Origin of the sequence: Collinsella sp. TM04-29 (assembly GCF_003466565.1) — a bacterium.
Classification (GTDB): Bacteria; Actinomycetota; Coriobacteriia; order Coriobacteriales; family Coriobacteriaceae; genus Collinsella.
Genome location: NZ_QSPW01000004.1, coordinates 115,343 through 173,013, shown reverse-complemented (window position 1 = coordinate 173,013; position 57,671 = coordinate 115,343). Strand labels below are relative to the sequence as shown.

Sequence of the window (57,671 nt, the reverse complement as noted above, 5' to 3'; positions counted from 1 at the left end):
TGGAGGGGATCTCTCAGAAGGTGCTTACCGACAGCCTGCGGCAGATGGAGGATGATGGGCTGGTCTTTCGCCATGACTATGGCGAGAATCCTCCCCGCGTTGAGTATGGCCTTACCGAGCTCGGCCGCCAGATGATGCCCATCATGGACTCGCTGGCAGACTTCGGCGCTTATTACAAGACAATTGTTTCGTAGCGGACACATCGCTTGGGGGGCGGAGAACCGCTACGAGGGTGCTAACGAAAACCTGTCCCGAATCATCGTGCGCCTGCGGCATGAAGAAGGGAGATTCTTATGAAAATCGTTGTATTGAGCGGCAGCCCGCGCAAGGGCGCCAATACTGACACCATGGTCGAGGCGTTTGCCGAGACCGCGCGTGAGGGCGGCAATACGGTCGAGGTCGTCCGCGTTGCCAGCAAGAAGATCGCCGGCTGCTTGGGATGCCAGTACTGCTTCGCTCATGAGGGCGTCTGCGTGCAGAAGGATGACATGGTCAACGTGATCGAGTCGCTGAAAGACGCAGATATGGTCGTCTTTGCCTCGCCTATCTACTGGTTCGATATCACCGCGCAGGAGAAGGCTGTCATCGACCGCCTGTACGCCTTCGGTGCTACGGGCTTCCCGTTCACCAAGACGGCCCTTTTGCTCGATAGCCACAGCGAGGGCGTCTATGATGCGGCGATCGCCATGTACAAGTCCACGTGCGCATACTGCAAGTGGGAGGACCAGGGCATTGTCACCATCAGCGGTATGACCGAGCGCGACAGCATGGCCTCCTCGCCCAAGCTGGAAGAGGTGCGAGAGCTCGCTCGCAAGCTCGCCTAAGGGCAAGAAGAGCGCATGGCAATCGGTGTTGGTGGAAATGCTTGCTGTCCTTACCGAGAGATAGGGGCGAATTCCCCCAAGTGCCGTATAGAACAATTTTTAAACGCAGAAAAATAACTGAAAACAAATTAATCCGCGTTAAAATATTGTCAAATAGAAGTTCATGAGGGAAGGTTACGTATGCGTCGCAAGGCAGACGAGCTCCTTAGGGAATGGCGAGACAGAGCTGATAGAAAACCTTTGCTGGTCAAAGGCGTGCGCCAGTGTGGCAAGACCTATTTGCTCAGAACGTACGCCCAGGATCTTTTCGAATCGGTTGTCTACGTTAATCTTGAGAACGACCGGTCGGCGCGAGCGGATTTTTCGGGCGGTCTTGACCCTCATTCGATCGTACGTGCGATCGAGGCTCGTACGGGACAGCGTATCGTGCCTGGCAAAACCTTACTGTTCATTGACGAGATCCAGGCATGCGAGGAAGCGCTCACTTCCCTTAAATACTTTTGCGAAGATGCTCCCGAGTATTACGTTGCGGCTGCCGGGTCGCTTCTTGGGGTTGCCATTAACCATCAGTCGTATTCGTTCCCCGTCGGAAAGACCGACTTGATTGAGATGACTCCACTCGATTTCGAGGAGTTTCTCTGGGCGATGGGGCACGATCAGCTGGTCGACGAGATACGCTCATCATTCGAGATAATGGGTCCTCTTGCGCCAAGCCTTCATGAAAAGGCACTTGGGCTCTATCGACAGTATCTTGTTGTTGGCGGAATGCCCGAGGCGGTCCAAACGTACATCGATGATCAGTCAATCATTGATGTGGCCGAAAAGCATCGGATTATTCTCGACGGATATTCCGCCGACACCAATAAATATGCTGATGAACGCTTGAGCGCAAAGACGCGTGCGTGCTTCGATTCCATTCCACAGCAGCTTGCCAAAGAGAATCGTAAATTTCAATACAAGGTAGTGCGAGCGGGGGGCAATGCGTCTCTCTTTGGAGATGCTCTCGATTGGCTTGTATTGTCGGGTACGGTGGCGCGCTGCAGCCTAGTCGGGCAGATCGAAAGCCCCTTAGAGGCCTTCGTTAACCCTTCTGCTTTTAAAATCTATCAGGCGGATACAGGGCTGCTCGTCTCCAAGGCCGGTGCTCAACGCGCCGATATTCTAGCCGGCATCGGCGGCACATTCATGGGTGCACTTACCGAAAACTACGTTGCCCAACAGCTTTCAGCCATGGGCTATCCGCTGCATTATTGGGCGCGAGATAATCGTGCGGAAATCGACTTTGTAGTAGAGAAGCAGGGATGCTTGTCTGCGATTGAAGTCAAGGCGGGGGAGAACACAAGATCTCGAAGCCTTTCCTCACTTAAAAAGACCCATCCGGGCGTGCGCCTTATCAGGCTATCTACGAAGCCCTTTGGAATGAATGATGGGCTTATGTCTGTTCCACTTTATGCGGCATTTTGTCTATAGGGATGATGCTGCTGTAATGCATGGGGCCCGGAGCGCGGCATTTACTGTGCTCTGGGCCCCACCGTTTTGAGAGCTTATGGCGGTTCTGCCGTCATCCTAGTCAAACAAACTCGGCATGTCATTTTCCTTCATGAGGGCGCCGGCGGAGGGCAGGCTCTGCGCGGTGAACTTCTCGGCCGAGACGCCGGCGCCAAGGATTTCCTCGGTCGTGCCGACGGTGGTGACCGAGCGGCCCTTCTTGGCCGTAAAGGCCTGGACGCCCTGCGTGTTGGTGGTCGTCTTGGTCTTGAGCAGCGACGTGTTGAAGTTCATCAGGCGGTAGTCGCTCGAGACCAGCGCGAGGTCGCGGTCCTCCTTGAGCACCTGCGCATACAGCAGCTTGCTGCCGCCGTAGATGGCGTTCTTAAGGCGCTTGCGGTTGGTCTTGGTAGCGTATCCAGAAAGCGCGACACGCACCACGCGGCCGTTCTCAAAGACGAACAGCACGTCGGCCTTGTAGTCCTCGGGGTCGATGACCCAGATGACGCTCTCGTCGGGTTCCATCTCGAGATCGGTCGGAAGGTACGAGCCCAGCTGGGCCGACTTGGTATCCTCAAACGCCGCGACCTTGCACTTGTACACCTGGCTCTTGTTGGTAAAGACCAGCAGCTCGTGCGTGTTGGAGGACGGGAACTCGATAAAGGGTTTGTCGCCGTCCTTGTACTTGAGCGTGGTCGCCTTCTTGAGCACGCGGTCCGTCATCTTCTTAAGGTAGCCGTCGCGCGAGAGCATGATGGTGACCGGGTACTCCTCGACCTCGGGCTCCAGGCTTACCTCGATGACCTCATGGGGCTCGATCCTGCCCGTGCGGCGCGGCATCACGTACTTCTTGTTAACCGCGGCCAGCTCGTCGCTGATGACCTTCTTGATGTTGTCCTCGCTCGAGAGGATCTCCTCGAGTTCGGCGATCTCGCCCTCGAGCTTGGCAATGTCCTTGGTGCGGTTGAGGATGTATTCCTCGTTGATGTTGCGGAGCTTGAGCTCGGCGACAAACTCGGCCTGGGTCTCGTCGATGTCGAAACCCTTCATAAGGTTGGGTACAACCTCTGCCTCGAGCTTAGTGCCGCGGATGATGGCGATGGCCTTGTCGATGTCGAGCAGAATTGCCTCGAGGCCGTGCAGAAGGTGCAGACGCTCGGACTTTTTGTCCAGGTCAAAGCTAATGCGGCGGCGCGTGGACTCAATACGCCACTTGGCCCATTCGTGCAAGATCTGGCGCACACCCATAACGCGGGGATAGCCGTCGACCAGTACGTTGAAGTTGCACGAGAACGAATCCTGCAGCGTGGTCGAGCGATAGAGCTTCGCCATGAGCTTGTCGGGGTCGACGCCGCGCTTAAGGTCGATGGCGATGCGCAAGCCCGAGAGGTCGGTCTCGTCGCGGATGTCAGCGATCTCTTTGACCTTGCCCTCCTTGGAGAGCTTGACGATGCGCTCGATGATGACATCGGTCTTGGTGGTGTAGGGAATCTCGTACACCTCGATGATGCGCTCTTCGGGAATCCAGCGCCAGCGGGAGCGAATCTGGAAGCTGCCAAGACCGGTCTCGATGATCTTCTCCATCTCCTCGCGGCGGTAGATAATCTCGCCGCCGGTCGAGAAATCGGGCATGGGCATGTACTCGAGCAGGTCGCAGTCGGGGTCCTTCAGGTAGTGCATCGTGGCGGTGCAGACCTCGTTGAGGTTGAAACCGCAGATGTCGGACGCCATGGCGACGCCGATGCCCTTATTGGCCGAGACAAGGATGTTGGGGAACGTGGTGGGCAGCAGACGCGGCTCCTTCATGGCACCGTCGTAGCTGTCAACGAAGTCGACCGGGTCCTTGTCGATGTCCTTGAAGATCTCGGCGCTGATGGGGGAGAGCTTGGCCTCGGTATAACGCGAGGCGGCGTAGCTCAGGTCGCCCGAATAGTACTTGCCAAAGTTGCCCTTCGACTCAACGAACGGCGCGAGCAGCGCCTCGTTGCCGGTAGCCAGACGCACCATCGTCTCGTAGATCGCGGCATCGCCATGCGGGTTGAGCTTCATGGTCTGGCCCACGATGTTGGCGCTCTTCTGGCGCTCGCCCTTGAGCAGACCCATCTTGTACATGGTGTAGAGCAGCTTGCGGTGCGAGGGCTTAAAGCCGTCGATTTCGGGGAACGCGCGCGACACGTTGACGCTCATCGCGTAGGGCATGTAGTTGACCTCGAGCGTCTGCGTGATCGGCTGGTCGGTGACCTCGGAGTGCAGGCCGATGACGTTCTCGGCGTTGACCTGTTTTTTCTTTGGCTGGTTCTTCGTCTTCTTCTTTGCCACGATATCCTCTTGAACTTCTTATGGGCCGTCGTTATCGATTTGCTGCTACTGCAGGTCCAACTGGTCCAGGTATTCCTTGCCGTGCTCCGAGATATGGCGCTTGCGGCCCGCCTCGTCGTTGCCCAGCAACAGGTTGAACATGGTTTCCATCTTGGTGACGTCCTCGGGCTCCACCTTAATCAGGCGACGCGTCTCGGGGTTCATGGTGGTGAGCCACATCATGTCCGGATCGTTCTCACCAAGACCCTTGGAGCGGTTGATGGAACACTTCTGGTCGCCGATCTCCTTGAGGATGCCGCTCTTCTCGAGCTCGGTGTAGGCAAAGTAGGTCTTCTCTTTGCAGTTGATCTCGTAGAGCGGCGACTCGGCGATATACACGTAGCCTTCGTCGATAAGTGTGGGCACCAGACGGTAGAGCATGGTGAGCACGAGCGTGCGAATGTGATAGCCGTCGACGTCGGCGTCCGTACAGATGATGACTTTGTTCCAGTTGAGGTTGTCCAGGTCAAAGGCACCGAGGTTCTTGATGCGCTTGTCCTTGATCTCTACGCCGCAGCCCAGTACGCGCATGAGGTCCATGATGATGTCGGACTTAAAGATGCGCGGGTAGTCCTCCTTCAGGCAGTTGAGGATCTTGCCTCGGACGGGCATAACGCCTTGGAACTCGGCATCGCGCGAGGTGCGAATGGCGCCTGCTGCCGAGTCGCCCTCTACGATGTAGATCTCGCGACGGTTTTTGTCCTTGGAGCGGCAGTCGATGAACTTCTGCACGCGGTTGGCCATGTCGGTCTTCTGCTGCAGGTTGGTCTTAATGCTCTGGCGAGTCTTTTCGGCGTTCTCACGCGAGCGCTTGTTGATGAGCACCTGCTCCACGATCTTGTTGGCAGCGTCTTTGTTCTCGATCAAGTAGGTCGAGAGGCGCTCCTTAAAGAAGGCGGTCATGGCCTGCTGGATAAAGCGGTTATTGATAGCCTTCTTGGTCTGGTTTTCGTAGGACGTCTGGGTGGAGAAGCAGTTGGTCACCAGTACCAGGCAGTCCTGGACGTCTTGCCACTTAATGCCGGTCTCGTTTTTGTTGTACTTGCCCTGTTGCTTAATATAGGCATCGATGGCGCTGGTCAGAGCGCTGCGCGCGGCCTTCTCGGGCGAGCCGCCGTTCTCGAGCCACGATGAGTTGTGGTAATACTCCTGCATCATGAAGGTGCGCGAGAAGCACATGCACGCGGTGATCTTTACGTTGTAGTCGGGCAGGTCCTCGCGATCGCGACCGCGGCGGTCGGCCTCGATAAAGAAGGGTTCGGTAAGGTAGTCGGTACCGACCTTCTCGAGCACGTAGTCCTCGATACCCTTGGGGTAGCAAAAATCCTCTTCGGAAAACTCGCCGTTGTCGCCCTCGATGCGCAGGCGGAAGGTCACGTTGGCGTTGACCACGGCCTGGCGGCGCATGGTCTCGCGATACCAGTCGTGGGGAATGCTGATCGAGGTAAAGACCTCAAGATCGGGGCGCCACTTGATGGTGGTGCCGGTACGGTCCTCATCGCTGGGCTCGATCTCGAGCGCCTTCTTTTTGGCGCCGACGACCTTGCCTTTCTTAAAGTGCAGAGAGTACTTGTTACCGTCGCGCCAAACGGTGACGTCCATGTACTCGGAAGCGTACTGGGTCGCGCACGAGCCCAGGCCGTTGGTGCCGAGCGAGAAGTCGTAGTCGCCGCCCTGGTTGTTGTTGTACTTGCCACCGGCGTAGAGCTCGCAAAAGACGAGCTCCCAGTTAAAGCGCTTCTCGGAAGGGTTCCAGTCGAGTGGGCAGCCGCGGCCGTTGTCCTCTACCTGAATGGAGCCATCGCGAAAGGCGGTAAGGATGATGAGCTTGCCGTAGCCCTGGCGTGCCTCGTCAACGGCGTTGGACAGGATCTCGAAGGCGGCATGCGCGCAACCGTCGAGTCCGTCCGAGCCAAAGATGACGGCGGGGCGCAGTCGTACGCGCTCCTCGTCCTTGAGCTGGCGGATACTGTCGTTACCATAGTTTGCGGTGTTTTTTGCCATACTCGCTCTCTCGGTGCTCCTTTGCTGCGTTTAAGTCATATAGATAGTCAAGGTAGCATAGCCCGGCCCTTGGGCGATTCCACCCAACACGAAATCCATCGAACGCGCGTTCGGATTAACGGGTAAAACGTGTCGTGCGGATTGTTGTTCCGAATCGAACATTGGGACAAGCGTCTCGTTTTATGGGCCACGGGCGTGCGTGTGCGAGTCCCTTTGGCCCATAAGGAACGCTGGCGGGTCGTTATTTGGGCCGTGGGTCACTTCGCCGGCGTCGTGTTTCGTCATACGCTCATAGTGGAAGCCGATGCCACGGGGTCGACTTGGGACTCGGGCAACGGATGAGCTGCAAGCCGAAAGGAGCGGTGAGGATGATGAAGCCCATGACGAAGAAGCTGCTGTTAGGAATTCCCACCGTGACGCTTTCGGCCGTGCTGGCATGTACGGTGGCCGGCTGCGGCGGTAATGCGCCGAGTGGCTCGGGCGGGAGCGCACCTGTGCAGGAGAAGGCCGAGAAGCCCAAGGCCTATGAGTCGCAGACGGTCGAGGTGGCAGGCATTACCTATGAGTCGGTGGCTCACGGTACGTTCTATCGCGGTGATGCCAAGAAGCAGGACGGCTTTTACCTGCACATCAAGATTACCAACAACAACACAAAGAACAGGACGTTCAGTTCCTTTAACGTGCATGCTGCCCAGGGCGATCTTGAGGCAGGCGACCCGTTGTTTACTTCCGGCAAGGCGGCCGTGCTCGACTACGTTGCAAGTGAGGCTCCCGATGAGCTTCACGAGGGCATCGATCTTTCCAAGAGGCCAGATATCGGCCCGGGCGAGACCGTTGAGTACGTGTATTTCTGGGTGCCCAAGACGGCGTACTACGGGCCCATCACTGTCGAGTTCGTAGACGCTTACGCCCCCGCCAAGAATCATGAGGCCATGCACTTTGACACCACGGGATGCGAGACCAAGGAGTTCAAGGCGGCCGGCGGCGTGGCCGATTCTGGCGAGAAGGCAGATTTAACGGGCATCGACTGCGCATCGTACAGCATCGAGGCCGCCGATGGGTACACGCTGGATTCGTCCGACGAAGAGCACGAAAAGGCAAACTTCTTCCACGACGAGACTGGAGGACGCCTGAACATCAGCATCTTCCTACGCTCGCCGGAGGAAGAGGTTGCAAGCCTAGAGCAGGTCTACGAAGGTAAGGAGACAACAACCGACCAGGTCGAGTACAACGGCATAACGTGGCTGCGCTTTACCGGTCCCGACAACGGCCATACACTGTTTGCGACGGCTCCCGCAACGGGTGAAACCGTCCGCGTGTCGATTGGCTGGAAGATCGATTGGGACGCCGCCGTGCCCATGATGGAGGCGCTGAAGCTCAAGTAACGCCGCGATTCTTACGTCAGGCGACTCAGGGCTGGCTCCGAGTTATCGGGGCCAGTCCTTTTTGGTGCTCGATGAGCCGAGCCGGCGTCTCTCACAAAAATAACTAGGAGCTAGCGAGACTTATCCGAATTGACCTCATTGGCGGTGTCTTTTTCGAGCGCCGTGCGGCGGGCGCTGTAGGCGATGAGGCCCGCGCCTGCCGCGGCGAGTGCTGCAGCGGCTGCCGTAAGGGGAGCGTTGACATCGCCCGTGCCCGCAAGCGCGCCCGCTTTTCCGGAGCGCTTGTTATTGCCGTGGTTCTTGCCGCTGCCGGAGCTGCTTCCGCCGGAGCCGCCGCCCTCGTCAGTACCGCTGCCACTCGAGCCACCATCGCCGTCTGCTGTCATCGGGGCGTCGTGAAGTCCTGTCGTATCCGCGCTGTCGCATACGCCGACCTGCACTTCTGAGCGTTCGCATGCCGCGTCGGGCACATGAAGCTCGTGCAGAACGGCACTCAGCGCCGAGTTTGCGCCCGGTCGGATCTCCTCGAGCGTTACGGGATTGAGCGCCACCAGATTACGCGCCTTCGCATACAGCGTGACGCGTTTGCCCACTTCGTCGCTCCAACTCTCGGGGATGGCGAAGCTCATGCGGAACTGTGCCGTGCAACCCGGTGCCAGCACGGCGTTGCCGTTGTCGGCTACCAGCGGGTGCGTTGCAAAACGTGCGCCCAGCGTCTCGAGCGCGTACTTTACGTGTGTCATGTCGTTGGCCGAAGCGTCTTCGGCAAGCTCTGGATCGTAGATCGAAGCCATGCGTGCGTTCGCTCCGAATCCGATGGATGCGCTGGAGAACGGCTGGCTGGAGCCCTCTCGGTACAGATCGATTGTGCCGGCAGTCAGCAAAGTGTTGCCGTCGTTTCGCACCGTGACCATGAAGGATTCGCCTGCTGCTCCGGGCACCACCGCGCCCGAGGTAGCGACCGCGCCCGTCGGAGTGGCACACGCCACCAGAGGCACTTCGATGCCGTGCAGCTCTGCCTCGCTCTTCTCCGCGCTCACAATGTGCGTGGCGAGCGCGGAGAGCATGCCTCCCGACGTCAAAAATGTCGTTATCTGATCGACGGGATGGTCCAGCTCGCACATCACGAACGGCTCCGTGAACAGATCGCCTGCCAAGGTGCTGGCGAAGATGCGGAAGTGCTTGCCCATCACTGCTACCGGGTTGCCTTCTTCGTCGTAGGTTTGCCCCACCTTGCCATCGGTGTTCTCTACATAGAGCGCGCACCTGCCGTTGTTGCTTACGCTAAACGATGCCGGGCCACAGCCTGCGGCACCCACGGGCTGCGTTGCAAATGCCGATGCGCCTCGCGTCCAAGTAATATGCTGCAGCTGCTCGTTGACGGTGGCCAAAAAGCCCGAATGTTGTGGCCACGGCACCGCATGGGGCACCGTGGCGTCTGGTGGCATAACGCCCCAGCCCGCAATGGACTGGCCGATCACGGCGTACGATGCGCAGCCGCAACCGTCTGCGGTCTCGTACGCAACGGGCACCACCATTTTGCCGTTGATATTCTCGGGCTCGCTCAGCTCGATACTCGACGGTGCCTGCGGAAAGCGAAGAACTTGGCGGAACGTCAGGCTGTCGCCCAAATCATCCGACCACAGGGTAAAGCATTCCAGCGCAACCTCGGCCTCGCTGCCGAGCGCCTTCTCTGCGGTGGTTCCGCGGCGGTGGAGGTAGGCACCCGACAGGCGTCCGTCGACCAGCGTCTTGCCTGCCGTGATGCGCGGGCACTGCAGGCAATGGTAGCCATCCTCTTGCAGGCGGCCGCGCGAGATGCTGCGCCATGACGTATGCGACACCACGCGGATCTCGTCATTACTTATGCGCAGGCGCACAACGGACAGTATGCCGGCTGTGCTTGCCGTATCGAAAAGGGTGTTGTCGCCGGCGGGGCGCTCGCCCGAGACCAGCAGCACGTAGGCGTCCTGGTTTCCTCTTCCGTCCGTATATTCCACCACGTCGAAGTCGTAATCGAATATGCCGTCGCGCTCCACGTCGCCCTCGCCAAACCCAAGGGGAAAGTCCACGGGCGTGGGAGCGGACCACGTGCCGTTTGCCTTTGTGTGCACCACCAGGCGCGAGCGGCCATTGTCGCCGTAGCGCACCGAGGCGATACGGAACAGGCATTCTACGCCGGCAATCATCGTTAGCTTCATGTGGGCTTCGCTGAGCACGCCGGAAAACAGCACGTTGTCGCTCGAGGGTTTTATGCCGCCACGCTCGTCCTCCGACACGCCGGCAGAATTGGCGTTCGGGTCCGCAACGGCGTTCGTTGACTGACCGATGTAGGTGTACTCATACATCGGCGCGGCGTTTTCGTCGTTTTCCATCAGTGCGTGGACGAAATGCTCAACCTGTCCCGTGTCGTCGCTTTCTGCATCCGCCTCGAGCTCAATGCGCGTGACCGCTTGATCCCAATCGCGCACGACAGGCGCGACGTTTATCGCGGCGGCTGCAACCTCGGCGCGTGCGAGCAGCTCGGAATTGGTGACGATGGTGGCCGACGCGATAAACTGCGGCACACCACCTGCCTCGGTGTTGCCGGGCGTGCCGAAGCAGGCATCCAGCGTGTAAGGCGTATCTCCACCCAATGCCAGCTCAGAGCGTTGGGGCACATACCGGTCGTCATTGTTCACCGACATATTCCACGAATCGATGAGTGTGGGCCACGACCCCGACCAAGCCTTGGTGGTCCACTTGAACATTACGAACTGGAGTATCACATCGACATCGACGTCTGCACCCACGCGCAGCCGCGGAAGCTGGTGTCCATCTGCCTTCTCGTACCCAATGAACAGCGTGAGGGATGCGGCACCGCGCACGGCAGACGAAGCGACGCCTGCAACGCCGGCTCCAAAGGTGACGGCAAGTCCGATCTGGATGGTGAACGAGCCCGACGTGTTGGAATAGTCGAGCGAAATGTTCTTGAAAAACGCCGCGCCGCTGCCGTGCGTGTGGGCACCCACAGCGAGCGCCAGCTTCGCCAGCACCCAAGGGTTGACGTTTAGGAAAAATGGCACCGGTCCTAGGGTAAACTGCTCGGTCCAATTGAGGTCAGTTCTTACCTGGAAGAGGGCCTTAATATTGCCGTATGCAGGGTCGTTGTTGTTACCCCAGGTTTTGCCCACCCAATCGTAGGCGAGCGAGCCGTACAGCTGTGTGGCGATATCCATCGTGAACAGCGGCGTGCAATGGTGGCGAAGGAGCTTGGTGTTTCTTGGATCGGTGCCCGAACCGGCACTCATACTCTTGTACTGATTCCACTTCCCCTCCATCTCGTCGAGGTAGCGGTTTGCCTGCTTGGCGCCCGACTCACGCGGCGATTTCTTCCAGTATTCCGGATCAGGGTTGCCCGAATCGTTCATATAGCTGGCTGGTTTGTATCCTCCGCCAAACAGTACGTACCCGGCAAACGAGAAATCGAACAGAATGGGGAACGAGGGCATCCAGCACGTGAACTTATTACCACCGATGCCGGGAAACGATGCGGGGAAATCAAACGGAGTGATCTCTTGGTCCATAGTGGTGGGGACGATAGTGGTCGATCCGGATTCCGCCTTTGCCGCCGGCGCGGTAACAACGGCCATGGGGGAGGAGAGCGTGTAGGTTTTGTCCTGGTAGTCGAGGACAAAGCGCAGCTTGCATCCTTCTTCCAGAAGGCTCGACGCTGCATCGAGGAACTTGTCTTCGAGTGTGAACGTCGCCAGATTATCCGCGCTCGATGCGCTGGCCTTGATCTGACCAATCTGCGTGACGGTTTCGGTTGAGCTGCCCGCAGCGGGCATCACTTTATTGATATGCAATGTTGCCTGCCCGCCCTGCGGCAGATGAGCCTGCACGGTAAATGCGTGCGTATCGGGCTGCTCGTTTGCCGTGTCGTCCTTCGGCAATGCCATGAACGTGGCTTCAGCGTACTGGATGTCCCATTCGTCGAATGTGAGCTGGCGGAAGTACGGCTCGCCGTCGGAAAGCGGACGCGTGGGCGCGGTTATGGCGGTGCCGCCCTGGATACGCGCAAGGGGAATCTCGACATCGCGGTAGCCCGCCATGCTAATGGAGATGCCGCCGTTAAAGTCGTACGCGTCAAGGAGCTTTGCCTCGTCTACGTAGCCTTCCGAAAGCGAGGCAATCTCAAAGATGGCGGTGCCTTCGTCATCGGTCGTGGCGGCGAGCTGCTTGCTTGCGGCGTAGCGCGACGTGAGCGTGACCTGCGCTCCCTTGATGGGCATATTCTTGTTGGCGACGTCGACCACGACCACACCAAACATGGTGCGCGAGAGAACGAGCACCCTGAAGGGGTCTTTTTCGTCGGCATAGGCCGCGGTGGGCGCGAACGGCAGCAGGAAGGCATTTTCGCTTCCCGGCACGCGAGGCAACATGATGCTCGCTAGTGAGGACGCTCCGGCAACAAGTAACGAACGGCGATCAAGCATCTTGGGCTCCCATCCCGCAAATATCGGTGGAAATAATCCAATTTTGCGAGAAGACGCTTCGTGGCGGTAGTGCCGTTCAAGGGTCAAAATGTCCAAATTGATCGAGCGAAGCGCCGGGTTCCGGAACGCGTTCGATGCGCTTGGCAGCCCGGTCGCTAACGCAACATGTGCGCGACCAGCTCGGCGCGTGTGCCGATGCCAAGCTTTGCGTATACGCCGGATAGGCGGTTTTTGACGGTGCCCGGCGATACTCCCATATGGCGTGCGATTTCAGCGTTGGTCCATCCGCGGCAGGCGAGCATGGCCATGGTGAACTCTGTGGTCGTTAAATCGTCGGCAACGTCCTCGCCCGAATCGGGGTTGTGGATGCGCCGCCAGCCGTAGCTGAAGCGGTACGTGATCTCGATGATGCGTGCGAAGTCGTCAGGGTATTGCGTTTTTAGGCATGCCTCGATGAGCCCCTGCAAAAGGCCGTGGTGCTCGCCAATGAGCTCGATAAGGCCGTCGGGGCGCGCAATGTCCCAAGCGGCTCCAAAATGCGCTTTTGCGGCGTCGATGTCCTTGAGGCTCATGCATGCCATGGAAGCTGCCAGGTGCAGGAACAGTTCCGAGATGGGATAGCTTCCCTGTTTCATAATTAGGGCGTTTTCCGCCATGCCCAGGCTGCGGCCGTATTCGCCGCGCAGATACAAGGCGTGCGCCATCACGTAGCTGGCGAACAGTCGCAGGCCTTCGGGTAGGTGCGCCGCAAGTGGATAAAACTCTTCGGCAGAATACGGGGAAGGCAAGTGCAGCAGGACGCTCGCGGCCGAGGCGAACAGGATATGCGTGGCGTGGACGGCGGGCGATTCCTCGTCGGCCGGCGTATCGAGGATGCCCGCAAGGCACCGGCGGGCGTCGGCGATACGGTTGAGCGACAGACTGGCGTATCCGCAGATAAAGCATGCGGAATAGCGCAGCGCGGGATCGGTGACGTCAAGATAGGGGTGCGCCGTCTTGGCGGCGAGTGCGGCCTGTCCGCGAAAGTACAGCGCTTCTGCCGTGGCGATGGCGCGTGAATCGGGGTCGGAAATGCCTGCAACCGCAGCGTCAATCTGCCCCGGCACAAAGGCGGTGCACATCAACGGCATGGGAACGCATGGGTAGCCATCGCAGTCCATCTTCCATCTCCCAACAGCTGGCAACACTAGCAGCAATTGTACTCTTGTTGCTCGGGACTGGAATTTGTGGGTATCGCCTACGATTGTGCCGAACGTATAAAGGAAGAGTCTATTGGCGATGCTCCCAAGGTGGCTACCGAAGTCTAGCTGACCTTGGGATATAGAAAAACTGCCGCCCCTGCAAAAAGCTCTGTCGCAGCGATGGGAAACGTATCTCGTTCTGCATATAATGAGGTCATATGACGGTGCGTCTGCATACGCGCGGCGCATTTCCATCGAACCGAGAAGGAGCTCTGCATGGATCCCAACAAGCGTCCCGACGACATGGTGCGTATCACCACTCCCGAACTTGCCCAGGTGTTCATCGATGAGCAGGTCGCTGCAATCCGCGAGCAGATCGGCGACAAGAAGGTCCTGCTGGCTCTTTCCGGCGGCGTCGACAGTTCGGTTGTCGCGGCCCTGCTCATCAAGGCCATCGGCAAGCAGCTCATTTGCGTGCATGTGAACCACGGCCTGATGCGCAAGGGTGAGAGCGAACAGGTCATCGACGTCTTCAAGAACCAGATGGACGCTAACCTGGTCTATGTGGACGCGACCGATCGCTTCCTGGATAAGCTCGTGGACGTCGAGGAGCCCGAGGCCAAGCGCAAGATCATCGGTGCCGAGTTTATCCGCGTGTTCGAGGAGGAGGCCCGCAAGGTTGGCGACGAGGTCAGTTTCCTCGCCCAGGGCACCATCTATCCCGACATTCTTGAGTCCCAAGACGGCGTGAAGGCTCACCACAACGTGGGCGGTCTGCCCGAGGATCTGCAGTTTGAGCTCTGCGAGCCCGTCAAACTGCTGTACAAGGACGAGGTCCGCGTCGTGGGTCGCGAGCTCGGCCTGCCCGAGAACATGGTCGAGCGCCAGCCGTTCCCCGGTCCCGGCCTGGGCGTCCGCTGCCTTGGTGCCATCACCCGCGACCGTCTTGAGGCGCTGCGCGAAGCCGACGCGATCGTGCGCGAGGAGATCGACAAGGCGGGTCTGACCATCTGGCAGTATTTTGCCGTCGTGCCCGACTTCCGCGCCACCGGCGTGCGCGAGGGCAAGCGCGCCTACGATTGGCCCTGTATCATCCGCTGCATCAACACCGTCGATGTCATGACCGCCGAGGTGCCTGAGCTCGACTGGGCGTTGCTCAAGCGCATTACCGCCCGCGTCACCGCCGAGGTTCCCGGCATCTGCCGCGTGTGCTACGACCTCACGCCGAAGCCCGTCGGCACGGTGGAGTGGGAGTAGGCTTCTACTCTTTTGGGCGAATTGCATTGACAGGGAGGGGGTCCCGCGCAAACGTGTGCGGGACCCCTTTCGTTTTACTGTTCGGTTAATGCTGCGGATCGTTTTGGAAGGCTTGCGAGCATAGTGGTCCCGTTCTCGGAACTTGCTTCGACCTCTACAGCGCCACCGTGAAGCGCTGCAATCTCCCAAACGAGCGCGAGTCCGAGTCCTGCGCCGCCGTATGCCCTGCTGCGGGATTTATCCAGGCGAAAGAACGGTTGGAAGATGCTCTCGTGGTACTGCTTGGGTATTCCCGGGCCCTGGTCCTCGACTCGCAGGAACACGCGGCTGTTGTTGTCGCAGATGGAGACGTTGACAGTCGAGCCGGGGCGGCTGTAACGGATGGCATTTTCGACCAGGTTAAACACCAGCCGATAGAGGAGCGTGTCGCTCCCGATTACTAAAGCGTCTCCAGCACAATTGAGGGCTACGCCCTTATTTTCGGCAAGTGGCGCAAGGTCGGTGAGGACCTCTTCGGACAAGGGACCAAGTTCAACATCGTCCTCGCAAGGAACGCTGCGGAGCTCACTCATCTCGAGCAACACCTTGGTCATCCGCGACATCCGCTCAGTTTGTTCTTGTAGCAGGCCGAGCAGCTCGGCTGTTTCGGGTTGCAAACCGGAGTGCTCGGAGATGAATAGTTCAATCTGTGCTTGCATAAGGGCGAGCGGGGTGCGAAGCTCGTGTGCGGCGTTGCCGGTAAACTGACGCTGTGCAGAGAACCCTTCGCCAAGACGAGCGATCATGTCGTTGAAAGAGGCGCTGCATCGTTGTAGCTCGGTGGGCACATCTTCATTGAGTCTGATTTCGCTTAGGTTGTCAGGCTGCACACGCTCAACCTGAGCTGCAAAAGCCCGTAGCGGTTTGAGTGCACGGCCGCTCACAAAGTATGCCAGCGCGCCGCCAAGGAGTGTGACTCCAGCCGTGATGTACCAGGCTGTCGTGCCAAAAGACTCCTGTGCGTCATTTACGACGATTGTGACCTTGTCATCGAGGGCCGCTTTCGTTGGGTCGAACGCCTGGAGCGAATCTTCGCCGGTTGCGTTAAAGGCCGAGATGTCGCTGCCGATGGCATCCATGTAGCGCATGCCCGTATAGCCGACCAAGCAGTTCGTCAGTACGCATGCCGCACACGTCAGCAGTGCCGTCATAATCGTTATGCGCCATTGCAGCGAAAGCCCTTTCATTCTCCATCCTCCATAACGTAGCCCTCTCCAATCCGATTGCGAATCGGGTCGTATCCCAAAGCGCTGCGTAGCTTTTTGCGGAGCGACGAGATATGAACGCGGGTTGCGTTGCTAAAGCTGTTGACGCTGCTGTCCCATACATGCTCGATAAGCTCTTCCTGGCTCACCGGCCGCCCCTGGTTAAGCATCAGGTATTCCAAGATGCCGGTCTCCTTGCGCGTGAGGGATAGGGTCTCGCCGCCCACGGAGGCGAGGCGCGCCTTGGTGTCAAAGCTCAACAATCCACAGGCTAGAACAACGTCGTTTTGCGTAAAGCGCCTGAGCGTGAGACTGCGTATGCGTGCCGCCAGCTCGTCAAGATGGAACGGCTTGGTGAGGTAGTCGTTGGCGCCCGCATCGAGCCCCGCTACCTTGTCGGAGACCTCGCCACGTGCCGAGAGCACAAGCACCTTGGTCTCACAATCAGTTGTCCTGAGTTGCCTGAGCACGGTCATGCCGTCGACATGGGGGAGATTGAGGTCGAGCACGACAAGATCAAAGGTCTCGACATCGAGCAGATCGAGGGCCTGCTGCCCGTCGTAGCAGCAGTCGACGCTATAGGCCAAGTTGCGCAGGCTGCGTGCGATCGCATCGCACAGCGCCCGCTCGTCCTCGACGACCAAGATGCGCATAACGTTCTCCTTGCATAGTCATTCACGCTTAACACGGATTTTATAGTCGGTATGGTCCAATGGGTCGCGAAACGAAAGGAGTGGTCAGATTGTTCAAAGCGATTAAGCCTGTGGCGCAGGTGGCTTTGCTGATCGTTGGGGTAGCCATGGTTGGCTTTGGCATTATGCGCGGCGAGGCAGATGCCGTGCTGGCCAAGGCAATCAGGCTGTGCTTGGAGTGTATCGGAATTGGTTAAAAGAAAAAATACCGTATCGCATCTTTTGGCGAGATTTCGCGGATTGATTCAGGCGGCGGCAACGCTTGCGACCAATATTCACCTGCCTAACTTTGCCAAGGGAGGCATCTACCAGGGGGCGGGCAAAGCCGTCTGCGTGCCGGGGCTCAACTGCTACTCGTGTCCGGCGGCCTCGGGTGCGTGCCCCATCGGGTCGTTTCAGTCGGTGGTGGGCTCGTCTAAGTTCAGCTTTTCGTATTACGTCACCGGAACACTCATTCTGATCGGCGTGCTGCTGGGGCGTTTTGTATGCGGCTTTTTATGCCCGTTTGGATGGCTGCAAGAGCTTCTGCATAAGATTCCCGGCAAAAAGCTCTCGACGAAAAAGCTCAAGCCGCTCACGTACATCAAGTACGCCGTGCTGCTGTTTGCCGTGGTGCTGCTGCCCGTTCTGGTAGTCAACGATGTGGGCATGGGCGACCCGTTCTTTTGCAAGTACATCTGTCCGCAAGGCGTGCTCGAGGGCGCGATTCCGCTGTCCATCATGAACGTGGGAATCCGCTCCGCGCTGGGAAAGCTCTTTACCTGGAAGCTCGCGATCCTCATTGCGGTTGCGGTGCTGAGCGTGCTGTTCTACCGCCCCTTCTGTAAATGGATTTGCCCCCTCGGTGCGTTTTATGCACTCATGAACAAGGTGTCTTTGCTGGGGATCCAGGTTGACCAGTGCAAATGCGTCTCGTGCGGCAAGTGCGCCAAGGTGTGTCAAATGGACGTGGACGTTACGCGTACGCCCAACCATGCCGAGTGCATTCGTTGCGGCAAATGCGTGGGCGCGTGCCCCGTCGATGCTATTAGCTTTCGCTATGGGCTGGGTGTGACGGGCGACAAACCCGCGCAGTCCACGCAAGCCTGCGAAAACAAATAGGTACCTATATAAGTTTCGATATAAACGGAGGAACCATGAAACTGTCAAAAATTGCGGCTCTGTTGATGCTGCCCGTGCTGGCGCTGACTCTCGCGGCGTGCTCTGCCCCCAAGGGCGACGCGAAGGGTGCTACGAGCGGCGATGCGCAGATTGCCGAGCTTGTGGCACAAAAGCCGTCGAGCGCCGAGGAGGCGGCCGAGCTGTACCAGCAGCTGCTGCAAAAGGAAAACGAGATCTTTGCGAGCGATAACGCCCTATGGGAAAAGGTGTTCCTTGCGGCCAACAAAGACACTCCCATGATTGAGGACGGCAAGAACTACGGTGACTTCTTGCTCGATACCATCGAGGGCGCCAAGGATCAGTTTGCGGCTGACGAGCTTAAGACGCTTAAGGCCGGCGCGCAGCAGGTCAAGGAGATCGAGGACAAGCTCATGGCGCTGGAGAAGGAGTTCCCCGGATGTGGCAGCACGCCCGGCGAGGGGGAGAGTGTTGATGCCTCGACCGCGGGCATGACCAACGGCGAGAGCGGGGAGACGAAGTTCCCCAGCTTTAAGGGCAAGGACTTGGACGGCAACGATGTAAACAGCGACGAGCTGTTCTCCAAGAACAAGGTCACCGTCATGAACTTCTGGTTTACCACCTGCAAGCCGTGCGTGGGAGAGCTGGGCGATCTGGAGAAGCTCAACAAGGAGCTTGTCGAGAAGGGCGGCCAGGTCGTGGGCGTTAATTCCTTTACGCTCGATGGCAACAAAGACGAGGTGGCCGATGCCAAGGACGTGCTTTCCAAGAAGGGCGTAACGTATAAGAACATCTGGTTTAAGTCGGACAGCGAGGCCGGAAAGTTCACCTCCAACCTGTACTCGTTCCCGACCACCTACGTGATCGACCAGAACGGTAACATTGTGGGAGAGCCGATCATGGGCGGCATCAACTCCGCTGAGCAGCGCGAGGCGCTCAACAAACTGATCGATCAGGCACTCGCGAAGAGCGAACAGTAAGTCCGTGGGACAGACAACTGAAGGGGAGTCGCTGGAAACAGCGACTCTTTTTTCTGCTTCGGGGTAGCATCATGGGTATACGTCGAAAGGGCACGCAGCTTTTCGTGCATTGCCTGAGCGGTGCGCGAAGCAACCAAGCTGTGAGTTTTCTTAAGCGTTCTGGGTATGGCAGTGTCAAGAATATCGGCGGCATAAGCGGCTACACGGGAAAGGTGGTGCGTTAGCTATGAAGGTGGTTATCGTTGGAGGCGTCGCGGGCGGCGCATCGGCGGCGGCACGTTTGCGCAGACTCGACGAGCAGGCCCAAATTGTCATCTTTGAGCGCACGGGTTTTGTATCGTATGCCAACTGTGGGCTTCCGTACTACATTGGCGGCGTGATAGAAGAAGAGAGCGCATTGACGCTGCAGTCTCCCAAGGGCTTTTGGGATCGCTTTCGCATTGCGGTCAAGACGAGTCACGAGGTGTTTGCCATCCATCCCGATTCGCATACGGTCGAGGTTCGCAATATGCTGACGGGCGAGGAATTTGTCGAGACGTATGACAAGCTCATCCTGTCGCCGGGTGCAAAGCCGATTCGCCCTGCGTTGCCGGGCATCGACTCGGATAAAATCTTTAGCCTACGCACCGTTGAGGACACGCTGCGTATTCACAGCTATGTTCGAGAGCGGCGACCGAGCAGTGCCGTCGTGATCGGCGGCGGCTTCATTGGCGTCGAGACGGCGGAGAATCTGTGCGAGCTGGGGCTCCAGGTGACCCTTCTGCAGCGTCCCGTCCAGCTTATGAACAACCTGGATTACGACATGGCGACCCTTTTGCATACCGAGGTGCGTGAGCACGGTATCGATCTGCGCCTCAAGGCCGATGTGACAGGTTTTGAGGAAGTTGATGGCCGCGTTGTCACCCATGTTGCGGGCGATGACCCTATCGGAGCCGATATGGTGCTGCTTGCCATTGGCGTGGCACCTGAGAGCCATCTGGCGCAAGAGGCGGGGCTCGAACTGGGCATCAAGGGGGCTATTGTGGTCAACGACCGCATGGAGACCTCTGCTGCCGACGTGTATGCCGTGGGCGATGCCGTGCAGGTCACGCATCAGGTGACCGGCGAGGACGCGGTCATTTCGCTCGCCGGCCCCGCCAACAAGCAGGGGCGTGTCGTCGCCGATGTCATAGCCGGCATGGACAGCTGCTACCTCGGATCGTTGGGCTCATCGGTTATCAAGGTATTCGACTTGACGGCGGCAAGCACGGGACTATCCGAAAAGGCGGCACACGCGGCGGGAGTTGACTGCGACAGCGTGGTCCTGTCGCCCGGTTCGCATGCGGGTTATTATCCGGGTGCAACGCCCATGACCATGAAGGTTGTCTTCGAGAAGCAGGGATTGCGCCTGCTGGGTGCGCAAATCGTGGGCATCGATGGTGTGGACAAGCGTATCGACGTTCTGGCGACTGCCATCCAGGCAGGCATGCGCGGCGATAGGCTTAAGGATTTGGACCTAGCATACGCGCCGCCGTATTCATCGGCGAAGGATCCCGTCAATATGGCGGGCTTTATGATCGAGAACCTCAATCGCGGCATACTGGCGCAGTGGCATTGGGAGGATGAGCCCAACTTGCCACGCGATGGCAGCGTGCAGCTGCTCGATGTTCGTACGGAAGGGGAGTATGAGCGCGGGCATATCGATGGTTTCGTAAACATTCCCGTCGATGATCTGCGCAATCGCCTGGGCGAGCTCGACCGGGCCAAGCCGGTCTACGTGATTTGCCAGAGCGGCATTCGCAGCTACATTGCTTGCCGCATTTTGGCGCAGCATGGCTTTGAGTGCTTTAACTTCTCGGGCGGCTATCGCTTCTTTGCAGCCGTGACTGAGGCTCGCCGCGGCAGCGCTAACGTTATGCCGTGCGGGTTCGAAAAGTAGCGCGCATTGGAATGTGACAAAGTGACAGCCTCTTTGTCGCATCGGGGATGTTATATGCGGGATGGTGCGCCATGCGGCGTGCTGTCCCGTTCGTTTTTTGGCGCGGTTCGTTACATTCCTCACTGGTATCGGCCAAAAATGAGGATAGAGTAGGACAAACGCGCCGAACGTGAACGGCGGGGGAGCGGGCGAGCGCGCCCGCGCGAGAGAGGTTGCCGTCCATGCTGGATCTCAGAGTTATTTGCAAAAGGTACGTTACGCAGTCGTTTACGCAGGTAGCGCTCGACAGCGTAAGCCTGTCTTTTCGCGATAACGAGTTCGTAGCCGTTCTGGGTCCCTCGGGTTCGGGTAAAACTACGATGCTCAACGTCATCGGTGGACTCGACCATTTCGATTCGGGCGATCTGCTGATCGACGGCATCTCGACCAAGGACTTCAACGACCGCGATTGGGATGCCTATCGCAATAATCGCATCGGCTTTGTGTTCCAGAGCTATAACCTCATTCCGCATCAGAGCATTTTGGAAAACGTGGAGTTGGCGCTTACGCTCACGGGCGTGGGGCATGCCGAGCGCCGCCAACGTGCGCGCAAGGCGCTCGAGGCAGTCGGTCTGGGCGAGCACGTTGACAAGCGCCCGAGCCAGCTTTCGGGCGGGCAGATGCAGCGCGTGGCCATTGCCCGCGCCCTGATCAATGACCCCGAGATTGTGCTGGCTGACGAGCCGACCGGCGCCTTGGACTCAACGACATCCGTACAGGTCATGGATTTGCTCAAGGATGTTGCGCGCGATCGTTTGGTCATCATGGTCACGCACAATCCCGAGTTGGCATACAGGTACGCCACGCGCATCGTCACCCTGGCGGACGGCAAGATCACCGACGATTCCGACCCCTTTGATGCTGCCGAGGCCGCGCGTCGCGAGGCCAAGCCCACGCGCAAAACCTCGATGAGCTTTGTGACAGCGCTGGGGCTTTCGGCGCGAAACCTTTTGACCAAGAAGGGCCGTACGGCTATGACGGCCTTTGCTGGTTCGATCGGCATTATCGGCATTGCGGCGATTCTGGCGCTCTCCAACGGCGTAAACGGCTACATCAAAAAGGTCGAGGAGGATACGCTCTCGAGCTACCCGCTCACCATTTCCAAACAAGATTATGACCTGTCGTCCATGATGGGCGGGCATGGAGCTACGGATGAGGAGGCGTCCGAGGACAAGGACGCGTCCGACGGCGCCACCGGCGGCAAGGCTCAGGGGACCGATAAGATCCCTGTGGTCACGGCCGTAAAGGATATGTTCGCAAGCGTTAAGTCCAACGACATGACGAGCTTTAAGGCATGGCTCGATGCCGGTGGCGACGGCATCGATAAAGAGGTCAACGCCATTCAGTACGGCTACGGTGTATCGCCGGTTGTCTATCGTGCCGGCAAGGGCGATGAGAAGCCTGTCCGGCTGGTGCCCAACGCTATGACTGAGGCCATGAGCGGAGGTGCGAGCTCGGCGGCAACGGTGAGCATGGAATCCATGGGAACGTCGGTCTTCAACGAGATGATTGACGACCAGAGCCTGCTCGACGGCCAGTACGATGTTGTTGCCGGCCATTGGCCTACGTCAGCCAACGAGGCCGTGATGGTGCTTTCGAGCCGCGGAACGGTGGGCGACTACACGCTCTACAGCATCGGTGCGCTGGATATCGATGAACTCAACGACCTGGTTAACAGCGCCATGACGGCCGACGGCAAGGTCGAGGCGCCCAAGACCGGCGCCGACTTTACCTACGACGATGCACTGTCCACGACGTTTAAGGTGCTGTCGCCGGCAGATGCCTATCGCAAAAACGAAGAGACCGGCATGTGGACTGACATGGCTGGCGATGCCGACTATATGGCGGCCAAGGTTGCCGACGGTATTGACGTGCGCATTGTGGGCGTGGTGCGACCCAACGAGACGGCCAACGCGAGCGCATTATCCCCGGGCATTGCCTATACGCATGCGCTGACTCGCCAGCTTATGCAGCGTGCTGCCGATTCGCAGATTGTGCAGGAACAGCTTACCCACCCCGAGACGGATGTCTTTACGGGTAAAACCTTCGACGAGCTGCAGGGCGAGGCCAAGCAAGGCGTGGATCTGAGCAGCATGTTCAGTGTGGACGAGGCGGCGCTGAAGAGCGCGTTCTCTCTCGATTCGTCTGCGCTCTCGGGCGCGGCCGGCGGTATGGACCTTTCTGGTATCGACTTGTCCGGGCTGGACATTGACCTTTCGGGCGTTGGGAAGGACATCGACTTCAGCGACATCATAGCCAAAGCGCCGGCTCCAGATTTCTCGGGCATTTTTGACGGTTTGGAGCTCACACCCGAGCAAATGCAGCAGGTGGGAACGCTTGTCAACCAGCTGTTTGAGGGCTTTATGCAGTCGGATCAGTTTAAGGTGCTGTCGCCCGAAGATCTTAAGGACGCGTCAAAGCTTGCTGCCGCATTCTCAGCGTACCTTGAGAATGATGCCGCCGCCCAGCAATGCTTGGCTCAGCTTAAGGCGCTCGGCGGCGATGCCTTGGCCGAGCGTCTGCAGCAGGTGATGGGCGACTATGTGCAAAAGCAGCTGGCTCCGTATTTGCAGCAGTCTATGGATCAGGTGATGAAGGCGGTCAGCGAGCAGATTGCGACGACGGTATCAACCCAGCTCAAGGCGGGTGCGGCAGGGCTCATGGGCCAAATGGCGACGCAGATGTCTTCGAGTTTTGCCAACCTGGCGAGCGCCATGCGCGTGGATGCGGGCGCCTTTGCTCGTGCCATCCACTTCAACATGGACGCCGAGGACCTGAGCTCGCTCATGATGAGCTATGCCAAGGCGTCGAAGCTCACCTACGACAACAATCTGACCACGTTGGGCTATGCGGACGAGGCGGACCCCATTTCGGTCAAGATTTTCCCGCGCGACTTTGAGGCCAAGGAGCGCGTGCTCGATTACATCGATGCGTACAACAAGCAGGTCAAAGCTGCTGGCCACGATGAGCAGGCAATCTCGTATACCGACTACATGGGCATCATCATGGGCTCGGTGACCGACATCGTGAATACTATCAGCTTGGTGCTCATCGCATTCGTGAGTATCAGTTTGGTGGTGAGCTCCATCATGATCGGCATCATCACCTACATCAGCGTGCTGGAGCGCAAAAAGGAGATTGGCATCCTGCGCGCGATCGGCGCGTCAAAGCGCAACGTGGCCAACGTATTCAATGCCGAGACCTTTATCGAAGGCCTCATCGCTGGCGTCTTTGCTATTGTCGTCGTGGTGGCCGTGAGCTTTCCGGTTAATGCCTGGGCGCTTGCGGCCAAGCAGGTGCCCAACCTGATGAGCCTGCCCGTTCAAGACGCGCTGATGCTCATTGTAATTTCGGTGCTGCTGACGGTCGTTGCCGGCCTGCTGCCGGCTCGCAGCGCATCCAAGAAAGACCCTGTGGAAGCCCTACGCTCCGAATAATGTGACAAAGGGACAGTCCCTTTGTCACATTGGGTGGCTAGCTCGTTTTGCCCATCAACGTGATACGGATGCTTGGATGGGTGTACTCGTCAAATTCATCCTCGGGATCCGTGTCAAACGAATAGTACGTTTTGATGGGGTTGCCACTCGTCCTGATGGAGATTCTCTCGTAGAGCGAACCGTTCAAAAAAGCCTGCCTAAACTCTTCGGGGAGCTTTTGCGGTGCTAGGAGCTCGGGACTCACGGTCTTGACGTCTACGGTTTGGACGACAGAGGAAAGTTCGTCCAAGTCGAGCTCGATGCGGGCGAGGTTGTCCTCAAGGCTCGCGTCGGGGTCGATCTCTGCTATGTAACTCACTTCCTTGAGCGTTCCCTTGTTGTCGAAATCCAGGTACGTATAGGTCTTCTGGGTATCGGAGTCGCCGTCGTGAAGGTAGCCGCGGACGTGATAGCCGTAATCTTGATATCGCTCGTAAGGGTCATCGGCGGATACGTACTCGCATGCGGGCTCTAGCGTCTTGCGGGCGATGGCGATCTGCTCGGCCGCGGCCGCGGCGTTCTGTTGCATCTCGATGTTTCCCTGCGCCAGCTGCGGGATATAGGCACCGCACACGATTGCGAGGGGCAGTGCCACAAGCGCGACGATCCACTTTTTTGCACGGGGGATAGGCACGCCACAGGCCTCTGCCATGGCCTTTGCGTTGGCAAAGCTTTCGGCAAGCACGTCTGCCGCGGTGGCGACGGCGCCTACGGCAGCGGCGACTTCTGCCGCACCGCCCAGGTTGCGTGCGGTCTCATTGTCGCTGTTCTTGAGCAGACGCGCGGCGGCCTGCGTGCCAACAACGCCTGCAATTTGTGCCGAGCGGTCTTTTTCGCTCTGCTCGACGGCGAGCCGGTGCTGCATTTCCCTCCACTGCTTGCCGCGCATGCCAAAGCGCGGCGCGAGCGCGCAATAGCAGAAGATGATGAGCTCGACGGCGGTGAGCGCCAAGGCGGTCATCATGCCCGTCTCCTGGAAGCTTTCATGATGGAAGACGATATCGTCAATCATTTCGAAGGGAATGATCAAAAAAGGCAGCACAAACGCCATGGCAAGCGCCGCGCCGGCAACCTTGGGACAGATGCAGTATCGCTGGATGCGCTTACGTTCTTGTTCGGAGAGTGCTGCCATGGCTGGTCCTTGGTGTCGTGGCGGTCGTTGTGGCGCGATGCCGTCATATGTGACTCAGTATAGAGAATCCCGCCATCGGTGAGCGCAGGTCATACGGCAAAAGTGCCACGACAGCCCTGGTTTAGAGCGGCTGCTCCTGTGCCCACGCGATGATGCCGCCCGATACGTATGTGTGCCAAAATAAACAGCCGAATGATGATTTGCAAATGTGACAAAGGGACTGTCCCTTTGTCACATTGAGTTGAGAGTGGATGTTGATGTATTTATCGCTGGCCCCTATGGAGGGGATTACCGGGCATGTGTTCCGTCGCGTGCATGCGGAGTGCTTCGGCGCGCTCGATTGTTATTACACGCCGTTTTTGCCGCCGCCGCGGGTGGGCAATCGCTTTGGCGGCAAGGCGTTTAAAGAGGTCGATCCTGCCAACAACCAGGGACTTAACGTGGTGCCCCAGCTGATGTCCAAGAATGCGGACGAGTTTGTGTGGGCGGCGCAGGTGCTTGCCGATATGGGTTACCGCGAGGTCAACCTCAACCTTGGCTGCCCTTCGGGTACGGTGGTCGCGAAGGGCAAGGGTTCGGGCTTTCTGCGCAATTTGGATGAGCTCGAGGTGTTCTTGAGCGACGTGTGCGAACGCTCGCCCTTGCCGGTGTCGGTCAAGACCAGACTGGGGCTCGAATGCGATGACGAGTACGAGCGCGTGCTCGACCTCTATTGCCGAATGCCGCTGGCGGAGTTGATCGTGCATCCGCGCGTGCAAAAGGACCGTTATACGGGCTCACCGCGCAAAGAGTTTTACGGCGAGACGCTGGAACGGGCGCCGTTCCCCGTGGCCTATAACGGCGACATCTTTGATCTTGAGGACATGGATGCGCTGGTGAAGGCCTATCCCGGAACACGCCACGTAATGTTGGGGCGCGGCTTGCTTGCGAATCCCGCGCTGGCTCGCATGGTTAAGGGCGACCCTGCCGCTACCGCCGCTGAGCTGCAACGCTTCCATGACATGCTGTTTGCGGCCTATGCGGACGAGATTGGGGGCAACGCGGTCTTTCGCATGAAGGAGTGGTGGTTCTACGCCAAATGCGCCTTCGCCGATCCCGCGACCGTTCACAAACTCGTACGCAAGACCAAAAAGGTCGATGAATACCGTGCCGCTGTCGACCGTGTCTTTCGCGAGCAGCAGCTTGCGCCCATCGCCCGCTTTTGTGGCTAAATGATCCCTTGGGGACGGAGAAGAACGGATCGCCTGTGCCGGACCCATGCAAAAAACTGTACGCCAGCATCCAAGGATGTCGAAAAATATCGTTTTTGGATGCTGACGTACATGTTTGGTTCGGCAGGGGACTAGGCAATCATTGCATCGAGTGTAATGAGTTCCCTGAGTCGCTCCGTGCGCGTTTGCCCATGGCGCTTTGCCTTTGCGTCAAATGCTTCAAGAACCGATTCGCCCACACGTGCCGATAAAACAACGCTTGGCTCATCAGAGATCGACGGCCTTCCCGGCTTGATGGTGCGACCCTTCGGCCATTCATCTTTTTCGTATGCCTCCGCGGCTTTCTCCAACTCTCCGGGGGCAAACCCCATCATCTTTTCAAGCTGCTTGGCGTCCATAGCGCCTCCTATCGATTGACATAATGTCGAGCGCTGGTTACCGGAATCTCTTTTTGTATACAGTTTTGTAGACAAAAATACAAGCAGTTTATCAAGCTAATTAGCGTGTATTGACTAGTTTTTTCGATAGGAAATGAGCATCGATGGCTTCGATATTTCTTCACTTGCTAGTCTGGAACATGAGCGCTCATTGAACCTGCAGAGGGGCACTTTAACAAACTATCGAGATTCTGGCCAGGAGCTTTCACCGGTCTTCGGTGGTGAGAACAGCTCAATTCGCGACACAGTGTGTCGCGAATTGGAGTAGTCGCTGAGTGTTCTTTAACAACTAGTCATTCAAGAAGAGAGCATCTAAGTGCCGGAATTGCCATTTTGAGTCGTTCCTAACGACTATTCTGGAGGGCTGTGTGCAAAAAGGGGCAAATATGAGTACTGTTGCCATTATGGTTGCATTTATTTTGTTCAAAAATGAGGTCCCTGATGAGATTTAATACCATTAGGCGTCTCTTTTATTGAACATATGGGGAGAAATAACGCCGTCTGTGGGCGCTTGGGGCGTTGAATGATCCCTGAAATGATTAAAATTGCTGTTACTAAACAAGTAGCAGTACTCATATTTGCCATTTTTTGAACACGGCCCTCTAAGGAGCCCTTTCCAGAGACGTCAGATGGCCCCAAACAGCCATAATCCAAAGGCTGTCTCAAACAACTAGTCATTTAAGAACGTCCCCAACGACTACCTGTGCCGGGGCCATGCAAAAAGCTGTACACCAGCATCCAAAGATGTCGAAAAACGTCGACTTTGGATGCTGGTGTACATGTTTGGGTCGTATGGGCTTGGACGTCGGGGCGAGCCGACTGCAATTGCGTACTAGAGCAGGTTCTTCTGTATCCACGCGATGATGTCGCTCGATTCGTAGAGTGGTTTGCCGTCGATGAACAGGCAGGGAACTTGGCGCTTTCCGCCGACGGCGATGAGCGTCTGCTCGGCATCGGAATCGGTCGAGATATTACGCTCGGGGATGGTCACGCCGTTATCGGCCAGGAAGCGCTTGACCTTTATGCAATACGGGCAGCCGGTCATAACGTAGAGCGCGAGCTCGTGATCAGTAGCCATAGGTCTCCAATCGGTTGAGGTTTCGATTGAAATACCCAAAGCCGCCGCGGTCTATGCACGTGTCAACGACGACTCGATTGCCTGTACCAGAAACGCCGTGGCTCCGGTGCCGCAGGGCTTGTCGTAGTAGTCAACAAAGCGCTGGTCGGCAAGATAACCATTGGCGAGGCCCAGGTATGCTTCGTCCTGGGGCTCGTGTCCCCAGTTAAGGCCAACCCATCGGCGGTGCATTGCGACAAGCTTGCGGGCTTCGTTACTCTTTGGATCGCCGTCGTCCATGGCAATCGAGAGCTGGCCTAAAATCGCGCGCTCGAGTTCTTTCATGTCGTTCCAGGTTTCGGGGTCCATGTCCAACAGCGCTTCGTTTGCCGTATCGATAGCCTCATCGCCATAGCGCGCCCGCGCCTCGGCACCGTAGCGGTCCTCGTTTTCGTGCACGGAGCGCCAGCGCTCCAGTTGCGGCAGCACGGCGCCCATGAGCGAGACGGCTTCATCGAGCGACATGCCGGTGCTTTGTGCCAGCCGCGGGGCACAATCTTCGATCATTGCCTCCATCGTGGTCTCATAGGTGTACTTGCCGCGGTCGTAGCACCACTTGCAGTAATGATCGGTCCTGGCGCCCGCGGCATTGGTGCCGCAGTCATCGGGCGTGAGTATCATGCCGCAGCTCTGGCAATAGTGCTCGGGCATTTCGAGCAGGTGCGACAGCGGTTCTCCGGTTACGGCGGCAATGAGCTTCATCATGTCGATGCCCGGGCTGACTTCGCCGCGCTCCCAGCGGCTCACGGCCTGGCGCGTGACATAGAGCTTGGCGGCGAGCTGCTCTTGGGTGAGGCTGTTGGCACGACGGACGGCGATGAGTTTTTCTGCAAAGGCCATGATAGTTCCTTTCTGCTGCTTGCGGCTTTAAGCATACGCGGCGGCCGATGCCCTTCCAAGCAACCGTTGGTTGCAAAAAGGGCGGTCGTGGTGGGGGATTGCACGCAGCGTCCATGCCCTCATGCCGTACAATGACCGGCATGGAACCTATTGCACACATACATACCGACCTGCCGCAGAAGTTCGGCATCCCGCGCAACAGCTTTTTGGCGCCCCATCTTGAGGGACGCATCGTTTTTGAGCCGGAATTTGCCTCCAATGCAGCGGTTGAGGGCCTGGACTCCTTCTCTCACCTATGGCTGCTCTGGCGCTTCGAAAACGGCACGCCCGGCGGCACGGCTAAAGATATTGCCGTCGACGCTAAAACACAGGACAGGTCCGGCACCAACGCAAAATGGTCGAAAACCGTGCGCCCGCCGCGTCTGGGTGGAGCTGAGCGCGTGGGCGTGTTTGCCACGCGCAGCCCGTTTCGCCCTAATCCCATCGGGCTCACCTGTGTCAAGCTCGATCGTGTTGAGCCTACCGACGATGGCCCCATCATTCATGTGCTGGGGGCCGACCTGCGCGACGGCACGCCCATCTACGACATTAAGCCCTACATTCCGTTTGCGGACTGCCACCCGGATGCAACGGGCGGCTGGATTGAAGACGCGCCGTGGCAAGAGCTCGACGTCGAGTTTCCGCAAGTGCTGCAGGATATGGTCCCGCCTGAAAAGCTCCCCGGCTTGATCGAGGTGCTCCGCCAAGATCCGCGCCGTGCGGGCGGCAAACACGAGCCAAACCGCGTTTACCATTTGGCTTACGCTGGGCTCGACATATCGTTTACGGTCGACGGAACCAGGTTGACGATAACCGCCATCAACGACGCGCGAGACTAACCAGCTACTCGTCCGCACCCGTCAAATTAAGCGCCAAACTCCGCTCCAAAACCGCCCGCGCTGGTGGACAATAACGCCTACCAAAACAATCCGCTTTGCACGGGAGCTCAGCATGAAATACGACTTCAGCTCGCTTATCGACCGCCACGGCATGGACGCCATCGCCGTTGACTCCTGGGGAGAAATTCCCGACATGGCTCCGAACGCACCCGACGAGGGCTTCGACCGCATCCCCATGTGGGTGGCGGACATGAATTTTGCCACGGTGCCCACGGTTCAGGAGCACATCATTCAGCGCGCCCAGCATCCCATGTTTGGCTATTTCGATCCGCGCGACGAGTACTTTGACCGCATCATCGAATGGCAGAGCCGCCGCAATGGCGTTAAGAGCCTGCTTCCTGAGCATATCGGCTATGAAAACGGCGTGCTGGGCGGTGTCGTGTCGACGCTGCGCGCGTATGTCCAGCCGGGCGATGCGGTGCTGGTTCACAGCCCCACCTACATCGGTTTCACCAAGTCTATCGAAGCCGCGGGCTATCGCATTGTCCACAGCCCGCTTAAGCTCGACGACCAAGGCGTGTGGCGTATGGACTTTGAGGACATGGAGCGCAAGCTCGCCCAAAACCACATCCATGCCGCGGTGTTCTGCTCGCCGCACAATCCCTGCGGCCGCGTATGGGAGCGCGACGAGATCGAACGTGCCATGGACATCTATCGCCAGCACGATTGCGTGGTGATCTCGGATGAGATTTGGTCCGATATCATCCTGCCGGGTCACAGACATATCCCGACGCAGTCGGTGAGCGAGGATGCCCGCATGCGCACGGTTGCCCTCTACGCGCCCAGCAAGACGTTCAACCTGGCGGGCCTGGTCGGCAGCTACCACATCATCTATAACGAGACGCTGCGCGACCGCGTGTGCGCCGTGTCCAACAAGACTCACTACAACGAGATGAACGTCCTTTCGATGCACGCGCTTATCGGCGCCTACCAGCCGCAGGGCTACGAGTGGGTCGATGAGCTCAATCAGGTCATCCAGGGCAACATTGACTACTTCTGCGATTACGTGGACGAGCATTTTGAGGGCGTGGGCTATTCGCGTCCGCAGGGCACGTACATGGTGTTTCTGGACTGCACCGAGTGGTGCCTCGAGCATGGCCGCGATATTCAGTGGCTGCTCGACGAGGGGGCGCGCGTGGGCGTGGGGTATCAGGACGGCCGCCCGTTCCACGGGCCCTGTCACATCCGCGTGAATCTGGCACTGCCGCTTTCGCGGGTAAAGGAGGCGTGTGAGCGCCTGGACCGCTACGTTTTTGGGGTATAGGGGGCGCTCGATTCGAGTGCTGCCCCATGTGCCCACGCCGTCAAAATGCGTGGGCACATGGGGTGCAGAGGGTAGCGAGCGCGTTTTCCGCATTCGCTACTTTTCATGAATCTGCTTGCCGCAAAGATGTTCAATCGAAATCTCGTAGAGTTGGACGCCCTTTATGTCTTTGGCGATCTCCTCCTCGACTTCTTCGGCAGAAGGGTAGTACTTAAGCGCGAGCTGACGGACTTTGTCCTCGATAAACGCGGGCGCTTCATCTACCAGGCGACAACGACCAAAGACAACGGTACTCATAACGTAGGGAGCCCAGTCGCCGTCCTTGTACCACTCGTTGCCGTAAACGGTAAAGCAGACTTTATCATCATGCTTGAGTGAATCGACCTTGTGGCCAGCCTTGGCGCCATGGAAATAAATCTTGTCGTGCTCGGCGTCAAAGAAGTAGTTGACGGGAATGGCATAGGGGTAGCCATCATCGCCGTTGACGGCAAAGACGCCGCGCTTGCAGGTAGCGAGCAGTTCGCGCGCTTTCTCGTCGGTGATGGCGCGTTTCTTTCGACGTAAGGGCCTAAACATCGTTGGCTTCCTTTCTACTGCGCATGGTGGTTGAGCACAAACTATAGCGAAACAGCCCCATTTTTCTTGATACAGGCGAGTATGTTTTTGAGCTTGCTAAAGTCGAGCGGTTTGGGCAGATGGGCGTTCATGCCGGCGTCGTGTGCCGCCTTGGCGTCTTCGGCAAAGGCGTTGGCGGTGAGCGCGATGATGGGGATGTCGGCCGCATCGGCCTTTTCGCTCAGGCGGATCGCCCGGGTTGCCTCGTAGCCGTCCATGCCCGGCATCATGATGTCCATCAGGATTGCATCGAAGCTGCCGGTGGGACGACCAACATATAGATCGACCGTTTCGTTGCCGTCGGCGGCGCGAGTCACGACGATGCCTTCGCTTTCGAGCAGAGCTTGGGCAATCTCGGCATTGAGTTCGTTATCTTCTGCCAAAAGGACGTTCATGCCGGCGAGTGAGCAGCTGCTTACCTGCGTGTCTGCACATTCTTTTATCTGAGGGTTCTTGTCGATATCGAGCGGAATCCGGACGTCAAACGTACTCCCCACGCCAACCTCACTCGAAATCTCAATCGTGCCGCCCATCATATCGATGAGCGATTTGACGATAGACATGCCAATGCCGGTTCCTTGGAACTTGCTGCGCGCATCGTCGCCTTCCTGGGCAAACGGCTCGTAAATGTGTGCCAAAAACTCGGATGTCATACCAATGCCGGTATCCGAGACGCTAAAGCAAAACACGGCGTGCTCGTCGTCGACCGGTTTGATGGTCGATGAGAACGTGACGGTGCCTCCGTGCTTGTTGTACTTGATGCTGTTGTCGAGCAGGTTGACAAGGATCTGCCGAATATGGGTGGGGCTGCCGATCATATATTGGTCGACAGCGTAGGGCTCGCTGGTGTCGAGCATGGTTATGCCGCGGTCCGATGCGCGGAGCTTGCACAGTACGAGCGCATTGTCGCACAGCTCTTTAAGGTTGAATGATTCGTGCTCGAGTGTCACTTTGCGCTCCTCGATCCTGCCCATCTCGAGGATGTCGTTAATCAGTGACAGCAGGTGATTGGCGGCAACGCGCGCCTTGGCGCGGCTTTCGCGGGCGACCTGCATGTCGCCTTCTCTCAATTCCTCAATTTCGATAAGGCCCAGGATGCCGTTGAGCGGCGTGCGGATGTCGTGGCTCATGCGCGTGAGGAAAGCGGTTTTGGCGGCGTTGGCGGCATCGGCTTTCTGCCGTTCCTCCTGTGCGCGGTAAAGCGACCAGACAAGGATGACGATGCCGGTGAGCAAAATGCAAATGACGACTGCCGCAATGACGATGCGGTTGCGGTAGAGAAGTCGGAACGCATCCGATTCTTGCGCCGAGTACGATGTGGGGAAATAGCTGTTTGCAGAGAGCGATTCACCTGCATTGACGATGCCCTTATTGATGATTCCCAGCAGCTCGGGCTTGCCGCGCGAAATTAAACACGATAGTTGTGCCGTGTTGGTGAGTTCCTGTGTTTCGAAATCCTCGATGTCGTAGATGTCGCGGAGAGTTTCCAGGCGCGTGCTGGGGACAATGATGCAACGTGCCTTCCCCTCATCGAGGGCTTTGAGCACCTCGCCGTCATTCGAATACTCGGTTACCGTTGCGTTCGGAAAGAGACTTTCGAGCTCAAAACGGTTAACGATTGTGCTCTTTGTACAAGCGATGTTCTTAAGGTCGCTGTTCAGGTTTTTGCCACTGTGAATGGCGGTCAGCGAAACCGTTCCCATCGAGTTTGACTGGATGACCCCTGTCTGCTCGGCGAGCCAGTAGTCGCGAAACAACGGCAGGGCGACATCGATGGTCCCGTTGGAAAGGGCTTTGATCATTTGTTTGTTGCTCGAGAGTGCGATTGTTTTGACCGTAATGCCAAACTTGTCGTGCAACGTCGTTGCAAGCGAGGCGAGCGACCCTTCCATCTCGCCGTCGTCATTTTGCGTACAGTAGGGAAGTTGGTTTTTAAGATAGCCGAGCGTGATGGTATTGCCGTTTGCTTTGAGCCAGGTGGTCTCGGGGCCGGTGAGCGATGACGAGCCACTGTTTTGGGTCGAGTAACTCGATTTGACTTCCTCGTTATAGCGCGGGTTATCGCGGGCGATGGTCGTCATGGCGGCGTTGATGTCGTTCATCAGATCGGGGCGGCTTTTGGGAACGGCAAAATAGTAGTCGCTCGAGCCTACGTAGAACATGGGTGACGCATCGGGCGACGAAATGGTGTCGTTCATGATGACGGCGTCGACCTCGCCGTCTGCAAGCGCCTCAAAGAGGGCACTGCCGGTGTCGATTTCTTTATAGGTGCAGGTGACGCCTTCGTCGGCGAGCCACTGCTGGCCGACGATAGTTTGCATAACGCCAGAGTTGCAGCCGATGGTGAGGCCTTGGAGCGCCTGAGGGTCACCCTTGGCCAGATCGTCGCGGTCGGGCCTGGCGTAGATATAGTAGCGCTCGGTGCCCTCGGGATTTGAGGAAAAGAGCAGCTTCTGCTCGCGTTCTGCCGAATACGAGATGTTGGGCATGAGGTCGATTTCGCCTGCCTCGAGCATGTCCATAAGCTCGGAGAAGGTGCCGCTAACGTATTCGTATTGCCAGCCCTTTGTGTAATACGAGAGGGTCTGGAGGTACTCGTAGCCCCATCCCGAGAGGCGCTCGCCCGGCGTGCCTTCCTGGAAGCCTTTGTTGTTGACGAGCCAGCCAACGCGGACCGTCTTGACCTGGTGGTCGGAGTCGGCGGCAAAGGCGGGGGCAGGCATGACGGCGCTCAGTACGGTGAGTACGGCAACCGCAACGGCTAGGGTGCGATATAGAGCCAAACGAAGGATGGCGGAAGGTTTCACATGAAATCCTATCGAGTTGAGACAGTTTCGCATAAGGATACCAGCTCAGCATGCTTAGTCGGCAGCTGAGCCGCTAAACGGTCCCGCCCGGCAGTTGGGACAGTCCCTAACTGCCGGTTGGGTAGTCATTGGGGACGTTCTTAAATGACTAGTCAAACAAGAACGTCCCCAATGACTGGTTCCGTTTGCGGGGGAGGCGTGGGACAATACCGAGCGAATGTGATTGGGCGTCTGGAAAAGGGGTCGCGATGAACAAGTTGAGGACGCTTGCCGACGTGTTGCGCCAGGCTGGCTTTGCGCGCATCACGGGCCTGTTTCTTGTCTTTTACCTGCTGTGCTCGACGGCCGTCTGGCTGTCCGAGCCCACGACCCTCACGTTTGGCGACGGCCTCTGGTTTAGCTTTGAGACCGTGTCGACGATCGGCTTTGGCGACATCCCGGCTGAAACGCCGGTCGCCCGCGCTATCACCGTCGTCCTGAGCGTCATCAGCATCTTCTACATCGCCATGCTCACGGGCGTGGCGGTGAACTACTGCAATACGCTCATTAAGATGCGCCAAAAGGACACCCTGGCGCGCTTTATGGACGATCTTGAGCACCTGGAAGAGCTCGACCGCGATGAGCTCGCCGATCTGTCGCGCCGTGTGCGCGAATATCGCCGACGCCAACGCTAGAGCGGGCGCCGCGCGTCACGATGAGGGGGACAAATCATGAATATCACGGTATACCTGGGCGCCAACGTCGGTAACGACCCGGCGTTTCTGCCTGCGGTGCGGCAGCTCGGCACATGGATTGGCTCTAACGGCCACGCGCTGGTGTACGGTGGGTCCAAGTCGGGGCTGATGGGCGCGCTTGCCGATAGCGTGCTCGATGCCGGCGGACACGTGACCGGCGTGGAGCCAAGCTTTTTTATCGAGGCGGAGTATCAGCACGATGGTATCGATGACCTTATCGTGACGAGCGACATGGCCGAGCGCAAGGCCAAGATGATTGAGCTCGGCGATGCGTTTGTCGCCTTTCCGGGCGGCACGGGCACGCTCGAGGAGATCGCCGAGGTCATGTCGGCCGTGTCATTGGGACATCTGAGTACGCCGTGTATTCTGTATAACTTGGACGGCTACTACAACGACCTCAAGTCGCTGCTCGAGCATATGATCGATAAGGGTCTATCGAGCCTGCAGCGCCAGCAAGGCATCTACTTTGCCGATGACCTGCACGAGATCGCATCGATTATCGGTAGCTAAGCCTTGGGTCTGTCGCGCGTGCGGTGCCCAGTAGCGCCGTTTACGGCGTAGATGGTTTGCCCGTCTGCGCTGCGCCCGTCTTACAATAAAAGTTATCTTTGTCGCTTTTGACCAACGGGAGGCCCCGATGGATGACCTGGCAAAACCTAAAAACCGTGCGCTGTTTTTAGTGAGCGTGGCTGTGACCGGTGCGTTTGCTGGTGCCGCGGTCTGGCTGTTCTTCTTTGCGATGGAGCATGGTATCGACTATCTATGGACCGAGATCCCGCATATGCTGGGCGTCGCCTCGCCCGAACTCGCGAGCGGTCCGTTCGGTTTTTTGCCGTATCCGTTTTTCGTCTGCCTGCTGGGCGGCTTGGTGATTGGTCTGTACGAAAAGATGACGGGTGCCAAGACCGACGACCTCAACCAGGTGATGGCCAAGGTCAAGCAAGATGGACGCTACCCGTACGACAATCTGGGCAAGCTTTCGCTCGCGGCATTGCTACCGTTACTGTTTGGCGGAAGTATTGGACCGGAAGCCGGTCTGACCGGCGTCATCGCGGGCCTGTGCAGCTGGGTCGGCGACCGCATGCGTCGCTTTGGCGCCGAGTTTAGGGAGCTCACGCTGCTGGGTACCCAGGCTGCCCTGACGGCGCTCTTTACCGCGCCCGTGTTTGGCTTTGTGGCGCCGCTTGCCGGTAGCGCCGACGGCGACGAGGACCCCGCATCCGATGAGATCACCATCAAGCTCCCCAAAGCGCAAAAGACGGTGGTCTACGGCATTGCGATTGCCGGCGGTCTGGGCGCTTACCTGCTACTTGGCCAGCTTGTGGGCGGCGGCATGGGCATGCCGAGGTTCGAGGCCGCCCAGGTGGGTAACCTTGAGCTTGCCTGGCTTATCCCCCTGTCGTTCGTCGGTACGGCCTGCGGCTGGCTGTACTTTGTCTCGGAGCACGCGAGCGAGGCTCTGGCGCACGCGATGGGGGAGCGCCCCGTCGCCAAGGCCATGCTGGCCGGTCTGGTACTTGCCGCCTGCGGTACGGCTCTGCCCTTCACCATGTTTGCCGGCGAGACGCAGGTCGACGTGCTCATGGAAACCTATCTGACCATCCCCGCCGGTATGCTCATCGCGACCGGTCTTGTTAAGGCCATGCTGACCCCCGCCCTCATCAATATGGGCTGGCGTGGCGGCCACTTCTTCCCGGTTATCTTCTCGGGTGTGAGCCTGGGCTATGGCCTTGCCATCCTCACCGGCGCCGATCCGGTCTTTTGTGTCGCCGTCTGCACGGCATCGACGATGGGTGCCGTTATGCGCCAGCCGGTCATGGTCGTGGGCCTGCTGCTCATGTGTTTCCCGCTCAAGGGCATTGTCTGCATGATTATCGCTGCAGCCATCGCCGCCGGCATTCCGCTGCCCAAGCCGCTGCGCAAGTAGTACGGTGGCGCACGCCGGGGACATGCCGTTTGCCATGGATTTGCGGATGGGCGATTGCGACCGATTGTGGCCTACGTGGGTCAAGTTTCGTGTGGCTACAAATCGCGTACTCGATAAACCTTGGTGCTGACGGTGCAGCTGATTGCACATAGCACGAGGGCAAGTGCGGCGATGCCTGCACACAGGCAGCCGAGGACGGCGGGATCGGGATTCGCCCCGGCAATCGATATGAGCCAGTTGCTGATGGGGTTGGAGGAGCTCAACGCTGCCATGGCAAGGCACCCGAGCAGGGCAAACAGGCCGACGGAAAGGCGCAGCGCCTCCATGTGTCCAAATCGAAAGAACAGCGGCTGTGCCAAAAACACCATCATGAGGGAGATGAGCATCGATGCGGCGGAGGCTATTGTGGTCTCAAAGACGATCTGTCCCGTCGAGGGCATGCCCGTGTGATCGAAGAACGGAAGGGTGATGATGCTCAAAAGCGCGGCGGCGCACGCCATGACGGCTGAGAAGACAACGATGCACAGGTAGCGGGCACAAATAATGTCTTTGCGCGAGAGGGGCAGCGTTGCCCGATAACGCTCCCATCCGTTTTGATTGTCGAAGCCGGCCAGCGAGCTCATGACCATGATAGGCGACATGGCGCTGACCGCGCAGGCGCCGGCGCTCATGCCGGAATCGCCATTCGATGCGTTGGCGAGGGTCAACACGACGAAGATGAACAGGCCGACGCCCGCGATGCTCGGGACAAGCGTGCGGACGATGGCGAGCTCAGACATAAAGGCGCGTTTCATTTCGAAGCCCCTTTCAGCATGAGGCGAAGATAGTCATCAATGGTTGCCCGGTCGCAGGGAATCTCGGGGAAGGCTTCGAGCGCCTCGCGACGGTTGGGCACGAGCACGTCAACGCTATAGGCGTGGTGGGCGGCACGGGCGCCTTCGACGCAAGCCATGAGCTCGGACGCTTGTGCTTGGGTGCAGTGGGCGATGCCGGCTCGGTCGGTAATGTCCTCGCGCGGCAGGTCAAACACAATCGAGCCGTTATCGATGCAGATGACGCGGTCGGCAGCGCGATCGAGGTCGGACGTAATATGACTCGAGAGCAGCACGCTGCGCTGGCCGTCGGAAACAAAGGCGAGCAGCTCGTCAAGCAGTTCCTCGCGCGCCATGGGGTCGAGGCCCGCAGTGGCTTCGTCCAAAACGAGCAGCTTGGCATTGTGGCTGAGTGCGCAGGCGAGCTGCAGCTTCATGCCCATGCCGCGGGAGAGGTCCTTGACTTTCGTTTTGGGATCGAGGCCAAATCGGTCGATGAGACTGGCGAACGTTTCGCGGTCCCACGTGGGGTATGCCGAGCCTACGAGCGCCTCGACCTCGCCCACCTTGAGCGTGGAGGGGAAGGGACACGTGTCCAGGACAAGCCCGATGCGGGAGCGCAGGTGGCACTGCGTCTTGTCGGGTGCGTTAGCGTCGCGGTGCTGCCCAAACAGGTGCACCTCTCCGGCATCGAGCTTTATAAGCCCAAGCGCGGCGCGAATGGTCGTTGTCTTGCCGGCGCCGTTTGCGCCCACAAAGCCAACGATCTGGCCGGGCTCCACGGCAAGCGTGACGTCGTGGAGGGAAAAGCGGTCGCTCACGCGGCGCGATACACCTTTGAGTTCTAGCAAATATTGCATGGTATAGCCTTTCTTGCAGATGGCTACTGCATGGTTTCGGGGGCTACCAGGTCGAGCATCTCGTGCAGCTTGTCGCGCGTGACGCCCAGGGTTTCGGCTTGCGTTGCTGCCTGTGCGAGCAGCTCTTCGATATGGCAGAGCTGGTTTTCGCGCAAGAGTTCTTGGTTGCCCTCGGCGACAAAGCAGCCCTTGCCCTGCACGGTGCAGATAAACCCGAGCTGCTCCAGGTCGGCGTAGGCGCGCTTGGTGGTGATGACGCTCACGCCAAGATCGCTCGCGAGTGCACGGATGCTGGGGAGTTTGGCTCCCGCAGCGAGCGCGCCCGAAAGGATCTGAGCTTTGACCTGCGAGGATATCTGTTCGTAGATGGGCTTGTCGCTCGAATTGGATAGGATGATGTCCACAGCGGCTCCTTAGCTGTTGGGCTACACGTGTATATAACCGGTAAGCACAGTATATATACACTATGCACAGTTACGCAAGAGCTAAATGTGGAATAGACCGCCGGCGCCGCGCTTGCTCCAAAACAATCTCAATCTGTAACACCTAGGTCCGTTTTGGGTTGCTTGCTGTTACAGATTGAGATGTTATTTGCCCGCCTGCCTATTTGTCTTGATCTGTAACGGTAAGAGTCGATTTGCGCGGCTAGATGTTACAGATTGAGATTGTGCCGGCGGGCCTGCCAGTTTGTCTTGATCTGTAACAGGTAGGGGCTCAAAACCCGTCTTACTGTTACAGATTGAGACGATCCTTGAGGCGGCTGCCCGGTGCACGGCGAGCTCGGCTGATGAATTTGTCCTGATAGGTGCTCTATGGCGGGATTTCGCGGCTACAATAGTGCGGTTACAACGACGTAATGCACTCAATGCAAGAAAGGATCCGCATGGCAAGCCTGTCGGATGAAATCTCGTCGCGCCGTACATTCGCGATCATCAGCCACCCGGACGCCGGTAAGACCACGCTTACCGAGAAGCTGCTGCTCTATACCGGCAGCATCCAGACTGCCGGCTCGGTTAAGGGCAAGAGCTCGGCCAAGCATGCCGTCTCGGACTGGATGGACATCGAGAAGGAGCGCGGTATTTCCGTTACCTCCTCGGTGCTGCAGTTCACCTACAACGGCGCCTGCGTCAACATCCTCGATACTCCCGGCCACCAGGACTTCTCGGAGGATACCTACCGTACCCTTATGGCCGCCGACGCCGCAGTCATGGTCATCGACGGCGCTAAGGGCGTCGAGGCCCAGACCAAAAAGCTCTTTAAGGTCTGTACGCTGCGCCATATTCCCATCTTTACCTTTGTGAACAAGCTCGACCACGAGGCTCGCGATCCGTTTGAGCTCATGGAAGAGATCGAGAATGTTCTGGGGATCAATACGTATCCCATGAACTGGCCGATCGGCAGCGGGCGCAACTTCCGCGGCGTGTTCGATCGTCAGACCCGTCGCGTCATTGCCTTTGAGGGCGACGGCCACGCCAACGCCACCAAGAAGGTCGCCGAGGTCGAGGCCGAGCTGGGCGATCCGGCCATGGATGAGCTTATTGGCGAGGAGAACCACAAGAACCTGATGGACGACATCGAGCTGCTCGATGGCGCCGGCGACGAGCTCGACCTGGATGCCGTGGCCTGCGGCAAGCTGAGCCCGGCGTTCTTTGGCTCGGCGCTCACCAACTTTGGCGTGGAGCCCTTCCTCAAGGAGTTCCTGCGTCTGGCCCCGACGCCGCGCGCCTATACCGATACGCTTACCAGCGAGCCGGTCGCGCCCGCCGAGAACGACTTTAGCGGCTTTGTCTTTAAGATCCAGGCCAACATGGACAAGAACCACCGCGACCGCATCGCCTTTGTGCGCATTTGCTCGGGCAAGTTCGAGCGCGGCATGGACGCCTTCCACGTGCAGGGCAACCGCAAGCTCAAGCTGGCGACGGGCACCTCGATGATGGCCGATGACCGCGCCATCGTGGACGAGGCGTGCGCGGGCGATATCGTGGGCCTGTTCGATCCGGGTATCTTTAGCATCGGTGACACCGTGTGCTCCGGCAAGCGCCACGTGCAGTATCCGCAGATCCCGACGTTTGCCCCCGAGATGTTCGCTCGCATTACGCAGGTCGACACACTCAAGCGCAAGCAGTTTGTGAAGGGCATGGAGGAGCTTGCCCAGGAGGGTGCCATCCAGATCTTCCGCGAGCTGGGTGCCGGCATGGAGAGCGTCATCGTGGGCGTGGTCGGCGTGCTGCAGTTTGAGGTGCTCGAACGTCGTCTTAAGGCCGAGTACCGTGTTGAGGTTCGTCGCCAGCCGCTGCCCTATACGGACATCCGCTGGATCCAGAACGACCCCGACACCATCGATATCCCGGGCCTTTCGCTCACGCGCGACACGCTGCGCGTCGAGGACATGCGCGGCGGTAAGCTGCTGCTGTTCACGAGTCCGTGGAACGTGGACTGGGCAACCGACCACAACCCCGACCTTATCCTGTCGGAGTTTGGCAACGTAACGTTTTAGTGCACCGGCGCGGTGGCCTTGCGGGGCTGCCGCGCCGTTTGCTTGCCTGCCGCCGCGTGAGCGGCTATCATACCCACCGTCGCCTCAAGACCGTGGCGGCCGAGCAGTTCGGGTCCGATATCCTGCTCGTTAAACCTAAAACCAAAGGAGTACATAATGATCAAGAAGGTCATGGAGGACTACAAGGTCCTGTTGCGGAGCATTCCCGCGGCAACGGTTTCGCTGTTTTTCGTGAGCGTCATCATGATGAACCTGCTGGCCAACAAAGAGCTTATCAGCCTGCCATATCTGGCGCTCGACTGCGGCTTTGTGGTGAGCTGGGTCTCGTTTTTGTGCCAGGACATGATCTGCAAGCGTTTTGGCGCCAAGGCATCCATCAAAATCTCTATCCTCGCGCTGGCGGTCAACCTGGCCGTAAGCCTGTGCTTTTGGCTGTGCTCGCTCACGCCCGGCATGTGGGGCGCCTACTATGACACGGGCATGATCGAGGTCAACACCGCCCTTAACGCCACCATCGGCGGCACCTGGTACGTGGTGTTGGGCTCTTCGCTGGCAATGCTCGTTTCTGCCGTGGTGAACTCCACGCTCAACCAGTCGCTCGGCCGTATGCTCAAAAAGAATAACTTTGCGAGCTTTGCCTTCCGTTCCTATGTGTCCACGGGTGTTGGCCAGTTTATCGACAACCTGGTCTTTGCCATTGTGGTGAGCCACACGTTCTTTGGCTGGACCTGGGTGCAGGTTCTTATGTGCTCGCTGACGGGTGCCGTCGCCGAGCTGCTGTGCGAGGTCTTCCTGAGCCCCGTGGGCTACAAGGTCGTGCGCGGCTGGGAGCGCGAGAATGTGGGTGCTGAGTACCTCGAGCGCCACGCAACCGCCTAAGGAGCAGATATGCGGGTTTTGATCACGGGCGCTTCGGGCGGCATCGGGGCCGCGTGCGTGCAGCGCTTTTTGGACGACGGCCACGAAGTCGTGGGCTTTGATCTGCTGCCGGCGGCGATCGAACACGAGCGCTACCGCCATCTGATCGTTGATGTCCGCGAGCCGGACTCGTTTCCAGGCGAGCTTGAACCCCAGGTGATCGTAAACGTCGCCGGTACGCAGGATTCGGCCAACGATATTGCCGCCAACCTGTGCGGCACCATCAACGTGACCGAGCGCTATGCCTTTGTGGGGGAGGGGCTTGCCGCCAAGCCGGCGCCGGCCATTACATCCGTGGTCAATGTGGGGTCGGCGAGCGGGCATACGGGATCGGAGTTTCCCGCCTATGCCGCCAGCAAGGGCGGCGTTATCGCCTACACCAAGAACCTTGCAAACCGCTTGGCGCCGCAGGCCATCGCCAACAGTGTGGACCCGGGCGGCGTTATCACGTCGCTCAACCGTTGCGTGATGGAAGACGAACACCTGTGGAACCAGATTATGGAGCTCACGCCGCTTAAACGCTGGGCCACCGCCCAAGAGATCGCCGAGTGGATCTACTTTGTGGGCGTGGCCAACCGGTTTATGACCGGGCAGAGCCTGCTGATCGATGGCGGCGAGGCCGGCCGCACCCAGTTTATCTGGCCCGAGTAACAAAACGCGCCCGATGGCAAGGTTGCCTCGGGCGCGTTTTGCATCATTAATTGCTAACTTTAGCTGGGTATTATCTCTGTAAAGTGCCTTTGAGCTGGTAGACTAAACCCCGAAATATGAAAAGGGGGCATATTGGGGCTGTTCGGTTCACACGAGAAGCGCGACGCGGACCGAGCGCGTCGACTGTTTGAAGAGGCGCTTGCGCAGCAAGGGCCCAACGTTGCGCTGGTCTTGCGTGCCAGCGACTGTCTTCCGCTCTATATCACCCCAAATTTTGAACGCGTCTTTGGCGTATCGCCCGAGCGTATTGGCGACGACATCGAGACGCTGTACCGTTTTATTCCCGATAGCGACCGTGTTCGCATACAGCGACAGGTGAGGGACTGGGACCACGCGACTCCGCTGAACCTTCTGTGCTCCTACCATGCGCCCCATGGAGAAAAAACGCAGCTCAGCATTAGGTTTACGATTGCGCTCATTCAAGACGGCACGCAGTACCTGGTTTCTGCAGTCGATGTGACGACCGAAAACGAGCGTATCGCCAAAGCGGAGTCCGAGCGCGATCGCGCCGTCGAGACCGCCAACGCGCGCACGGACTATATGAACCAGATGAGCCACGAGATCCGCACGCCGCTCAATGGCATCGAGGGCATGATTTCGCTTGCCCGCGAGCATCATGCAGATGAGCCTCGCCTGATGGACGACTTGTCTCGCGCCTCGCAGCTTTCGGCCTACTTGCTTTCGCTTATCAACGATATGCTCGATATGAGCCGCCTCAACAGCGGGCGCGTGCGCCTTGACGATGCGCCGTTTGATATGCGTCTGTTTGCCGACGAGATCGAGCGCATGTTTAGCTCGCAGGCAGCCGACAAAGGGCTTACGTACTCGGTCAATCTGGAGGACTGCGAAAACGTTTTTGTCGTGGGCGACCGCATGCGCCTGTCGCAGATCGTCATCAACTTTATCTCCAATGCGGTCAAGTTTACCGAGCAGGGCGGCAGCGTTACCGTGACTCTGCGCGAGATGTACCAGGCAGACGGCGGCGTGAGCTATATGCTGCGCGTGCGCGACACGGGCAAGGGTATGGATCCTCGCTACGTCAGCAAAATCTTTAAGCCGTTTGAGCAGGAGGACCGCACCATCGCGCGCCGCTACGGCGGAACGGGCCTGGGCATGGCCATTACGAGCGCGCTCGTCGACCTGATGGGCGGCGAGATCGTCGTCGATACCGAGCCCGGTCGTGGCTCAACGTTTTCGGCCTACATCCCGCTGCGCCTGGCCACGTCCGAGCAGGTTGAGGACCTTAAACTCAAAGGGCAGACGCTCGAGACGGCTCCCGATTCCCTTGGTTCGTCGTTTACCTACCAGTTTGAGGGCAAGCGATTCCTGTTGGCCGAGGATAACGAAATCAATGCCATGATCGTGATTGAGCTGCTGGCAAGACGAGGCGCGGCGGTCGAGCGTGCCGAGAACGGCCAAGCGGTCGTTGAGCGATTCCGGAGCATGCCCGCGGGTACGTACGATGCGATCCTTATGGATATTCAGATGCCCGTGCTTAACGGCTGGGAAGCGGCAGAGCGGATTCGAGGGCTTAATCGTGATGACGCCGCCGCCATTCCCATCATTGCGCTTTCCGCCAATGACTACACCGAGGACGTTGAGCGCTCGCTCGCCGCGGGCATGAACGGACATGTGGGCAAGCCCATTGATCTGAACGTTTTGAAAGCACAGCTGGCGGCCGCGATGGCAGAGGCAGCTTACCGAGGAAATGAGTAACCGTGATCGTCGAACAGTCAAGCAGCATCATCAACGAAGTGAGCCGCGCCCTGCTGGGCAAGCGCGATGTGATTGAGAAGGCTCTCATGGCCATCTATGCCGGCGGTCATATCCTGTTGGAGGATGTGCCCGGTACCGGCAAGACGACGCTGGCCCTGGCTCTTTCGCGTGCACTGGGTCTGGACTTTAAGCGCGTGCAGTTTACGCCCGATACGCTGCCCTCGGACATTACGGGCTTTACGATGTTCGACCGCGACACCGGCACGTTTCGCTTTGTGTGGGGTGCCGTCAACTGCAACATGCTGCTGGGCGACGAGATTAACCGGACCAGCGCAAAGACGCAGTCGGCCCTGCTCGAGGTTATGGAAGAGCGCGCGGTGACTATCGACGGGCAGACACATCAGGTCCCGCGTCCCTTTGTGTGTATCGCAACCGAGAACCCGGTGGGCTCGGCGGGCACCCAGCCGCTGCCCGATAGCCAGCTCGACCGCTTTATGGTTCGTCTGTCCGTTGGCTATCCGTCGCGCCAGGACCAGATCGATATCCTCAAGGCCCGTCGCTATGTCAACCCGCTCGACGACATTAAGCCCATGGTTGCCTGCGATGATCTGCTCGATATCCAAAACTACCTGGGCAATGTACAGGTTGCCGACACGGTGCTGGATTATATCGTCCGCCTGTGCGAGGAGACCCGTAATGACGATCTTGTCGAGCTGGGCGTGAGCCCCCGCGGCATTATCGCGCTCACCCGCATGGCGCGCGCCTGCGCATTGATTCGTGAGCGCGACTATGTGGTGCCCGAGGACGTGCGCGAGGTATTTAAGGCTGTTTGCGCCCACCGTCTCGTTTTACGCCCCCAGGCGCGTATTGAATCGATTGGCGCCGCCGACGTCCTCGACCGCATCCTCGCTGCCGTTCCCGCCCCGTCTATGGGTCAGGTTCGCGGCCGCTCGTAGCGGATCGTTTACCTTTTGCGTCCTACGTTACGCCCATGATTGCCAACAAGATTACCTATATCGTGTCCGTCGCGCTCCTGCTCGCCACGTTTGTGTTTACCGCCAATGCGGCCGCGCTCGCTGCTGCCGCGGCGTTGATCGCCATGCCCGTGATTACGGTGGCGGCGTGCCGTTCGAGCGTTGCCCTGCTCAAGCTTAGCTTTGAGCTTCCCCGGTCGTGTGTTGTCAACGCGCCTCTTGTATTGCGCATCACACTGGATCGCCCGCTTATGTTTCGCGGTCGTATGGAGCTGTCGTTTTCGGTTTATAACCAGCTGACGGGAGCGCGGGCAGTCTATCCCGTAAGTCTTGCCCCCGCGACGGGCAGGCCCGCTTTGTTTGAGCTGGAGCTCGATTCGACCGTCTGCGGTGCGCACACGATTACCCTTGACACCGCGCGCCTGGTCGATGAGATGGGCTTTACGTCGCTTGCTCTCGAGAATGCAGACTTTCATGGGTTGTTTACGGTCTATCCCGAGGTGCTCGACATCCAGGTTGTTCCTAACCAAAGTGCTTCTGCCGGTCTTGAGGGCACGAGCTACGACCCCCATCGAAGCGGCCAAGATGCCTCCGAGGTCTTTGACATAAGGCCCTATCACGAGGGTGATGCCGTTAAGTCGATTCACTGGAAGCTGTCGACGCGTTTTGACGACATGCTGGTGCGCGAGGCTTCGCGCCCACAAGACCACGCTATTGCCATCTTGTTTGGTGCGTTTGCGTGCGACTTTGAGCACGCAAGCCACGCTGAGGTTCTTTCTGCGGTGCTGGGTTTTACCGCATCGATATCGCTGGCGCTTATGCGTCAGGGATACCATCATGTGGTCGTGGCTGCCCCCGAAGGCTCTTTGGCTGTCTATCCCGTTGATGACCGACGTGGGTTCAATAGGATGCTTGATGCTTTGACGGCAACGCCGCTCGGCCCTGCCTATCCAACATCGCACGAGCACTATGCCAAGCTCGTGGCAGCAAAGGGCATTGGCAAAACGGTGCTGGTAACGGTGGGCGTCGATGAACAGGCCTATATCGAGATAGGCCGTCTGACCGATCTATCGGTACTCCATGTGTCGGATTCGGTCGAGTCGTATAGCATCGAGCACGGAGCCAACTACATCATCACGCATTGCCCGGTATCGAGTGATTCGGCCCGTATCAAGAGTCTGGAGCTCTAAGATGGACTTTGTGACTCTTACCTCGACGGAGCACATCGCTTCGAACAGTCGCGTTGTTGCCGTATTCCTGTCGGTGGCTCCCGCGGTGTTACTGTCTGCAGGTTTTTGCTGCACAATTGCTTGGTGCCTGAGCGTAACGTACATGGGGGTCATGCTTGCCGTCGCCGCTGGCGTGGCTGTTGCGCTGAGCGTTTTGGATGTTTCGCTGGCGTCGAAAAAGACCTCCCTCTGGATAGCCTTGGCTGCGGCGTCCGTGGCGCTTTTATGCGCGCTCTTAGTTCCTTCGGCACGCTGGGGCTTCTATGCGTGCGTCAATACCGTTATCGCTCGCGTCAACTCGATCTGTGAACTGTATATTCCATTGGTGGCAGACGCCGGTCTGCTGTGTGAAGCCGTGTCGCTGGCGGTGCTCGCCGGCATGTTTGCCGGCTCACTCGCCTGGCTTTTTGCCAACTTGAGCGTTTCGTGGCCCACGCTCTTAATCATCGTTATCTGCGGCTCGGCTTCCATGGCGCTGCAGCTTGGTGATTCTGCGATGTCTATGACGCTGGGCGTTGCGGGCTGGCTTGTCCAGTGCCGTGCTGACGAGTTGCGGGGCTCTACGGTAGGTTTGCCCCAGGTTCTATTTGGTCTTGGCGGCCTGTGCGTTGCATGCGGCGTTCTCTTTGCACTGACCGTTGCCCTTGTACAACCTCTTCCCGCGTTGTCCGCCCTGTCGGCGTCTGCCGTCAGAGCAGTCCAGGGCGTTCGATTTGGGGACGATTCGCTGCCCGAGGGCGACCTTTCGCAAGCGGCGGACATGAACGAAGGCGAGTCCACGACGCTGTCGCTTGCCGCCAGCAAGACGCTCGGCGACGACCTGCTCATGAAGGGTTTTGTGGGCACGACGTTTGATGGCATGTCTTGGGGGCGCGGCGACTGGATGTCCTACGAGGGCGAATGGTCCGGCATGCGTGAATGGCTGCGTCAGAACGGTTTGACGGTAGCCGAGCAACGCGCCGCGTTTGATACCGAGACCGAGCGTGAGGGCGGCGAGCCTGTCGAGGCGGTTGAGATTTCAGTCAATGCCTCGGGCGCCAACCGCAGATACACCTATGCTCCCTATACGCTGCGCTCGCTGAGCGGTGCCGACGCAATGTTGACGGGCTCGACGATGCTAAGCATGGACCTTTTGCCGTCCAAAACATACAGTGTGACCGTCGATAACGTGCCATCAGATGACGTCATTGCAGATTCGAGCTGGCTGGCGTCCTCCAAGAGCGACTATGCAAAAAGCGAGCGGGTATACGCCGCTTTCGTTCGCGATAAGTACCTGGACGTTCCCGAAGAGGAGCGGGATGCCGTTAATACATACCTGTTCTCGAGCGACAGCTGGGATGCTGGGGCGAATGTTTCGGATACAGCCGTGATCAGTCGCGTGCGCACGATGTTGGCTTCGCTTGCGGGGCAGACGGATAACCCGCCAACCTATACGGGGGCGACGTCGTTTGTCGCGTGGTTCTTGGGCACGGCGCACGAGGGCAACTCTGCCTACTTTGCCACGGCGGCGACGCTCGCGTTTCGATCTCAGGGAATTCCCGCGCGCTATGTCGAGGGCTATCGGGCAGCAGATGATCAGCTGGCCGCTGCTGTTGGGGCAGGCGTGGCGCTCAACTTGACGGCTGCCGATGCGCACGCGTGGACCGAGATCTACCTTGACGGTCAGGGATGGACGCCCGTGGAGGTCACCCCTGGATACTATAGCCAGACGCTCGATGCCGATAAGATTATCGATGTGGGCGAGGCATGGAGCAACGGCGCCAACGATAAGACGCTCGATGCGGGCTCGGTTGCAGGACAGGCCGAGGATAAGCATCGCGAGGATGTGCCGGTAATGTATAACATCCCCGTTGTGGCCAAAGTTGGGGTCAGTTTGATCGGCACGGCGATCGCCGCCCTGCTCGCTCTGTTTGTTCGCAGGTTTGTCTTGCGCGCTCGGCGCACGCGGGCTATCGAGAGCGATGAGCAGGATATATGCGTGCCGGCGCTCTACGGCTATCTTGCCCTTGTGATGAACCAAAGCGGTCTCGACGCCTTTGACGAGACCAAGCCGCTCGATTGCCTGGACACCTTTGCCGCGGTGTTCCCCCAGATCGACCCGTGGGAATACCGCCGAGCGATTCAACTCCATCAAGCCTATGCGTTTGGTGGGCGCCAGCTTAAGCCAAACGAGTTGCGCACGCTCCGTCGTTTTACCGAACGCCTGCATCGGAGCATGCCGGTTCCGCAAACTGTTATTGAACGCTTCCGCCGCTACATGCTGCACGCGTTGTAGAGGGAGTAGGTCTACGTGTTTTCTAAATATCCTCAACATATGGCTTCGCACAAGAACGCGGCGTCGGCCAAATTAAAAGGCCCGCGGAATGCGTCCGCGCGCGTTCAGCATGCCGCTAAAAATATGTATCGCGCCAAGCCTTTGGCTGCAACGCGCGTTGTGGCAGCGGCGGTTTCGGTTGCTGCGGTCGGCGTATTTGGCGCGGTCGCCTTTGAGTTGGCTCAGAGTAATCTGAGCTTCGATCCTTCGGGGTATATCGCTGCATACAGTCACGGTGACGCGGAGTCCGGCGAGGCGTATCGGATCAGTCCGCTCTCGACGGATGCCGAGGCAAATCGTCATGACGAGGATAGCGACAGCCGGGACACGAGCGCACGTGAGCAGCAGGCGCGGCTCGATAATGCGCAGGGACAGGTAAATCTGACGGGGCAAAGCGGCACGACCGCCTACAACGTTACCGGCAGCGCCGATGGAACGGGCGTAGGAGTTGCGGGTGGTTCGGGCAGCGGCGCGGGCGGCGCTGGCGGCTCGGGCGCGGGACAGAACGTCCCCGTCATTAATGGGGGTGGAGCGTCTGGCGGCAATGCCGGCGGCGGTGCGGGTGGAAACGGTTCGGGCGGTAACGGCGGTAGTGGCGGCTCGGCCACCTCGACGGCCAATTCCTACAAGTATCTTCTTGCGGACCCCGCGCCCCAAAAGGGTGCCCCCATGGGAGACACAACGTTCTTTACGCAGTTTAACGGTGCAAATGGATTGATCGATCCCCATGAGGTGCAGATTTCACCCATGGAGGATGCAATCTACGATGGGCAGATGCTCGACGCCTGGACGCTGTTCTGCGCCATGGATGTCCACTGGAGTGACGACAAAGGCCTCTACTATCTTGCCTGCACCAAGGACGAGTTCGCCTCGTTTCCGTATCTCCGCATCGACTCGTGGACCAATGCCGCGGGCGAGCAGAATCCGGCGCTGTGCTCGAGCCAGCCGCTCACGGTAAGCGTCTCGCTGCGCTTGTCGCAGGATACGGCGTGGACGACGCGTAACGTTACCATCCAACCGGCGCGGTCGCGCCTGTTTGTGGTCGGCCAGCCCGATTCGATGGGCCAGCGAAGCGTGATTTGGAGCACGCTGAGCTCCAAGGAGAACCTGCTGGGTGTCAACACACAAGAAGCCTTTATGAAGCAGGCGGGCCATGTCGATTCGGGGGGCTACCTCAATGCCTTGTTGCTGGGGTGGCGCGAGAACGAGGCGGCCGTCCCGTATTTCTACACGCTGACACCCGGTCGCCATGTGGTGGTTCCCGGCGACATCGTGTCCATCGACCCCGCCTACAAGGTGCGTTTTCAGGGTTATGCTCTCGACGAGGACTATCGCTTTGACGACGACCCTACCAGCCTCAATAACTCACGCCTGCAGACGCTTGTCGATGTGGATGAGTCGGTCGTGTCGGTCGATGGCGGGGGCGAGACGCTCAGCGTTCCGCAGGGTGTGCAGGCGGTCGACGCCTATACCGACAGTCGTCAGCGTGAAGTCTTTACGTGGCAGATCAACAATCTAGAGCTACCGTCCTCGGTGTACTACGTCAACGTCAATGCGGGCTTTCAAGTGCTCGATGTCTACCGCGTCGCGTCGGATAACCCCGTCTATGCCGCAACGGATGAGGGTATCTTGACCTCTCGCGATGGCAAGGAGTATCTGGGCGTTCCCTACCATACGCGCGAGCTCGATGTTCCCGCCGATATTGCCCATGTCGTCATTCCCGATCGCAATAAGCTCGATCGTATTGTTCTGCACGCGTCCAAAGAGGGCGAGTTGCCCCAGATTGACGTGAGCAATCTGCAGGACTGCACCCTGGTCGTCGACGATGCCGCGCTGCTCGATTTTATTACCGAGCACGCGGACGAACTAGAGAATGCCTACGGCGTATACGTGTCGCCCGCGACCAACCCCAGTGTCCAGCTCACGTACTCACAGGGGCTGGTGTACAACATTAATTCGCAGCTCGAAAGCGACCTGTGCTATGTGCTCGATACGGGTTCCAATATTGCCCTGGTGCAGATTTCCAACACCATCAAGAAGGGTGCCTTTGCGGGCAACACTTCGGTGGACACGCTGGTACTCATGCCGTGGTTTGACGATAAGGTGACGCTCGAGGACGGCAGTCTTGAGGGCGGTTCCGTGCGGACCATCGTGTGCGCAACCGATGAGCAGGTCGCGTATGTCGAACAGCGCAAGGCTGCCGCCGGTGCACCCGATGCGCGCGTGATTAAGATGAGCCTGTCTCAAGACGGATACTTGTATTACGCCAACGCCGACAAGACGATTTTGCTGTCCGCTGCAGGCGATGAGGATGGCAACCTGTCCGCGACCTTTGACGGCACCTTGCTTGCGGATGGCGGCAAGCAGCTCCAAGTAGATTCCATCGCACCGTATGCTTTCTCGGGCGATGCGGAGCTCAGGTTTGTCAATCTGGGCGAGAAGACGAGTGCCATCGGCCGTAACGCGTTTGAGAACTGCCAAAACCTTCAAGGTGTGTTTATCGGCACGCCCGATAGCATTGAGGTGGGTGCCGATGTCTTTAAGGGCTGCACGGGCCTGGGCTTTGTGGCGTCGCGTGCTAAAAAGGCTGTCTTTGCCACGACCGAGAATCCCAATCCGGCCGGCTGCACCTGGTATGCGCCCGATGGCGAGCTGCAGGGCTACGACAGCCGCTTTGTCACTGTCGACGGCATTTACGATTTTGCTTGCGATGCCCAAAGCGACGACGCGCCCCTTCTCTACGGCTATTACGATGGCGACGAGGAAGGCAAGCCAAGCATCCTGCTCGGTGCGCCCTCGATGCTCAACGGTACGATTGAGCTGCTGCCGAGTACGATTGAGATCTTTGGCGGCTATTCCTTGTCTGGCGCCAAGGACCTGCCTGGTGCCTTTGAGGGGACCGGAGGCGCGTGGGATGTCGATTGGGCTTCGGCTCCCAATCTGGCATATATCGATCGCTATGCCTTCAGGAATTCCGGCATCGCCGGCGACCTGAACATCGATCTTCCCGATAACGATATCTACGTCGGCGTGTCGGCGTTCGAAGGCTGTACGAATCTTGTCTCGGCGTCTGTGCACGCGGCAACGATCGAAATCAGCGACCAGGCATTCATGGACTGCCCGAGGCTCGCGAGTGCATCGTTTGTGGCGGATACCAATGGCGACTACGACGCAGCTACGGGTGCGGGCTCTCGAAACTACCTGGCGTCATCGGTGTTTGGCAATGATGCCGCCTTTACGAACTTGACCGTCGGTACCGGTATCGCGACGCTGGGCCATCCATCGCCGGGTGTGGGTTTCTTCTTGGACGGCGCAACCGATGCCCAAGAAGAGGCCAGCCGCATTCACCTGTCGTTGCCCAGCGGCATGGAGCAGGACTACCTCAATGCATGGGTCTACGGACTCATTGGCTACGACGACTACGACACGTATTATGGCGTTGTGGAATTTGGCATGCTTTCCGATTGGTTCATGGGGGAGGGTCCGGAGCCGACGGCCGATGCGGTTAGGGCGCAGATGGCTCAGAACCTATTGGAGCCCGAGAATCGCCTGCGAACCATGATGGGGCTGCCGTTGGTCGAGGCTTCTACGGTTATCCAGGCGGACGGCGATGCGTTCGAGAGCGATGAATGGAAGATCGAGGACAGCGGTGACGGTACCGCCACGCTGGTCTCGGCGCCGTCCGATATCGAGCGTGCCGATTTAGCGAGTGTGTTGACGGGACCGACCGTAATCGACTCGAACGCCTTCTCGCACTGTTCGAACCTCACCGAGATTGAGCTGTGCGATAAGGTGGTCGGCATCCAGAGCGGTGCGTTTGCGGGCTGCAGCGGCGTGACGGTGACGCTGCCTACTGGCTGTCTGCTGCCGGAGTTGCTGGGCGGGATGGAGAGCATGCCGTTCTCGTTTGGCGGCAACGTGGCGCTCAATATTGCCGAGGCCGATCGCGAGCCGCTGCTCAAGACGTGGTCTCGTCAGATGGTGGGGGTTGCCACAGACGACGAGGAGGCCGACTACGTTGAGAGCAAGTGGTTCGGCAACGTCAACATGGATACGTTTGAGTCGCCGACGTTCGATGTGCTCAATAAGGCCGTAAATGAGCCCATCATGGAGTGCGAGAATCGCTTGCGCTCGCTGATGGGCATGGAGGCCATAAGCGATATCGGCGAGCTCGGCGACCCCATTGATATCAATAAGTATCCGCAATATTGGATCGCCGGCTAGGCAGGTTATGAAGCGAGGCAGCCCCAGTCGATGGGGCTGCTGCCGTTTTGCTCGAGCAATTCATTGGCTGCCGAGAAGGGACGCGACCCCATAAAAGCGGGGAATTCTGCCGTGGCACGGTTGGCCGAAAGCGGCGAGGGGTGCGTGGAGGCAAGGCAGAACTTGCCGCCCGCCTTGCCCGCGCCGGTCGCGGCGAGCTTGCCCTCGACCATCTGCTGGGCAAAGCGGCCCCATGCCAAAAAGACGACCGGCTGGGGCAGCTGACAGCAGCGTTCGATAACGTAGTCGGTGAGCGTGCTCCAGCCCAGCTTGGCGTGCGAGTTCGCGGCATGTTCGCGCACGGTGAGCGTCGTGTTGAGAAGCAGGACGCCCTGTTGTGCCCAGGGGGTTAGGTCTCCCGTGGCGGGAATGGGGCAGCCCAGATCGGCGTTGAGTTCCTTATAGATGTTGCGCAGGCTCGGCGGCAACTTGGTTTGCGTCGCAGGCACCGAGAACGACAGTCCCATGGCCTGGTTGGGTCCGTGATAGGGGTCTTGGCCCAAGATGACTACCTTGACCAGGTCGGCCGGCGTGTAGGCGAGGGCATTGAGGATGTCGTCTTGTGCCGGGTAGATAGTCTGCTCGGCACGCAAAAGGGCGATGCGCTCGAGCAGCTGGTTCGTCGTGTCACGTACCGGCTGCGGCGCATCGCCCAACCAAGTTGCTATGTTGCGGTCGCGAGTTGCAGCGTCCATGGAACTCCTTTAGGGCAGATGCTTTGTCGGCATCTATTGTAAAGGCGCACCGGTTGCCTTTATGCCGCGGCTACATGAGGAGTGGGGCCTACGAGACGTGCTCGGGCGCTGCCGCCATATGAGCATGCCCATGTGCGCGAAGGCGCGGAAGCTCGACAGTTGCCACCATGACGCCGGTGAGGATGAGGGCAGCGCCAAGGAAGGCGATGGGGCTCAGGACCTCGCCGACCAGGAAAAACGAGAAGACGGCGGAGCAGACCGGCTCGAGCGAGAAGGCGAAGCCAGTGGTTTCGGCAGGTACGTGGGGCTGCACGAGCGTCTGGGTGATAAAGCCGTAGGCAGAGCAGATGAGTGCGAGCGCAACGATAACGACGATCTCGCTCGGCGTGCTGGGAAGCGTGAAGCCGCCAAAGGTAAATGCGGCGATACCCGAGAACAAGCCGCCGAAGCCCAGCTGCCAAACGCCCAGAGCCAGCGGATCGACTTCTTCGACAAAGCGCTTGGCGATGATAATGTGGCCGGCATAGATAAAGGCCGAGAGCAGCATGATGATCGCGCCGGGATTCAGGCTGGTAAAGTCGGCGCCCGAGAGCAGCAACATGCCGCAGGTGACGATGGCGGTGCCGATGAGCACCTTGCGCTCGGGAGCGCGACGCAGCAGGGCCGCGTTGGCAAACGGCACGATTACGACCGTCAGGCTCTGCAAAAAGCCGGCGGTGGAGGCGGAGGTGAGGCTGGAGCCCAGGCACATGCAGGTGATCTCGGTTGCCATGATGGCGCCGATGATGGCGGCGCGGACCATCAGGTCACGGTTGATGCGCACCGCGTGCTTGTGGAAGAGCAGCAGGCAGGCCGCAAAGGCGATGATGCAGCGCAGCGCGACGATGCTCGTGGCGTTCATGCTGTCCATGCCGATCTTCATGAGGGGGTACGAAAAGCCCCATGCGACGGGAACGGAAAATGAGAGCGCGATTGCTTTTTTGCGATCCATGGGACTCCTTTTGTTACAGAACGGTTTCGCAAAAAGGATTCTGCTCCCAGATATGGATGTAGTAAAGCGAATGTATCTTCAGTATGATTAAGAAATACTAATGTTGGAAGAAAAAGCCCTGGCAAAACGTTTTACGGCTACATCGATGTGGAGGCACGATGGCATCGCGGTATCAGATTGTATGTATGGTGGTCGATTGCGGCAGCCTGAAACGTGCCGCCGACGCGCTGGGCTATACGCAAAGCGCGGTGAGCCAGGCCGTCAAGGCGCTCGAGCGCGAGCTGGGCACCACGATTATCGAGCGTGGCAAGCAGGGCGTCTCGCTTACGCGCGACGGCAAACAGTATCTGCCGTATCTGCGCCAGATCGTTACGGCCGAGGCCGAGCTTGAGGGCAAGCGCCAGGAGTTGCTGGGGCTTTCGTCGACCGACATTCGCATTGCGACGTTTACCAACGTGAGTCGTACTGTGTTGCCGCGTGTGATCCGCGACTTTGGGGCCCTGCATCCGGGCGTGCGCTTTACCCTCAAGCAGGGCGATTACACGCGCAACGCCCAGTGGGTGCACGATGGCGTGGTTGACTTTTGCTTTACGGCGCGTGGATTTACCGAGGGGCTCGAGAAACGCGTGGTCTATCACGACGAGCTGGTGGCGCTGTTGCCAGCCGTCCATCCACTGGCGGCAAAGGAGAAGGTGACGCTTGCCGACCTGGCGTCCGAACCTTTTGTGCTGCTGGATGAGGGCGAACAGAGTCTGGTGCTCGATGCGTTTGCCGCGCACGGGCTATCGCCGCATGTGACGAGTGAGGTCACCGATGACTACACCATTATGGCGATGGTGGAGGAGGGCCTCGGTGTGAGCATGCTCTACCGCCGTACCGTCGAGGGCATGCGGGCCGATATTTGTGTGCGCCCCATCGTGCATGCTCCCTCGCGCGACGTCGTGGCGGCTTGGCGCAGCTGGGACACCATGCCTATCGCCACGAGGCGCTTTATCGACTATATGAGCTCGCATATTGTCAATTAGCTGCCGATGTGCTACCTAGTTGTGTGCCTAGAACGCCCCGGTTTTGGCTTGTGCCAGACGGTAGGTGCGTGCCGGGTGGCAGAGCAGTACCGCCACGACCATAAAGAATGCCGTGGTGCCCAGGCTGATGGGATAGACCATCACGATGTTCGCAAAGGTGCGGAAGTGCGGGAACACGCAGAACACCCAATAGAAGCGGATGCCGCAGACGCAAATCATGGTGATGAGGGCGGGCATGAGCGAGATGCCAAAGCCGCGCAGATAACCGGACATGTTTTCGTAGAACATGCTAAAGGCGTACGCCGGGAAGATCGAACACACGCGGATATAGCCGATCGAGACGATGTTGGGATCGCTGTTAAAGAGCGCCAGGATCTCGCGCCCCAGACCGACGATGATGACGATGGTGGTGAGCGCGACGATGCCGCCTTCGACCAGGCAGACCTTGAGCGTCTTGGTGCAGCGGTCGATCTGGCGAGCGCCGTGGTTTTGCCCCACAAAGGTGGTGCAGGCCTGGCTAAAGCTGTTGAGCAGGTTGTAGCACACATACTCCAGGCTCATGGCGGCGCTCGATGCCGCCATGACCTCGGTGCCCAGGCTGTTGATGGCGGACTGGATGATGATGTTGGCGACGGCAAAGACGGCGCTTTGGATGCCGGCGGGCAGGCCAATCTTGACGATGCGCTTGAGGGCGACGGGGTCTAAGCCTAAGTCGCGTGGGGTGACGCGGACGACGGAGTCGGTCTTGAGCAGGCGGATAAAGAGCGTAGCGGCGCTGACGGTGTAGGCGATGGCGGTGGCGATGGCGACGCCCGCGACGCCCCAGTGGAGTACGGGGACAAAGACGAGGTCCAGGCCAATGTTGAGGACGGTGGACACGGCAAGCGCCTGCAGCGGCATGCGGGTGATGCCGACGGAGCGGAAGATCGCGGCCTCAAAGTTGTAAAGCAAAATCGAGGGCATGCTCAGCAAAAAGACGCGTAGGTAGAGCGATGCGAGCGGCATGGTTTCGTCAGGGACGTTGAGCGCGGCGAGCATGGGTTCGGCAAAGATCTCGCCCAGCGCGATGACGACAAAGCCCACGAGTGCCATCAGAATCGAGGTATGGACGGCGCGCTTGACCATGTTCTGATCGTTGCGGCCGATGGCGTTGGCGATGACCACGTTGGAGCCAAGCGACAGCCCAATAAACAGGTTGATC

At 58.7% G+C, this 57,671-nt stretch carries 44 protein-coding genes (2 of these 44 running past the window's edge); 25 read left to right on the top strand and 19 right to left on the bottom strand.

What is annotated here, in order from left to right; all coding sequences use genetic code 11:
- The 3 genes from DXD39_RS08540 to DXD39_RS08530 all read left to right on the top strand — a co-directional run.
- A protein-coding gene (locus tag DXD39_RS08540; RefSeq protein ID WP_117803809.1) for a helix-turn-helix domain-containing protein crosses the window boundary here: on the top strand, positions 1–194 show its 3' portion. Its footprint begins 133 nt before the window's first position; only the last 194 of its 327 coding nucleotides appear in the window; its start codon lies beyond the left edge, outside the window; its stop codon occupies positions 192–194.
- A 99-nt stretch (positions 195–293) separates the two neighbouring features.
- Entirely contained in the window at positions 294–824 is a 531-nt protein-coding gene (locus DXD39_RS08535) for a flavodoxin family protein (protein WP_117803808.1), read from the top strand.
- Positions 825–1,004: 180 nt separating this feature from the next.
- Positions 1,005–2,294 (top strand): ATP-binding protein, encoded by a 1,290-nt coding sequence (locus DXD39_RS08530; protein ID WP_089572817.1) that lies wholly within the window; start codon positions 1,005–1,007, stop codon positions 2,292–2,294.
- A 96-nt stretch (positions 2,295–2,390) separates the two neighbouring features.
- Here the strand turns inward: DXD39_RS08530 and DXD39_RS08525 are convergent, their stop codons facing one another.
- The gene (locus DXD39_RS08525; RefSeq protein ID WP_117803807.1) at positions 2,391–4,631 is read right to left on the bottom strand and encodes a DNA gyrase subunit A; all 2,241 of its coding nucleotides are present in this window, start codon (positions 4,629–4,631) and stop codon (positions 2,391–2,393) included.
- Positions 4,632–4,676: 45 nt separating this feature from the next.
- On the bottom strand, positions 4,677–6,674 hold the full coding sequence (locus tag DXD39_RS08520; protein ID WP_117803806.1) for a type IIA DNA topoisomerase subunit B: 1,998 nt from the start codon (positions 6,672–6,674) through the stop codon (positions 4,677–4,679).
- A 371-nt stretch (positions 6,675–7,045) separates the two neighbouring features.
- Here DXD39_RS08520 and DXD39_RS08515 point away from each other — a divergent pair, with 371 nt between their 5' ends.
- The gene (locus tag DXD39_RS08515; RefSeq protein ID WP_158565506.1) at positions 7,046–8,059 is read left to right on the top strand and encodes a hypothetical protein; all 1,014 of its coding nucleotides are present in this window, start codon (positions 7,046–7,048) and stop codon (positions 8,057–8,059) included.
- Between the two features lie 110 nt (positions 8,060–8,169).
- Here DXD39_RS08515 and DXD39_RS08510 read toward each other — a convergent pair whose 3' ends face one another.
- Positions 8,170–12,537 carry an Ig-like domain-containing protein gene (locus tag DXD39_RS08510; RefSeq protein ID WP_147347918.1) on the bottom strand — a complete coding sequence of 1,456 codons (4,368 nt, stop codon included), beginning with the start codon at positions 12,535–12,537 and terminating at the stop codon, positions 8,170–8,172.
- A 155-nt stretch (positions 12,538–12,692) separates the two neighbouring features.
- Positions 12,693–13,697, bottom strand: a complete 1,005-nt coding sequence (locus tag DXD39_RS10255) for a helix-turn-helix transcriptional regulator (RefSeq protein WP_199408678.1) — start codon at positions 13,695–13,697, stop codon at positions 12,693–12,695.
- Positions 13,698–13,994: 297 nt separating this feature from the next.
- Here DXD39_RS10255 and guaA point away from each other — a divergent pair, with 297 nt between their 5' ends.
- Entirely contained in the window at positions 13,995–14,975 is a 981-nt protein-coding gene (gene guaA, locus DXD39_RS08500; protein WP_117635851.1) for a glutamine-hydrolyzing GMP synthase, read from the top strand.
- Between the two features lie 74 nt (positions 14,976–15,049).
- Here guaA and DXD39_RS08495 read toward each other — a convergent pair whose 3' ends face one another.
- The gene (locus DXD39_RS08495; protein WP_117803803.1) at positions 15,050–16,201 is read right to left on the bottom strand and encodes a cell wall metabolism sensor histidine kinase WalK; all 1,152 of its coding nucleotides are present in this window, start codon (positions 16,199–16,201) and stop codon (positions 15,050–15,052) included.
- The gene (locus DXD39_RS08490; protein ID WP_117635849.1) at positions 16,198–16,872 is read right to left on the bottom strand and encodes a response regulator transcription factor; all 675 of its coding nucleotides are present in this window, start codon (positions 16,870–16,872) and stop codon (positions 16,198–16,200) included. Before DXD39_RS08490 ends, DXD39_RS08495 begins: the two co-directional genes overlap by 4 nt.
- 89 nt (positions 16,873–16,961) lie before the next feature.
- Between DXD39_RS08490 and DXD39_RS08485 the strand changes: the two genes are divergently transcribed.
- From DXD39_RS08485 to DXD39_RS08465, 5 genes are all read left to right on the top strand, one after another.
- A complete protein-coding gene (locus tag DXD39_RS08485) occupies positions 16,962–17,108 on the top strand; it encodes a CD1871A family CXXC motif-containing protein (protein WP_197032826.1) in 147 nt (48 codons plus the stop codon).
- Positions 17,053–18,012, top strand: coding sequence for a 4Fe-4S binding protein (locus DXD39_RS08480; RefSeq protein ID WP_199572161.1), 960 nt, complete (start codon positions 17,053–17,055; stop codon positions 18,010–18,012). Before DXD39_RS08485 ends, DXD39_RS08480 begins: the two co-directional genes overlap by 56 nt.
- A gap of 35 nt (positions 18,013–18,047) precedes the next feature.
- Complete coding sequence (locus tag DXD39_RS08475) at positions 18,048–19,010, top strand: redoxin domain-containing protein (RefSeq protein ID WP_117803801.1); 963 nt, start codon at positions 18,048–18,050, stop codon at positions 19,008–19,010.
- 226 nt (positions 19,011–19,236) lie between these two features.
- Entirely contained in the window at positions 19,237–20,928 is a 1,692-nt protein-coding gene (locus DXD39_RS08470) for an FAD-dependent oxidoreductase (protein ID WP_117803800.1), read from the top strand.
- Between the two features lie 221 nt (positions 20,929–21,149).
- Positions 21,150–24,404 carry an ABC transporter ATP-binding protein/permease gene (locus DXD39_RS08465; protein WP_117803799.1) on the top strand — a complete coding sequence of 1,085 codons (3,255 nt, stop codon included), beginning with the start codon at positions 21,150–21,152 and terminating at the stop codon, positions 24,402–24,404.
- 37 nt (positions 24,405–24,441) lie between these two features.
- Here the strand turns inward: DXD39_RS08465 and DXD39_RS08460 are convergent, their stop codons facing one another.
- Positions 24,442–25,575 (bottom strand): hypothetical protein, encoded by a 1,134-nt coding sequence (locus tag DXD39_RS08460; protein WP_117803798.1) that lies wholly within the window; start codon positions 25,573–25,575, stop codon positions 24,442–24,444.
- 278 nt (positions 25,576–25,853) lie between these two features.
- Here DXD39_RS08460 and DXD39_RS08455 point away from each other — a divergent pair, with 278 nt between their 5' ends.
- Positions 25,854–26,786, top strand: a complete 933-nt coding sequence (locus DXD39_RS08455) for a tRNA-dihydrouridine synthase (RefSeq protein ID WP_233514511.1) — start codon at positions 25,854–25,856, stop codon at positions 26,784–26,786.
- A 131-nt stretch (positions 26,787–26,917) separates the two neighbouring features.
- On the opposite strand, the gene DXD39_RS08450 is transcribed toward DXD39_RS08455, so the two are convergent.
- The 3 genes from DXD39_RS08450 to DXD39_RS10200 form a co-directional block, all read right to left on the bottom strand.
- Entirely contained in the window at positions 26,918–27,184 is a 267-nt protein-coding gene (locus tag DXD39_RS08450; RefSeq protein ID WP_117803797.1) for a ribbon-helix-helix protein, CopG family, read from the bottom strand.
- Positions 27,185–28,055: 871 nt separating this feature from the next.
- Entirely contained in the window at positions 28,056–28,301 is a 246-nt protein-coding gene (locus DXD39_RS08445; RefSeq protein ID WP_117803796.1) for a glutaredoxin, read from the bottom strand.
- 51 nt (positions 28,302–28,352) lie between these two features.
- Complete coding sequence (locus DXD39_RS10200; protein ID WP_158565504.1) at positions 28,353–29,180, bottom strand: TipAS antibiotic-recognition domain-containing protein; 828 nt, start codon at positions 29,178–29,180, stop codon at positions 28,353–28,355.
- Between the two features lie 140 nt (positions 29,181–29,320).
- Here DXD39_RS10200 and DXD39_RS08435 point away from each other — a divergent pair, with 140 nt between their 5' ends.
- Both DXD39_RS08435 and DXD39_RS08430 read left to right on the top strand, forming a co-directional pair.
- Positions 29,321–30,058 carry a tRNA (N6-threonylcarbamoyladenosine(37)-N6)-methyltransferase TrmO gene (locus DXD39_RS08435; protein ID WP_233541152.1) on the top strand — a complete coding sequence of 246 codons (738 nt, stop codon included), beginning with the start codon at positions 29,321–29,323 and terminating at the stop codon, positions 30,056–30,058.
- A 112-nt stretch (positions 30,059–30,170) separates the two neighbouring features.
- Complete coding sequence (locus DXD39_RS08430) at positions 30,171–31,382, top strand: MalY/PatB family protein (protein WP_117803794.1); 1,212 nt, start codon at positions 30,171–30,173, stop codon at positions 31,380–31,382.
- Between the two features lie 96 nt (positions 31,383–31,478).
- On the opposite strand, the gene DXD39_RS08425 is transcribed toward DXD39_RS08430, so the two are convergent.
- Both DXD39_RS08425 and DXD39_RS08420 read right to left on the bottom strand, forming a co-directional pair.
- Positions 31,479–31,958, bottom strand: coding sequence for a pyridoxamine 5'-phosphate oxidase family protein (locus tag DXD39_RS08425; protein WP_055252525.1), 480 nt, complete (start codon positions 31,956–31,958; stop codon positions 31,479–31,481).
- A gap of 41 nt (positions 31,959–31,999) precedes the next feature.
- Positions 32,000–34,804, bottom strand: a complete 2,805-nt coding sequence (locus tag DXD39_RS08420; protein WP_158565502.1) for a transporter substrate-binding domain-containing protein — start codon at positions 34,802–34,804, stop codon at positions 32,000–32,002.
- 248 nt (positions 34,805–35,052) lie between these two features.
- Here DXD39_RS08420 and DXD39_RS08415 point away from each other — a divergent pair, with 248 nt between their 5' ends.
- From DXD39_RS08415 to DXD39_RS08405, 3 genes are all read left to right on the top strand, one after another.
- Complete coding sequence (locus tag DXD39_RS08415) at positions 35,053–35,478, top strand: potassium channel family protein (RefSeq protein WP_117803792.1); 426 nt, start codon at positions 35,053–35,055, stop codon at positions 35,476–35,478.
- A gap of 36 nt (positions 35,479–35,514) precedes the next feature.
- Positions 35,515–36,048: a TIGR00730 family Rossman fold protein gene (locus DXD39_RS08410; RefSeq protein ID WP_117803791.1), complete on the top strand. Its 534-nt coding sequence runs from the start codon at positions 35,515–35,517 to the stop codon at positions 36,046–36,048.
- A 127-nt stretch (positions 36,049–36,175) separates the two neighbouring features.
- Entirely contained in the window at positions 36,176–37,465 is a 1,290-nt protein-coding gene (locus DXD39_RS08405) for a chloride channel protein (RefSeq protein WP_117803790.1), read from the top strand.
- Between the two features lie 95 nt (positions 37,466–37,560).
- On the opposite strand, the gene DXD39_RS08400 is transcribed toward DXD39_RS08405, so the two are convergent.
- From DXD39_RS08400 to DXD39_RS08390, 3 genes are read right to left on the bottom strand one after another with little or no spacing between them, the layout of a single operon-like run.
- Positions 37,561–38,244, bottom strand: a complete 684-nt coding sequence (locus DXD39_RS08400; RefSeq protein ID WP_158565500.1) for an ABC-2 transporter permease — start codon at positions 38,242–38,244, stop codon at positions 37,561–37,563.
- 11 nt (positions 38,245–38,255) lie between these two features.
- Positions 38,256–39,137 (bottom strand): ABC transporter ATP-binding protein, encoded by an 882-nt coding sequence (locus DXD39_RS08395; protein WP_117803788.1) that lies wholly within the window; start codon positions 39,135–39,137, stop codon positions 38,256–38,258.
- Positions 39,138–39,160: 23 nt separating this feature from the next.
- Positions 39,161–39,541, bottom strand: a complete 381-nt coding sequence (locus DXD39_RS08390) for a GntR family transcriptional regulator (protein ID WP_117743314.1) — start codon at positions 39,539–39,541, stop codon at positions 39,161–39,163.
- A 479-nt stretch (positions 39,542–40,020) separates the two neighbouring features.
- Here DXD39_RS08390 and DXD39_RS08385 point away from each other — a divergent pair, with 479 nt between their 5' ends.
- On the top strand, positions 40,021–41,634 hold the full coding sequence (locus DXD39_RS08385) for a peptide chain release factor 3 (protein ID WP_117803787.1): 1,614 nt from the start codon (positions 40,021–40,023) through the stop codon (positions 41,632–41,634).
- Here the strand turns inward: DXD39_RS08385 and DXD39_RS10195 are convergent.
- On the bottom strand, positions 41,631–41,807 hold the full coding sequence (locus DXD39_RS10195; RefSeq protein WP_158565498.1) for a hypothetical protein: 177 nt from the start codon (positions 41,805–41,807) through the stop codon (positions 41,631–41,633). The two genes, DXD39_RS08385 and DXD39_RS10195, sit on opposite strands and share 4 nt — an antisense overlap.
- Here DXD39_RS10195 and DXD39_RS08380 point away from each other — a divergent pair.
- The 7 genes from DXD39_RS08380 (at position 41,791) to DXD39_RS10390 (ending at position 53,720) form a co-directional block, all read left to right on the top strand.
- Positions 41,791–42,513 (top strand): VUT family protein, encoded by a 723-nt coding sequence (locus DXD39_RS08380; RefSeq protein ID WP_233541151.1) that lies wholly within the window; start codon positions 41,791–41,793, stop codon positions 42,511–42,513. The genes DXD39_RS10195 and DXD39_RS08380 overlap by 17 nt on opposite strands.
- Before the next feature lie 9 nt (positions 42,514–42,522).
- Positions 42,523–43,203, top strand: a complete 681-nt coding sequence (locus DXD39_RS08375) for an SDR family NAD(P)-dependent oxidoreductase (protein WP_117803786.1) — start codon at positions 42,523–42,525, stop codon at positions 43,201–43,203.
- Between the two features lie 132 nt (positions 43,204–43,335).
- The gene (locus DXD39_RS08370; RefSeq protein WP_117803785.1) at positions 43,336–44,979 is read left to right on the top strand and encodes an ATP-binding protein; all 1,644 of its coding nucleotides are present in this window, start codon (positions 43,336–43,338) and stop codon (positions 44,977–44,979) included.
- 2 nt (positions 44,980–44,981) lie between these two features.
- The gene (locus tag DXD39_RS08365; RefSeq protein ID WP_117803784.1) at positions 44,982–45,935 is read left to right on the top strand and encodes a MoxR family ATPase; all 954 of its coding nucleotides are present in this window, start codon (positions 44,982–44,984) and stop codon (positions 45,933–45,935) included.
- A 35-nt stretch (positions 45,936–45,970) separates the two neighbouring features.
- Positions 45,971–47,143, top strand: a complete 1,173-nt coding sequence (locus tag DXD39_RS08360; RefSeq protein ID WP_117803783.1) for a DUF58 domain-containing protein — start codon at positions 45,971–45,973, stop codon at positions 47,141–47,143.
- 1 nt (position 47,144) lies between these two features.
- Positions 47,145–49,457 carry a transglutaminase domain-containing protein gene (locus DXD39_RS08355; RefSeq protein WP_158565496.1) on the top strand — a complete coding sequence of 771 codons (2,313 nt, stop codon included), beginning with the start codon at positions 47,145–47,147 and terminating at the stop codon, positions 49,455–49,457.
- A gap of 141 nt (positions 49,458–49,598) precedes the next feature.
- Positions 49,599–53,720, top strand: a complete 4,122-nt coding sequence (locus tag DXD39_RS10390) for a leucine-rich repeat protein (protein WP_147348104.1) — start codon at positions 49,599–49,601, stop codon at positions 53,718–53,720.
- Positions 53,721–53,725: 5 nt separating this feature from the next.
- Here DXD39_RS10390 and DXD39_RS08345 read toward each other — a convergent pair whose 3' ends face one another.
- Both DXD39_RS08345 and DXD39_RS08340 read right to left on the bottom strand, forming a co-directional pair.
- Positions 53,726–54,454 carry a uracil-DNA glycosylase gene (locus DXD39_RS08345; RefSeq protein ID WP_117803780.1) on the bottom strand — a complete coding sequence of 243 codons (729 nt, stop codon included), beginning with the start codon at positions 54,452–54,454 and terminating at the stop codon, positions 53,726–53,728.
- A gap of 88 nt (positions 54,455–54,542) precedes the next feature.
- Positions 54,543–55,445: a DMT family transporter gene (locus DXD39_RS08340; protein ID WP_117803779.1), complete on the bottom strand. Its 903-nt coding sequence runs from the start codon at positions 55,443–55,445 to the stop codon at positions 54,543–54,545.
- Positions 55,446–55,603: 158 nt separating this feature from the next.
- Here DXD39_RS08340 and DXD39_RS08335 point away from each other — a divergent pair, with 158 nt between their 5' ends.
- The gene (locus tag DXD39_RS08335; RefSeq protein ID WP_117803778.1) at positions 55,604–56,470 is read left to right on the top strand and encodes a LysR family transcriptional regulator; all 867 of its coding nucleotides are present in this window, start codon (positions 55,604–55,606) and stop codon (positions 56,468–56,470) included.
- A 27-nt stretch (positions 56,471–56,497) separates the two neighbouring features.
- On the opposite strand, the gene DXD39_RS08330 is transcribed toward DXD39_RS08335, so the two are convergent.
- On the bottom strand, positions 56,498–57,671 hold the 3' portion of the coding sequence (locus DXD39_RS08330) for an MATE family efflux transporter (RefSeq protein ID WP_117803777.1). The gene runs 209 nt beyond the window's last position; only the last 1,174 of its 1,383 coding nucleotides appear in the window; its start codon lies beyond the right edge, outside the window; it ends in the stop codon at positions 56,498–56,500.

Bases quoted from the DNA above. Each gene is read 5' to 3' on its own strand.
- DXD39_RS08535 (WP_117803808.1), top strand. From the start codon at position 294: ATGAAAATCGTTGTATTGAGCGGCAGCCCGCGCAAGGGCGCCAATACT.
- DXD39_RS08530 (WP_089572817.1), top strand. From the start codon at position 1,005: ATGCGTCGCAAGGCAGACGAGCTCCTTAGGGAATGGCGAGACAGAGCT.
- DXD39_RS08520 (WP_117803806.1), bottom strand. From the start codon at position 6,674: ATGGCAAAAAACACCGCAAACTATGGTAACGACAGTATCCGCCAGCTC.
- DXD39_RS08515 (WP_158565506.1), top strand. From the start codon at position 7,046: ATGAAGCCCATGACGAAGAAGCTGCTGTTAGGAATTCCCACCGTGACG.
- DXD39_RS08510 (WP_147347918.1), bottom strand. From the start codon at position 12,537: ATGCTTGATCGCCGTTCGTTACTTGTTGCCGGAGCGTCCTCACTAGCG.
- DXD39_RS10255 (WP_199408678.1), bottom strand. From the start codon at position 13,697: ATGGACTGCGATGGCTACCCATGCGTTCCCATGCCGTTGATGTGCACC.
- guaA (WP_117635851.1), top strand. From the start codon at position 13,995: ATGGATCCCAACAAGCGTCCCGACGACATGGTGCGTATCACCACTCCC.
- DXD39_RS08495 (WP_117803803.1), bottom strand. From the start codon at position 16,201: ATGAAAGGGCTTTCGCTGCAATGGCGCATAACGATTATGACGGCACTG.
- DXD39_RS08490 (WP_117635849.1), bottom strand. From the start codon at position 16,872: ATGCGCATCTTGGTCGTCGAGGACGAGCGGGCGCTGTGCGATGCGATC.
- DXD39_RS08480 (WP_199572161.1), top strand. From the start codon at position 17,053: ATGCCGTGCTGGCCAAGGCAATCAGGCTGTGCTTGGAGTGTATCGGAA.
- DXD39_RS08475 (WP_117803801.1), top strand. From the start codon at position 18,048: ATGAAACTGTCAAAAATTGCGGCTCTGTTGATGCTGCCCGTGCTGGCG.
- DXD39_RS08470 (WP_117803800.1), top strand. From the start codon at position 19,237: ATGAAGGTGGTTATCGTTGGAGGCGTCGCGGGCGGCGCATCGGCGGCG.
- DXD39_RS08465 (WP_117803799.1), top strand. From the start codon at position 21,150: ATGCTGGATCTCAGAGTTATTTGCAAAAGGTACGTTACGCAGTCGTTT.
- DXD39_RS08460 (WP_117803798.1), bottom strand. From the start codon at position 25,575: ATGGCAGCACTCTCCGAACAAGAACGTAAGCGCATCCAGCGATACTGC.
- DXD39_RS08455 (WP_233514511.1), top strand. From the start codon at position 25,854: ATGGAGGGGATTACCGGGCATGTGTTCCGTCGCGTGCATGCGGAGTGC.
- DXD39_RS08450 (WP_117803797.1), bottom strand. From the start codon at position 27,184: ATGGACGCCAAGCAGCTTGAAAAGATGATGGGGTTTGCCCCCGGAGAG.
- DXD39_RS08445 (WP_117803796.1), bottom strand. From the start codon at position 28,301: ATGGCTACTGATCACGAGCTCGCGCTCTACGTTATGACCGGCTGCCCG.
- DXD39_RS10200 (WP_158565504.1), bottom strand. From the start codon at position 29,180: ATGGCCTTTGCAGAAAAACTCATCGCCGTCCGTCGTGCCAACAGCCTC.
- DXD39_RS08435 (WP_233541152.1), top strand. From the start codon at position 29,321: ATGGAACCTATTGCACACATACATACCGACCTGCCGCAGAAGTTCGGC.
- DXD39_RS08430 (WP_117803794.1), top strand. From the start codon at position 30,171: ATGAAATACGACTTCAGCTCGCTTATCGACCGCCACGGCATGGACGCC.
- DXD39_RS08425 (WP_055252525.1), bottom strand. From the start codon at position 31,958: ATGTTTAGGCCCTTACGTCGAAAGAAACGCGCCATCACCGACGAGAAA.
- DXD39_RS08415 (WP_117803792.1), top strand. From the start codon at position 35,053: ATGAACAAGTTGAGGACGCTTGCCGACGTGTTGCGCCAGGCTGGCTTT.
- DXD39_RS08410 (WP_117803791.1), top strand. From the start codon at position 35,515: ATGAATATCACGGTATACCTGGGCGCCAACGTCGGTAACGACCCGGCG.
- DXD39_RS08405 (WP_117803790.1), top strand. From the start codon at position 36,176: ATGGATGACCTGGCAAAACCTAAAAACCGTGCGCTGTTTTTAGTGAGC.
- DXD39_RS08400 (WP_158565500.1), bottom strand. From the start codon at position 38,244: ATGTCTGAGCTCGCCATCGTCCGCACGCTTGTCCCGAGCATCGCGGGC.
- DXD39_RS08395 (WP_117803788.1), bottom strand. From the start codon at position 39,137: ATGCAATATTTGCTAGAACTCAAAGGTGTATCGCGCCGCGTGAGCGAC.
- DXD39_RS08385 (WP_117803787.1), top strand. From the start codon at position 40,021: ATGGCAAGCCTGTCGGATGAAATCTCGTCGCGCCGTACATTCGCGATC.
- DXD39_RS08380 (WP_233541151.1), top strand. From the start codon at position 41,791: ATGATCAAGAAGGTCATGGAGGACTACAAGGTCCTGTTGCGGAGCATT.
- DXD39_RS10195 (WP_158565498.1), bottom strand. From the start codon at position 41,807: ATGACCTTCTTGATCATTATGTACTCCTTTGGTTTTAGGTTTAACGAG.
- DXD39_RS08375 (WP_117803786.1), top strand. From the start codon at position 42,523: ATGCGGGTTTTGATCACGGGCGCTTCGGGCGGCATCGGGGCCGCGTGC.
- DXD39_RS08360 (WP_117803783.1), top strand. From the start codon at position 45,971: ATGATTGCCAACAAGATTACCTATATCGTGTCCGTCGCGCTCCTGCTC.
- DXD39_RS08355 (WP_158565496.1), top strand. From the start codon at position 47,145: ATGGACTTTGTGACTCTTACCTCGACGGAGCACATCGCTTCGAACAGT.
- DXD39_RS08345 (WP_117803780.1), bottom strand. From the start codon at position 54,454: ATGGACGCTGCAACTCGCGACCGCAACATAGCAACTTGGTTGGGCGAT.
- DXD39_RS08340 (WP_117803779.1), bottom strand. From the start codon at position 55,445: ATGGATCGCAAAAAAGCAATCGCGCTCTCATTTTCCGTTCCCGTCGCA.
- DXD39_RS08335 (WP_117803778.1), top strand. From the start codon at position 55,604: ATGGCATCGCGGTATCAGATTGTATGTATGGTGGTCGATTGCGGCAGC.